This is a genomic window from Kiloniellales bacterium (genome assembly GCA_030064845.1).
Lineage (GTDB): Bacteria > Pseudomonadota > Alphaproteobacteria > Kiloniellales > JAKSDN01 > JASJEC01.
Genome location: JASJEC010000014.1, coordinates 56,817 through 106,686, shown reverse-complemented (window position 1 = coordinate 106,686; position 49,870 = coordinate 56,817). Strand labels below are relative to the sequence as shown.

At 66.1% G+C, this 49,870-nt stretch carries 44 protein-coding genes (1 of these 44 running past the window's edge); 19 read left to right on the top strand and 25 right to left on the bottom strand.

Annotated elements, in window-relative coordinates:
- The 8 genes from QNJ67_07985 to QNJ67_07950 form a co-directional block, all read right to left on the bottom strand.
- Nucleotides 1-368: ATP-binding cassette domain-containing protein (locus QNJ67_07985; GenBank protein MDJ0608904.1), on the bottom strand; the 368-nt coding region annotated here is incomplete at its 3' end.
- The gene (locus QNJ67_07980; protein ID MDJ0608903.1) at nt 368-1,591 is read right to left on the bottom strand and encodes a branched-chain amino acid ABC transporter permease; all 1,224 of its coding nucleotides are present in this window, start codon (nt 1,589-1,591) and stop codon (nt 368-370) included. The genes QNJ67_07985 and QNJ67_07980, both read right to left, overlap by 1 nt.
- Complete coding sequence (locus QNJ67_07975) at nt 1,588-2,856, bottom strand: branched-chain amino acid ABC transporter permease (protein MDJ0608902.1); 1,269 nt, start codon at nt 2,854-2,856, stop codon at nt 1,588-1,590. The genes QNJ67_07980 and QNJ67_07975 overlap by 4 nt, the downstream gene beginning before the upstream one ends.
- A gap of 125 nt (nt 2,857-2,981) precedes the next feature.
- A complete protein-coding gene (locus QNJ67_07970; GenBank protein ID MDJ0608901.1) occupies nt 2,982-4,217 on the bottom strand; it encodes an ABC transporter substrate-binding protein in 1,236 nt (411 codons plus the stop codon).
- Between the two features lie 105 nt (nt 4,218-4,322).
- Nucleotides 4,323-5,939, bottom strand: a complete 1,617-nt coding sequence (locus QNJ67_07965) for a choline dehydrogenase (protein ID MDJ0608900.1) — start codon at nt 5,937-5,939, stop codon at nt 4,323-4,325.
- Nucleotides 5,940-5,975: 36 nt separating this feature from the next.
- Nucleotides 5,976-6,353 (bottom strand): VOC family protein, encoded by a 378-nt coding sequence (locus QNJ67_07960; GenBank protein ID MDJ0608899.1) that lies wholly within the window; start codon nt 6,351-6,353, stop codon nt 5,976-5,978.
- A 225-nt stretch (nt 6,354-6,578) separates the two neighbouring features.
- A complete protein-coding gene (locus QNJ67_07955; protein ID MDJ0608898.1) occupies nt 6,579-7,538 on the bottom strand; it encodes a DMT family transporter in 960 nt (319 codons plus the stop codon).
- 234 nt (nt 7,539-7,772) lie between these two features.
- Nucleotides 7,773-8,741 (bottom strand): D-2-hydroxyacid dehydrogenase, encoded by a 969-nt coding sequence (locus tag QNJ67_07950; GenBank protein ID MDJ0608897.1) that lies wholly within the window; start codon nt 8,739-8,741, stop codon nt 7,773-7,775.
- A gap of 195 nt (nt 8,742-8,936) precedes the next feature.
- On the opposite strand from QNJ67_07950, the gene QNJ67_07945 reads away from it, so the two are divergent.
- Nucleotides 8,937-10,484, top strand: a complete 1,548-nt coding sequence (locus QNJ67_07945; GenBank protein ID MDJ0608896.1) for an alkaline phosphatase family protein — start codon at nt 8,937-8,939, stop codon at nt 10,482-10,484.
- A 26-nt stretch (nt 10,485-10,510) separates the two neighbouring features.
- On the opposite strand, the gene QNJ67_07940 is transcribed toward QNJ67_07945, so the two are convergent.
- Entirely contained in the window at nt 10,511-12,685 is a 2,175-nt protein-coding gene (locus QNJ67_07940; GenBank protein ID MDJ0608895.1) for a BTAD domain-containing putative transcriptional regulator, read from the bottom strand.
- Between the two features lie 196 nt (nt 12,686-12,881).
- Between QNJ67_07940 and QNJ67_07935 the strand changes: the two genes are divergently transcribed.
- The 3 genes from QNJ67_07935 to QNJ67_07925 all read left to right on the top strand — a co-directional run bounded on the left by QNJ67_07935 (nt 12,882) and on the right by QNJ67_07925 (nt 14,859).
- Nucleotides 12,882-13,403 carry a hypothetical protein gene (locus tag QNJ67_07935; GenBank protein ID MDJ0608894.1) on the top strand — a complete coding sequence of 174 codons (522 nt, stop codon included), beginning with the start codon at nt 12,882-12,884 and terminating at the stop codon, nt 13,401-13,403.
- A gap of 181 nt (nt 13,404-13,584) precedes the next feature.
- Nucleotides 13,585-14,202, top strand: a complete 618-nt coding sequence (locus QNJ67_07930; GenBank protein ID MDJ0608893.1) for a copper chaperone PCu(A)C — start codon at nt 13,585-13,587, stop codon at nt 14,200-14,202.
- A 42-nt stretch (nt 14,203-14,244) separates the two neighbouring features.
- Nucleotides 14,245-14,859 (top strand): SCO family protein, encoded by a 615-nt coding sequence (locus tag QNJ67_07925; GenBank protein ID MDJ0608892.1) that lies wholly within the window; start codon nt 14,245-14,247, stop codon nt 14,857-14,859.
- 361 nt (nt 14,860-15,220) lie between these two features.
- Here QNJ67_07925 and QNJ67_07920 read toward each other — a convergent pair whose 3' ends face one another.
- The 9 genes from QNJ67_07920 to QNJ67_07880 all read right to left on the bottom strand — a co-directional run bounded on the left by QNJ67_07920 (nt 15,221) and on the right by QNJ67_07880 (nt 25,650).
- Nucleotides 15,221-15,427 (bottom strand): hypothetical protein, encoded by a 207-nt coding sequence (locus QNJ67_07920; GenBank protein MDJ0608891.1) that lies wholly within the window; start codon nt 15,425-15,427, stop codon nt 15,221-15,223.
- Nucleotides 15,428-15,610: 183 nt separating this feature from the next.
- A complete protein-coding gene (locus QNJ67_07915; protein MDJ0608890.1) occupies nt 15,611-17,296 on the bottom strand; it encodes an acetolactate synthase large subunit in 1,686 nt (561 codons plus the stop codon).
- A gap of 19 nt (nt 17,297-17,315) precedes the next feature.
- Nucleotides 17,316-18,893 carry an FMN-binding glutamate synthase family protein gene (locus QNJ67_07910; GenBank protein MDJ0608889.1) on the bottom strand — a complete coding sequence of 526 codons (1,578 nt, stop codon included), beginning with the start codon at nt 18,891-18,893 and terminating at the stop codon, nt 17,316-17,318.
- A 93-nt stretch (nt 18,894-18,986) separates the two neighbouring features.
- Entirely contained in the window at nt 18,987-20,699 is a 1,713-nt protein-coding gene (locus QNJ67_07905) for a molecular chaperone HscC (GenBank protein MDJ0608888.1), read from the bottom strand.
- A gap of 67 nt (nt 20,700-20,766) precedes the next feature.
- Nucleotides 20,767-21,717: a hypothetical protein gene (locus QNJ67_07900; protein ID MDJ0608887.1), complete on the bottom strand. Its 951-nt coding sequence runs from the start codon at nt 21,715-21,717 to the stop codon at nt 20,767-20,769.
- A 133-nt stretch (nt 21,718-21,850) separates the two neighbouring features.
- A complete protein-coding gene (gene ribF / locus QNJ67_07895; GenBank protein MDJ0608886.1) occupies nt 21,851-22,873 on the bottom strand; it encodes a riboflavin biosynthesis protein RibF in 1,023 nt (340 codons plus the stop codon).
- A gap of 21 nt (nt 22,874-22,894) precedes the next feature.
- Complete coding sequence (locus tag QNJ67_07890; protein MDJ0608885.1) at nt 22,895-23,380, bottom strand: flavin reductase family protein; 486 nt, start codon at nt 23,378-23,380, stop codon at nt 22,895-22,897.
- 115 nt (nt 23,381-23,495) lie between these two features.
- A complete protein-coding gene (locus QNJ67_07885; GenBank protein MDJ0608884.1) occupies nt 23,496-25,118 on the bottom strand; it encodes a cation:proton antiporter in 1,623 nt (540 codons plus the stop codon).
- 121 nt (nt 25,119-25,239) lie between these two features.
- Nucleotides 25,240-25,650 carry a hypothetical protein gene (locus QNJ67_07880; GenBank protein MDJ0608883.1) on the bottom strand — a complete coding sequence of 137 codons (411 nt, stop codon included), beginning with the start codon at nt 25,648-25,650 and terminating at the stop codon, nt 25,240-25,242.
- Between the two features lie 180 nt (nt 25,651-25,830).
- Here QNJ67_07880 and QNJ67_07875 point away from each other — a divergent pair, with 180 nt between their 5' ends.
- Complete coding sequence (locus tag QNJ67_07875) at nt 25,831-28,206, top strand: DUF1989 domain-containing protein (protein ID MDJ0608882.1); 2,376 nt, start codon at nt 25,831-25,833, stop codon at nt 28,204-28,206.
- Between the two features lie 113 nt (nt 28,207-28,319).
- Here the strand turns inward: QNJ67_07875 and QNJ67_07870 are convergent, their stop codons facing one another.
- Both QNJ67_07870 and QNJ67_07865 read right to left on the bottom strand, forming a co-directional pair.
- Complete coding sequence (locus QNJ67_07870; GenBank protein ID MDJ0608881.1) at nt 28,320-29,669, bottom strand: hypothetical protein; 1,350 nt, start codon at nt 29,667-29,669, stop codon at nt 28,320-28,322.
- 503 nt (nt 29,670-30,172) lie between these two features.
- Entirely contained in the window at nt 30,173-30,307 is a 135-nt protein-coding gene (locus QNJ67_07865) for a hypothetical protein (protein ID MDJ0608880.1), read from the bottom strand.
- 183 nt (nt 30,308-30,490) lie between these two features.
- Between QNJ67_07865 and QNJ67_07860 the strand changes: the two genes are divergently transcribed.
- Together QNJ67_07860 and QNJ67_07855 are read left to right on the top strand one after the other, a co-directional pair.
- Nucleotides 30,491-31,870, top strand: coding sequence for an ammonium transporter (locus tag QNJ67_07860; GenBank protein ID MDJ0608879.1), 1,380 nt, complete (start codon nt 30,491-30,493; stop codon nt 31,868-31,870).
- A 24-nt stretch (nt 31,871-31,894) separates the two neighbouring features.
- A complete protein-coding gene (locus QNJ67_07855) occupies nt 31,895-32,065 on the top strand; it encodes a hypothetical protein (GenBank protein ID MDJ0608878.1) in 171 nt (56 codons plus the stop codon).
- Between the two features lie 78 nt (nt 32,066-32,143).
- Here QNJ67_07855 and QNJ67_07850 read toward each other — a convergent pair whose 3' ends face one another.
- Entirely contained in the window at nt 32,144-33,484 is a 1,341-nt protein-coding gene (locus QNJ67_07850; protein ID MDJ0608877.1) for an NAD(P)/FAD-dependent oxidoreductase, read from the bottom strand.
- A 487-nt stretch (nt 33,485-33,971) separates the two neighbouring features.
- On the opposite strand from QNJ67_07850, the gene QNJ67_07845 reads away from it, so the two are divergent.
- From QNJ67_07845 to QNJ67_07825, 5 genes are all read left to right on the top strand, one after another.
- Entirely contained in the window at nt 33,972-35,003 is a 1,032-nt protein-coding gene (locus tag QNJ67_07845; GenBank protein ID MDJ0608876.1) for a 2-dehydropantoate 2-reductase, read from the top strand.
- A 64-nt stretch (nt 35,004-35,067) separates the two neighbouring features.
- Nucleotides 35,068-35,400 carry a hypothetical protein gene (locus QNJ67_07840; protein ID MDJ0608875.1) on the top strand — a complete coding sequence of 111 codons (333 nt, stop codon included), beginning with the start codon at nt 35,068-35,070 and terminating at the stop codon, nt 35,398-35,400.
- 406 nt (nt 35,401-35,806) lie between these two features.
- The gene (locus tag QNJ67_07835; GenBank protein ID MDJ0608874.1) at nt 35,807-36,622 is read left to right on the top strand and encodes an OmpA family protein; all 816 of its coding nucleotides are present in this window, start codon (nt 35,807-35,809) and stop codon (nt 36,620-36,622) included.
- 317 nt (nt 36,623-36,939) lie between these two features.
- Nucleotides 36,940-37,278, top strand: coding sequence for a metalloregulator ArsR/SmtB family transcription factor (locus QNJ67_07830; GenBank protein MDJ0608873.1), 339 nt, complete (start codon nt 36,940-36,942; stop codon nt 37,276-37,278).
- Entirely contained in the window at nt 37,278-37,445 is a 168-nt protein-coding gene (locus QNJ67_07825; GenBank protein ID MDJ0608872.1) for a metallothionein, read from the top strand. Before QNJ67_07830 ends, QNJ67_07825 begins: the two co-directional genes overlap by 1 nt.
- Nucleotides 37,446-37,584: 139 nt before the next feature.
- On the opposite strand, the gene QNJ67_07820 is transcribed toward QNJ67_07825, so the two are convergent.
- Entirely contained in the window at nt 37,585-38,751 is a 1,167-nt protein-coding gene (locus QNJ67_07820) for an FAD-binding oxidoreductase (protein MDJ0608871.1), read from the bottom strand.
- A 399-nt stretch (nt 38,752-39,150) separates the two neighbouring features.
- On the opposite strand from QNJ67_07820, the gene QNJ67_07815 reads away from it, so the two are divergent.
- The 3 genes from QNJ67_07815 to QNJ67_07805 all read left to right on the top strand — a co-directional run bounded on the left by QNJ67_07815 (nt 39,151) and on the right by QNJ67_07805 (nt 41,579).
- Nucleotides 39,151-39,813, top strand: coding sequence for an NAD(P)H-dependent oxidoreductase (locus QNJ67_07815; GenBank protein MDJ0608870.1), 663 nt, complete (start codon nt 39,151-39,153; stop codon nt 39,811-39,813).
- A gap of 18 nt (nt 39,814-39,831) precedes the next feature.
- Nucleotides 39,832-40,224 carry a GFA family protein gene (locus QNJ67_07810; protein ID MDJ0608869.1) on the top strand — a complete coding sequence of 131 codons (393 nt, stop codon included), beginning with the start codon at nt 39,832-39,834 and terminating at the stop codon, nt 40,222-40,224.
- 335 nt (nt 40,225-40,559) lie between these two features.
- Nucleotides 40,560-41,579, top strand: a complete 1,020-nt coding sequence (locus QNJ67_07805) for an NAD-dependent epimerase/dehydratase family protein (GenBank protein ID MDJ0608868.1) — start codon at nt 40,560-40,562, stop codon at nt 41,577-41,579.
- 18 nt (nt 41,580-41,597) lie between these two features.
- On the opposite strand, the gene QNJ67_07800 is transcribed toward QNJ67_07805, so the two are convergent.
- Complete coding sequence (locus tag QNJ67_07800; GenBank protein MDJ0608867.1) at nt 41,598-42,878, bottom strand: SMP-30/gluconolactonase/LRE family protein; 1,281 nt, start codon at nt 42,876-42,878, stop codon at nt 41,598-41,600.
- Nucleotides 42,879-43,081: 203 nt separating this feature from the next.
- On the opposite strand from QNJ67_07800, the gene QNJ67_07795 reads away from it, so the two are divergent.
- Genes QNJ67_07795 through QNJ67_07780 form a run of 4 tightly spaced genes read left to right on the top strand, consistent with a single transcriptional unit; the run spans nt 43,082 to nt 47,793 of the window.
- A complete protein-coding gene (locus QNJ67_07795) occupies nt 43,082-43,747 on the top strand; it encodes a hypothetical protein (GenBank protein MDJ0608866.1) in 666 nt (221 codons plus the stop codon).
- Nucleotides 43,748-43,760: 13 nt separating this feature from the next.
- Complete coding sequence (locus QNJ67_07790; protein MDJ0608865.1) at nt 43,761-44,708, top strand: hypothetical protein; 948 nt, start codon at nt 43,761-43,763, stop codon at nt 44,706-44,708.
- An 11-nt stretch (nt 44,709-44,719) separates the two neighbouring features.
- Nucleotides 44,720-46,381: a Dyp-type peroxidase gene (locus QNJ67_07785; GenBank protein ID MDJ0608864.1), complete on the top strand. Its 1,662-nt coding sequence runs from the start codon at nt 44,720-44,722 to the stop codon at nt 46,379-46,381.
- A gap of 44 nt (nt 46,382-46,425) precedes the next feature.
- Nucleotides 46,426-47,793, top strand: a complete 1,368-nt coding sequence (locus tag QNJ67_07780; GenBank protein MDJ0608863.1) for a cytochrome P450 — start codon at nt 46,426-46,428, stop codon at nt 47,791-47,793.
- 135 nt (nt 47,794-47,928) lie between these two features.
- Here QNJ67_07780 and QNJ67_07775 read toward each other — a convergent pair whose 3' ends face one another.
- Both QNJ67_07775 and QNJ67_07770 read right to left on the bottom strand, forming a co-directional pair.
- A complete protein-coding gene (locus QNJ67_07775) occupies nt 47,929-49,605 on the bottom strand; it encodes an NAD(P)/FAD-dependent oxidoreductase (protein ID MDJ0608862.1) in 1,677 nt (558 codons plus the stop codon).
- A 150-nt stretch (nt 49,606-49,755) separates the two neighbouring features.
- Nucleotides 49,756-49,870 carry the 3' end of a dimethylsulfonioproprionate lyase family protein gene (locus QNJ67_07770; protein ID MDJ0608861.1) on the bottom strand. 518 nt of this gene lie beyond the right edge of the window, so the window shows 115 of its 633 coding nt (coding positions 519-633); its start codon lies off the right edge, out of view; it ends in the stop codon at nt 49,756-49,758.

Below are 49,870 nucleotides of genomic sequence, written 5' to 3'. Positions count from 1 at the left end.
AGCACCGACATGGCCTTGTCGCGGATCGCCGCCTTGCCCTGGGTCTGGCCGACCGCGAGCGCCGGCACCTCCAGGTTCTCGAGGACCGTCATGCGGCGAAACGACCGGGTTACCTGGAAGGTCCGCCCCAGGCCGGCGCGCGCCACCTCATAGGGCTGCAATTGGTCGATCCGCTCGCCGTTCAGATAGACCGTGCCGCTGTTCGGCTTGATCGCGCCGTCGAGCACGTTGGTGAGCGTCGTCTTGCCCGCGCCGTTCGGGCCGATCAGGCCGATCAGCTCCGGGCCCTCGACCTCGAAGGTTACCCCTTTCAGCACGTGCAGGCCGCCGAAGCGCTTGTTGAGCCCGCTCACCTGGAGCTTGATCATCACGGCCGCTCCCCGGCGGGCTTGCCGCCGGACGGGGCGGCAACCCGCTTGGCCACGGTTTCTTGGGCGACGTGGCCGCGCTCGAAGTAGGTGATCATCGGCGCGATCAGGCCGTTGCGCGAGAACCGTAGGGTCAGCATGAGGATCACGCCGAAAACGACCAGGCGCCAGACCGTCATGTCCACGGTGACGCCGCCGATCTCGAAGGAGTTGCGCAGCATCTCCAGCACGAACTCGATCAGGATGGCGCCGATCGCGGCCGCGACGAAGTTCTCCACCCCGCCGATCACCGCCATGGCGACGACCAGGCTCATCTGCAGCAAGAAGAGATTGTTGGGCGTGATGATGCCGACGTAGTGCGCCTGCACCGCGCCCGCGGCGGCGGCCATCATGGTGGTGACGACGAAGACCAGCACCTTGTAGCGCGTGGTGTTGACGCCGAGCGCCGCCGCGGCGTCCTGATCCTCGCGCAGGGCCCGCACGAAGAGGCCGAATTTGGAGCGCGACAGCCAGGCCAGGATGGCGAGGCAGGCCAAAAGCAAAAAGAACATCACGAAGTAGGGCGGGATCTTGTCCGTCTTGTCGAAGGTGGCGCCGAAGATCGTCAGGCCGTCCTCGAAGAGGTGGGGCAGCTCGAGACCCGCCTGACCGCGCGTGATCTGCAACTCGGCGGAGATCGTGGCGCGCAGGATCTCGGCGAAACCCAGGGTGAAGAGCGCGAGATAGGCCGCCCGCAGGCGCAGCACCAAAAGGCCGACCAGCAGACCGAAGACGCCGCCCATGATCGTGCCGAGCAGGATCCCGACCCAGACCGACATGCCCGTCACCTGGACGCTGCCGTCCCAGGCGGCGAGCGCCTGTCGCAGGCAGTCCTGGGTCAGGGTGGTGGAGGTCACGCCGATCGGGTTGACGATCACCAGGTAGCTGTCGCCGATGGCAAACTCGGTGCAGAGGTTGGTCGGCTCGGGGGATATATATAGGTAGTGGCAGAACAGGGCCGTTGTATAGGCGCCGATGCCCATGAAACCCATGTGCCCGAAGGAGAACTGACCGGCGTAACCGGCGAGCATCGACCAGCTCGACGCCAGGATGGCGTAGAAAAAGGCGGTGATGCAGATGTGCATGATGTAGTCGTAGTCGGCACCGCCATAGATGAACGGGAAGGCCGCGAAGAACAGGACGAGCAGCAGGCCAGCAGCTTGGGGAACCTGTTGACGGGTCATAGCTTGCCGTGGGTCCCGCTTGCGTATCTGCGGCCGAACAGGCCGGTCGGGCGCAGCAGAAGGGTCAGGGTGAGCACGATCATGCCGTAGGCCGGGATGTAGGAAGCCGCCTTCTGCGCGTCGGGAATGCAGCCCGTGCCGGCCGCCTCTACCAGGCCCACGATGATGCCGCCGAGAAAGGCCCCGGGCAGAGAGCCGAGGCCGCCGAGGACGACGATCACGAAGGAGCGCATGGCCGGGATGTTGCCGACTTGAGGCAGCCAGGAGAAGGCCTGGACCAGCATGGCGCCGGCCAGCGCCGCGATCATACCGCCGAGGGCGAAGGCCAGCATGTTCATGCGGTCGGGGTTGATGCCGGCGATCGAGGCCGCTTCACGGTCCTGGCTGACCGCGCGGAGCGCCTTGCCGGTCCAGGTCCTGTAGAGAAAAGCCATGAGGCCGAGCAGCACCAGGATGCACATGATCGCCGCGACGAAACGTGGGTTGCTGATCGAGACGGTCTCGAACAGCTCCAGGTTGCCGCGGCTCGACTTCAGCAGCCAAGGATCCTCGGCCGACGGCAGGCGCAGGCGGGGAAAGTCGATGAAGCGCTGCGCCTTGACCGGGTTGGCGCCGGCGATCCCGAGAACGAAGTACTGCACGGTAAAGGCCAGACCGAAGGTGACGAGGATGCCGTATTCGACCGGCCGCTCGATCTTGCCTTCGTACATCGGGGTCAGGAACAGCCGCTCGAAGACGGCGCCGAGCAGGAAGGCCACGAGGCAGGCGGCGAGAATGCCGACCAGAGGCCCCGCGCCGGGCAGCCAGACGGCGGTGGAGTAGTAGAGCACCATGCCGCCTACCATGTAGAACTCGCCGTGGGCGAAGCTGACCACGCCCAGGATCGAGAAGATCAAGGTCAGGCCGAGCGCCATGAAGCCGTAGATAATGCCGATGATCAGGCCATTGACGAACTGCGAGGCCACGAAGCTGCCGTTGGCGACGCAGTTGTTGTCCGGATCGGCGAAGGCGAAGGCGGCGGCGATCAAGGTGACGGCAAGCAAAGCCGGGGCAATGGTGAAGCGGTTGCTGAGCTCCGGCGCCTTGATCCAGAGCGGCACCAGGCCGACAGGCCCCGTGGCCGCGCCCATCATGGCGCCGACGAAGTTCGCGTTGGAAGTATCCAGGTCCCGGCGCAGGTAGACGAAGCGGGTTCCCAGGGCGCCGGTGATGCCCCAGAAAGCCATCCAGGCTATGACACCCCAGAAGATGCCAGGCGTTTCCATGCCTGCCCCCGCTACTCTTTAGGACCGGGCCCCGGTCGCGCCGCGCCGCCGTCAACGCGGCCGGCCGGCGGCGCGGCCTCCTAGGCCGCGCCGCCGTGGCTCCGCCCTAAGCGCGCATCACCGGCTTACTTGACCCATATCGCCTTGCCGGTCTGGTAGGTCTCGGGATAGACGATCGCCGCGTCGACCGAACTCTCGCCCTCCTTCTGGTACTGGACGACGGTCATCGCCGGATCGGGCCACTGGTGCCACCACTCGTCACCCTTGCCGTCCGCGCTCGGGTCTTTCTTGGTCCCGTAGGGGAAGTAGATCTTCCCGAGCACGCCGTTGTAAGTGATGTTCTCCAGTGCGTCGACGATCGCGCCGCCTTCGGTCGAGCCGGCCTCGTTGATCGCCTGGGCCAGGATCGCGATGGAGTCGTAGGCCTCGAGCGCATAGCTCTCGACCGCCTTCTTGCCGGTCTTGGCCTTGTAGGCCGCGGCGAACTTCTTGGCCTCCTCCGTATAGAGGCTCTCGGGCACGCCGATGCGCTGGATGAAGGCCATGTTGCCGTCGGGCACGTTCTCCCAGTAGGCGCGGCTTTCCAGGCCCTCCTGGTTGGTCATGAAGGCCACGTCCATCGGTCCGATGCCGGCGTCCGCCGCCTGCTGGGTGATGTTGTAGCCCGCCTCGCCGGTCGCCAGCACGATGATCATGTCGGGTCTTTCGGCCTTCATGCGCTCGACGATGCCGGCGAAGTCCTGGGTGCCGATGTCGACACTGAAGGTGACCGCCTCGACGCCTTCGCTCTTCAGACCCTCGGTCGTTTCCTGCGCCGCGGGTATGCCGTAGTCGGTATTTTCGGTCAGGATCGTGACCTTCTTGATCCCCGGCTTGGTCAACGCGAACTTCCAGATCACGGCCGAGGCCCAGGAGCTCAGGGGCGCGATCCGGAAGATGTGCTTCTGCTTGTCGCCGGTGATCGTGTCGTTCCACGTCTCGGCGAAGACCACGGGAATGCCCCGCGCGTCGGCCACGTCCTTGGAGGCCACGCCGACCGAGCTGTGGTAGCCGCCGCCGACGGCGACCACGCCGTCCTGGGTGATCAGCTTCTCCATGACAGCCGCGGCCTTTTCCGGCAGGCCTTCCGTATCGGCGATCACCACCTCGACCTCGCAGCCGAGCACGCCGCCAGCCGCGTTGATATCGTCCTGGGCCAGCAGCATGGCGTCGCGCATCGCTTCGCCACCGATCACGGTGCCCGGGGTGGAGAGCGGCGCGAGGCCGCCCAGCTTGATCGGGCAGTCCGCGGCCTGCACGCCGAGGCTGGAGGCCGCCAGGCCAATGAGCCCCGCGACCAGTGAAAGTCCGAGTTTCTTCATGGGAAATCCCCCTGTTTCAGATCTGTTGCTTATCGTTTTTCTATGCAACGGCCTTGTAACGGTGCCAGAACATCGAAAAACGCGCAAGGAGACCGGGGTGAGGCGTTACGGGCCGGCCTCGAGGATCATGTCCGCCGCCTTCTCGCCGATCATCACGATGGCCGCGTTGGTGTTGCCCGAGACGACCCTCGGCATGACCGCGCCGTCCGCGACCCTGAGCCGGTCGACGCCGATCACCTTGAGCTCGGGGGTGACCACCGCCTGCTCGTCCACGCCCATCGCGCAGGTGCTGGTCGGGTGGTAGATCGTCGTCGCGATGCTGCGGATGTAAGCCAGCCACTCGGCGTCGCTGGCCACCGCGGGACCGGGAGAGACCTCCTCGGCCAGGTAGGGCTTCATCGCCTCGGCCTGCAGGATCGCGCGCATCTTCTTCATGCCTTCCACCATGGTCCGCCGGTCGGTCTCGGCGGAGAGGTAGTTCGGCCGAATCGCGGGCGTGGCGGAGGGATCGGCGCTCTTGATGTGGACCGTCCCCCGGCTTTCCGGCCGGAGCTGGCAGACCGAAGCGGTGAAGCCCGAGAAGTCGTGCAGGGCCTGGCCCATCTTGTCGGTGCTGAACAGCAGGAAGTGGATCTGGATGTCCGGTGTCGCCAGCTCCGGGCCGGTCTTGTAGAAGGCCGCACCGCAGCCCGCGCTGATCGTGAGCGGACCCTTGCGTTCAAAGATGTAGCGCAGGCCGATCCCGACGCGGCGGAACAGGTTGTTGTATTGGTCGTTGATCGTGATCGGCTGCTTGCAGCGCAGGATCAGGCGCGCCTGGAGGTGGTCTTGCAGGTTCTCCCCCACGAAAGGCGCATCGTGGACCACCGGGATCCCGAGCGGTTGCAGCTGGCTGCCCGCCCCCACGCCGGACAGCTCCAGCAGTTGGGGTGAGTTGAAGGCGCCGCCGCAGAGGATCACCTCGCCCTCTGCCGAGGCGCTTTTCAGCGTACCGTCCTGGCGGAACTCGACGCCCTTGGCGGTCTTACCCTCGAAGATGACCCGGGTCGCCTGGGCCTGGGTCTCGACCCGCAGGTTGGCGCGCCCGCGGGCCGGCTTGAGGTAGCCCTTCGCCGTGCTGCAGCGCACGCCGTTGCGCGAGGTCATCTGGTAGTAGCCCATGCCTTCCTGGCTGGCACCGTTGAAGTCCGCGTTGCGCGGGATGCCGAGCTCTTCCCCGGCGGCGATGAATGCGTCGGCCAGCGGATGGGTCTCCGACTGGTCCGAGACGGCGAGCGGCCCGCCGGCGCCGTGATAGTCGTCGGCGCCGTGGACCTGGTCCTCGGCACGGCGGAAGTAGGGCAGCACGTCCTCGTAGGACCAGCCGGTGTTGCCGAGCTGGCGCCAGAGGTCGAAGTCCTCCTTCTGGCCGCGAATGTAGATCAGCCCGTTGATCGAGCTGGAGCCGCCGAGCACCTTACCGCGCGGCTGAAAGATGCGGCGGCCGTCGAGCCCCGGCTCGGGCTCGGTCTCGTACATCCAGTTCACGTTGCGGTCGGTGAAGAGCTTGGAGTAGCCGAGCGGAATATGGATCCAGAGGTTGCGGTCGGGCCCGCCCGCCTCGAGCAACAGCACCTTGTGACGGCCCGAGGCGCTCAGGCGGTTGGCCAGCACACAGCCGGCCGAGCCGGCGCCGACCACGATATAGTCGAAGCTGCCGATCGACTGGCTGCCGTCAGGCATGCCCGCCACCGGCCAGGCGGCCTAAGAGAACACGCCTCATCGCAGGCAGAAGAAGTTCAGCTTGTTGCCGTCCGGGTCGCGGAAGTAGCCGGCGTAGAACTCCAGCGGCGCGTTGGTCCGCGGGCCGGGCGGGCCGTCGTCGGTCGCGCCGAGCTCGATTGCCCTGGCGTGGAGCCGGTCGACCTCGGCGGGGTTCGCAGCGGCCAACGAAACCATCGATCCGTTGCCCACCGTGGCGGGCTTGCCGTCGTGGGGCTGGGCCACGCAGAAGAAGGGCGTGCCCTCGGCGCCGGCCCAGAGGATCACCCGGTCGACCTCCATCGCGCGTTTGCCGCCGACTTCGGCGAGCAGCGCGTCGTAGAAGGCCGCGGACTTTGCGAGGTCGTTCGTGCCGATGATTGTGTAGGCGATCATGCTTGCCTCCCCTGTCTCGTTGACGTGACCGCTTGGCGCGATCCAGGCCTTTCCGCGCGTGAAACAGCTTCAATTGCGCGGCCCTTAGCCTAGAGCAGATCGCGGTCAAATGGAATCGCCTGAGGCGATCCATTTGCCGCGTGGATCCGCTCTAACTATTGATGTAGAGCGGATTCACGCATTCAAACGGGATCAGAAAGTGATCCCGTTTGAATGCGATCCGCTCTAGCAAGATCGCGAAGCCTTGTCGTCGGCGACGTCGGGAGCCCCAGCTGTCGAGGCGGCCTTGCGGCCGCGCGCCGCCAGCCAGGCTTCCCGGTAGATCACGAAGAGACCGCTCGCGACGATGATCGCGGCGCCGGTCAGGGTGGTCCAGGGGGGCACCTCCTGCCAGACCAGGAAGCCGATGACCGCGGCGAAGATCAGGGCGAGGTACTCGAAAGGCGTGAGCAGGCTGGCCTCGGCGTAGCGGAACGAGGCGGTCATGAGGTATTGCGCCAGGCCGCCGATCAGGCCGAGGGACACGAGGACCAGGAGATCCAAGGGCTCCGGCGTGCGCCAGCCGAAGATCAGGACCAGCGCCCCGGCGACCAGCGTGCCGGTGGAATTGTAGTAGAGCGCGATGGTGGCGGTCGCCTCGCTGCGGCTCAGGCGACGGATCCAGATCGAGACCAGGGCGCTGAAGACGGCCGAGGCCACGGCCGCCATGATCCCGAGCCCGAGCACCGCGCCGGTCGGATCGGTGATCACGAAGACCCCGACGAAACCGACCAGAACCGCCGTCCAGCGCCGCGGCCCGACCGCCTCGCCCAGGATCGGCACCGAGAGCGCGGTCACGAAGATCGGCGCGGCGTAGAAGATCGCGGTCGCCTCGGCCAGCGGGATCTCGGTGATCGCGAAGAAGAATAGCCCGATGCCGCAGACCCCGAAGCCCGAGCGCAGGGCGTGGTCGAGGGGACGCCGGGTGCGCAGCGCCGCGACGCCGCCCGCCCGGCGCAGGAAGTAGAGGATCGGCGGCAGGGCGAAGAGAAAGCGGAAGAAGAGGATCTGGCTGACCGGATAGGCCTCGCCGAGCCACTTCACCATGGCCGTCAGGATAGAGAGCAAGGCCAAGGAGGCGAGCGCCAGGCCGATGCCGAACAGCGGCCGGTTGCGCCGCCGGTCCGGGGTCTCGGCCCGCTGCATCGGGCGCCCCTTAGCCTATGGATCCGAGAGCGGACAGGCTAGTGAGGACGCGATCACGGCGTGATGCAAACTCAACACTCTCCGCTCCGGCAGGCCGCTGAAAACGTGCACAGCCGCAACCATCACCCTTCGACAGGCTCAGGGTGAGGGTGACTTGTTTCAGGAATTGAACCTCATCCTGAGCTTGTCGAAGGGTGACTGTCATCAAAGTCTCAGGCGTCTTTCTGCAAGCGCCTAGGGCGAGACCCGGCTTTGCAGCGGCTCGCCGCGGATCCAGCGCTCCAGGTTGTCGGCGAAGCGCTCGGCGAAGAGCCCTGGCCAGCGCGTGACGTTGTCCGAGGCGTGCGGCGTGACGAAGACCCGGTCGAAGGACCAGAGCGGGCTGTCGGGCGGCAGCGGCTCGGTCTCGAAGACGTCGAGATAGGCGGCGCCCAAATGGCCCGACTCGAGGGCCGCGATCAGGGCCGGCTCGTCGACCACCGGGCCGCGCGCCGTGTTGATCAGCATGGCGCCGGGCTTCATCGCCGCCAGGGCGGCGCGATCGATGGTGTGGCGGGTCTCCTCTGTCAGGCGCAGGTGGAGGCTGACCACGTCGGCCCGGCCCAGGAGGTCGGGCAGGGCTTCCGGCGGATGCATCTCTTCGACCGAGGGATGGGGCGCGCCGCTCCGCCGCGTGCCCAGCACGCGCATGCCGAGCGCCTTGGCGTTGTCCGCGAGGTAGCCGCCAATCGCGCCGACGCCGACGACCAGCAGGGTCTGATCCGACAAGGGGCGGAACGGGATCGGCCGCCAGGTCACGGCGCGCTGCTGGTCGCGGTAGCTGAGCAGGTTGCCGTTCAGCATCAGCATCGCGCCGGTCGCCGTCTCGGCCAGGAAGCGCGCGAGCACGCCGGCGCCGTTGGTCACCGTGACCCGCTCGGCGTCCCAGGGGATCACGTGCTCGTAGCCCGAGCCGCCGACGTGGAACCAGCGGACCGAGGGGAACGCGATGGCGGCCTTGTGGACGTCGCCAGCAAAACCGCTGTCCTTGATCGAGAAGACGACCTCGGGACGGACACGCTCCAGGGTCTCGCCGATCGCCTCGGTCGAGGAGGCGTAGGTCACCGGCAGGTCTGGGAAACGAGGCTCCAAGACCTCCCGTATGTCGCGGGTGTCGCTGAACAGCACGAGAACTTTGGGCGTGCCCGGCTGGGACGTGCTCATGGCGCTTGCCTCCGACTGCCGGAAGATCCTGCGCCCATTGATCAGCGCCCGGAGCCGGGGCGCAAGGAGAAACCGCGCAGCGGCGGCGCCGCGCGGCGCTACATGACAATTTCACTGGATGGCGGAAGCGCCCTGGTGTACAGGCCGAAAGGCTTTAGCTTTCAAGAAGGCCGAACAGGCGGGAACGCTGACACCGTGTCCGAACCCAAGAACGTCCTCCTGATCACCGCCGACCAGTGGCGGGGCGACTGCCTCTCCGCGCTCGGGCACCCCTGCGTCAAGACGCCCCATCTCGACCGTCTCGCCGCCGACGGCGTGCTGTTCCGGCGCCACTACGCGCAGACCGTGCCCTGCGGGCCGAGCCGGGCGTCGCTGCTGACCGGGATGTATCTCCAGAACCACCGCTCGGTTGCCAACGGCACGCCGCTCGACCGGCGCCACACCAACATTGCCCTGGAGGCCCGCAAGGCGGGCTACGAGCCCGTGCTGATCGGCTACACGGACACCAGCGCCGACCCGCGGGACCTTGCGGCCGGCGACCCCGCCCTGTCGCGCTACGAGAGCGTCCTGCCCGGGATGACCCCGGTGATCTGGATCACCGACGAGAACCTGCCGTGGGTCGCCGACCTGGAAGCCAAGGGCTACGACATACCGCCCGGCCATCACGGCGTGTTCCGGCCCCGGGCGGATACCTCCGCCGCCAATGAGCGCGGCTCCACCTTCGCGCCCGCGCTCTACAAGGCCGAGGACAGCATGACCGCCTTCCTGACCGACGAGGCGATCAAGTACACCGCGGTCCGCCGCGACCGGCCCTGGTTCCTTCACCTCTCTTATCTCTCGCCGCACCCGCCCTTCGTCGCGCCGGAACCCTACAACGCGCTCTACGAGCCCGACGCCGTGCCCGGCCTGCTGCGCCGCGACGACATGGAACTGGAGGCCGCCCAGCACCCCTGGCTCGCCTACCGCATCCCGGTCCAGGGCGGCGCAGGCCCGACAGCGGGACTGAAACAGGGTCGCACGCCGGACCTGCCGGAGCACCACCAGCGGCAGATCCGCGCCACCTACTACGGCATGATCTCGGAGGTCGACGCCCAGCTCGGCCGACTGATCGCGGCGCTCGAGGAGCAGGGCGTCTACGAGCGCACCCTGATCGTCTTCACAACCGATCACGGCGAGCAGCTCGGCGATCACTGGCTCTACGGCAAGCTGGGCTACTTCGAGCAGTCCTACCACATCCCCCTGATCCTGCGGGCGCCCGGCACGCCGCCGGGCGGCGACGTCACGGCCTTCACCGAGAGCGTCGACGTCATGCCGACGGTCCTCGACTGGCTCGGGCTGGAGGCGCCCAGCCAGTGCGACGGTCAGTCGCTGCTGCCGCTCAGCCGGGGCGAGCGCCCGGCGAACTGGCGCGAGGAAGCCCACTGGGAGTATGACTTCCGGGACCTCATGCACCGGCGCTCGGAGCGCGCGCTCGGCCTGACGCCCGACCAGTGCAGCCTCAACGTGATTCGCGGCGAGCGCTACAAGTACGTCCACTTCACCGCCCTGCCGCCGCTCTTCTTCGACCTCCAGGAGGACCCCGGCGAGTTCACCAACCTGGCGGACGACCCGGCCTACCTGCCCCTCGTGCTGGAGTACGCGCAGAAGATACTATCCTGGCGCATGCTGCACGACGAGCGCGTGCTGGCCAACCAGATGCTGACCCCAGGTGGACGCATCGAGCACCGGGGCCCCCGTAGCTAGAGCCGGGAAGACAGCGCACCCTCTGACTATTCCGGCAATCCGGCTTCGCGGAGGAACGTCATGCGCCGTTCTCTTACGGCCGGGCCGGTGCTCAACTCGGCATACTCCGTGAAGTGTCTCGAGACGGAGAACTCCGGATCTATTCGGAGCACCTCTTGCGTCTGGGTTCGTGCCTCGTTCTTGCGACCGGTCGCCATGTAACCCAGGATCAGCCTGAGATTGCACATCATGTGGTCCGGCAAACGCGTGACACATTCCCTCGAGGCAGCGATGCTGTCGGGATAGCGCTCCGCGGCGAGGTAGGCTGCGCCCAGGGCGCTGTAGTACCAATCCGGCGGATACGGGTTGAGCCGCATCGCCTTCTCGATCGCCGCAACAGCCTCCTTATTCCTCTCCACGTAGGGCAGGAAAAAGGCTGCTATCGCATGGCTGTCGGCCCCGTTCGGGTTCAAGGCCATCCCCTTCTCGAGCTCGGCGATCCCTTTCTCATGGTCCCGTTCGTAGTTGATCATGAGAGACCCCAAGAGCGTGTGCGCGTCGCTCGAGTTTTCATCCAGCGCCACCGCACGGTTGGCGGCGGCGAACGCCAAGTCGATTGTTTCCGATGGGGATTCAGCCCAGCCCGACCATATCAAGATGTCGTACGACCAGCCGAGGTGCACCCAGGCTTTCGCGAAGGCCGGATCGAGTTTGATGGCCTGTTGCAGGAGTCCGATCGCCTGGTGGGTGGTTGCTTCCGTGAATCTGAGCTTCACTTCATGTGATCGCAGGAACAACTCATAGGCCTCCAGATTGTCGGTGCCCTTGCGCCAGGCGCGGGCCTGCTCGCCCTCGATCAGCGCCACGTCCAGCGACGCCACGATCTCGTTGCGTATCTCGTCCTGCACCGCGAAGACATCGGTGAGCGGCCGGTCGTAGCGCTGCGCCCAGATGTGATTGCCGGTGGAGGCGTCCACGAGCTGGGCGGTGATCCGCACCTGATCGTCAACCTTGCGCACGCTTCCTTCGAGGATGTGGCCAACGCCCAACTCCCTGCCGATCTGGCGCACGTCCACCGCCTTGCCCTTGTAGGCGAAGCTCGATTCACGGGCGATCACGAAGAGCGCGCGTAGCTTGGAAAGATCCGTGATCAGATCTTCGGAGAGACCGTCCGCGAAATACTCCTGGTCCGGGTCGGCGGAGAGGTTCCTGAAGGCCAAGACCGCGATGCTGGGGCCTTCGGGCAGAGGCGGGTAGAGCCCCGTCGACACCATGGTCTCGTTCTGTGACTCGCTCGGAGCGCCGCTCATCCAAATCACGGTCACCCCGATGATCACAAGGGCGGCCGCGGCCGCGCTGATCAGGTGGAGCCGGGTCTTGCGGAACCCGATCCGGCCCGGAGCGGCCTTCTTCAAGGGCAAGGGCTCGGCGCTCCCGGGCTCCGGGGGCGAGGCCTCCGCCTTCGGCGTCCCGTCGCGTGGGGCTTCCTCCGACAGTCCTTCGCGAATTCCGCGGTGAAGACGTTCGGTTTCCGGGTCCGGATCCGTGCCGAGCTCACGCCTGAGCAGGTCGCGGCAGTCCTGGTACTGCTGAAGCGCCAATGCGCGCTGACCCTGGTGCAGGCGGAGACGTATCAGTGCCCGGTGGGCTTCCTCACGCAGGGGGTCGATGGTGAGGAGCCGTATCGCCGCCTGAACGGCGTCTTCCGGCCTACCGGCCGCGACGTAGTGCGCTAGAAGATTGCCCAGAACTTCGACCGCGACCTCGCGGAGCCGTTGCCGCTCGGCTCTTTGCCAGGCCTCAAAAGCTTCCCCGCGGATGTCGAAGCCCTCCAGGAACTCTCCCCTGTAGAGCTCGCTGGCGCGTTCCAGAGCGGCAGGCGTGGCCTCCTGTGCCAGCCTCTCGAAGTCGACCACGTCGACCTCGAGCGCCGCGGGATCGAGAGCAACGGCGTCGCCATCGGTCGCGACCGCCTCACGCTCCGGAGCCGACAAAGCCTTGCGGAGGTAGGTCAGGGTTTGGCGCAGGTTGGCTCGCGCCTGCTCCTCCGCGCTGTCCTCCCACAGTAGTCCGCAGAGCTTGCCCCGCGAGTGGCTCTTGCCCAGGGGGATCGCCAGGTAGCTCAAGAGGGCCTTGGTCTTCTTGGTTGGAAACGCGATCGATGCCCCGGACTCGAGCCGAGCGGAAACGCCACCCAAGAGTTGGAGGCTAAATCCGGCCATGGATCTCGGTCCCTGCGATCGACTGGCTCATCCATGGTAGCGTCACAACACCATAATAACGACCGACTCTTCATTTCTTGCGAGTTTCCAACGATCCCGACAACGCGTTTCTGACGTTGGCCCCCTAGCCTGGAAGTCGACTTGGATCATCCACTCGGCGGCGACCACGCCCCGAACATGATGAAAGGAGAGTTCCATGGCGTTCAGAAACCTGGTGTCTTGCTCACTGTCCGGGGCCTTGATCCTGGCTTTCTCGGCGCTGCTCGGGGGTGAAGCCGCCGCGGAGAACGGCGTGGTCTCGCCAATGGCGGCCGGCGACCGGAGCGGTTGCCGCTCCGTGCATGCCGTCCTCCAAGAGCGCGAGATCGTCGAGTGCCCCGCCGACCAGGCTTTCGAGTTCTGCTTCACTCGGCAGGTCGTCGATCAAGCCGGCTGGCTCACGGGTCGAATGGAGTTCTTCTCCGATCCGAGCAAGGAAGCGAAGCTCCAACACGCCCCCGGCCGGATCGTCTATCACGGCGTTACCAAACTCGTTACGACCTCGGGCGTCCTCCGGGCGGAGGAGATCGGAGTCTTCGACACCAAGACAAAGGACTGGTCGGGACTTTCCGAGATCTCAGGCGGCACCGGCGATTTCAAAGGCGCGACCGGAAACCTCGCCAGCTTCGGAAACGCCAAGGGCACAGGCCTAGAGATCGGCACAATCTGTCAGCAGTAACGTAGAGCTGCGACCCAGGCGGCACAGACTTCGCGTGCCGCCTGGCTCGTTTCTGCTTGTGGCGACTCCTTGCCGTTGCCGCCACGAACGCGGCAATCCTGGTCGGACTCTTCCTTTTGCTCTGCTCCGACGCCCCGCGCAGCCGCACAGCGGCAAGGGCGCCTTGTGGGTCGCTTGCTTCATGACGAAGAAGCCGACAGGGATCGCGACGCTGGACGCGCCCGCCGTCTCACCCCATGTCTATCGCCAAGACGTCAACCAGTCATTGGAGTACCCAATCATGACCCGTCTGCTCTCGATCGCGGTTGCCTTCCTGATCCTGTCCGGCGGCGCGATGGCGGCCGAGCCCGCGCGGATCGGCGAGATCATGATCGAGCAGGCCTGGGCCCGCGCCACGCCCGGCAAGGCGCCCAACGGAGCGGCCTACTTCACCCTGCGCGCCGAGGGCGAGACGGCCGACCGCCTGGTGGCCGTGGCCAGCCCGGTCGCCCAGCGCACCGAGCTGCACACCCACCTGATGGAAGACGGCGTCATGAAGATGCGCGCGATCAAGGCGGTCGAGGTGACGCCCGGCTCGCCGACCGTGTTCCAGCCCGGCGGGCACCACGTCATGCTGATGGGGCTGAAGGCCCCGCTGGTCGAGGGCGAGCGCTTCCCCCTGACCCTGACCTTCGAGCGGGCAGGCTCGATCGAGATCCAGGTCGAGATCGAGAAGATCGGCGCGATGGCACCGATGAAGGGCCATGGCGGACACGATTCCCACGGGCACGGTTCGCACGGACACGGCCAGGGGTCCTGACCCTATAGGCGCCGGGCCGAGCGCCGTGGGGGCGCCGGGACCATGAGGTCCGGCCGGACCCTCTTCGCCGGCGCCGCGGTGCTGGCGGTCCTCGCGCTGGCCGCGACCGGTTGGATCCTCGGCGACCGCCTGCTCGAGGCCCGGACGCCGTCGGGCCCGGGCCTGGTCGCGCTGCCGGCCGAGATCGGCGGGCCCTTTTCGCTGACCGACCATCGGGGGCAGGCCGTCACCGAGGCCGATTTCCGCGGCGGCTTCACGCTGCTCACCTTCGGCTACCGCTCCTGCCCCGACTTCTGTCCGACCACGCTGGCCACCATGAGCCTGGCCATGGACCGGCTCGGGCCGCGCGCCACCCGCGTGCGGCCGGTCTTCTTGAGTCTCGACCCGGCGCGGGACACGCCCGATGCCCTGGCCGCCTATGTCGCGCATTTTCATCCGGACATGGTGGCCCTGACCGGCCCGGACGCGGCAGTGCGCGACGCGGCCCGCGCCTTCCGGGTGATCTACCGCCTGCGCAAGGACGTCGACCCGGTGGACTACCCGGTCGATCACTCGACCTACAGCTACCTAATGGACCCCGACTGGCGACTGCTGGCGGTGTTCCGCCACGACGTGACGCCCGAAACCATGACTGAGGTGGTCGAGGGCTTTTTCTAGAGTCCCGATTCCGAGGACAGTGTTCAGGCACGGTATAGACCGATTGGATCGCTGACGGCAGCAGCAATCCCTCTCGCGGGGTCGTGCCGGGGTTGAAACCAAAACTATTCACCACAGAGACACAGAGAGCCCAGAGAACCAAAAGGAGCTGGCTGCGCGCGAAGCGCGCCAAAAAACTGTTGGTTTCTCCTCTGTGTTCTCTGTGTCTCTGTGGTGAATCCCTTTCTAGTTCTTGGCCCCTCGCCATCCGGCGGCAGGGCATGCCCACCGTGAGCGATATCACTGGTCCATAATGTCAGCTATATGTCGGGTCCGTACCGCGCCGGAACTTCCGAATCAGGACACGAGAGCCGACGACGGACTACCAGCGGCAGAGCTCGGCAATGGTGGCCATGGCCACGGTCACGGCCTCGTAGGGATCGGCGAGCGCCGGCCAGAGGCCGGGAAAGGCCAGAAAGGCGGCGGCGAGCGACAGGCAGAGCCCGGCGAAGATCAGCAGGGCCCTGCGCTCGAACCCCGGATCCCGGGGCGGGGAGTCGTCTCCCATGGTTTCGCGGTTCTTCGCCATGGCCCCAAGATAGCACTTCTTGAACCGAATTTGTTTGGAAGGCTCGAAGAACGAGGCCTTAGCCGGCACCATCACCCTTCGACAAGCTCAGGGTGAGGGTGAAATCTATCAAGAAGAAAACCTCATGCTGAGCTTGTCGAAGCATGACCGTGATCAAGGGCTCAGGAGACCTCCAGTGGCCAGCTAGATCGGCAGGACGAGGCTGCCGAGGCGCTCGGTCATCTTGCGGTTCTCGTCGTAGTCGACCGGGACGGCCAGCAGGGCTGGCCCGTCCTGGGCGAGGGCCTCCTCGAGCAGGCCGGGGAAGTCCTCGGCGCGCTCGACCGTGCAGCCCCAGAGCCCGAATGACCTGGCCAGCAGCTCGAAGTCCGGGTTGCCGAAGGCGAGGTCCGAGTGACGGCCCTCGAACTGGTTCTGCTGCTTCCACTTGATCAGGCCGTACTCGCCGTCGACCCAGACCAGGACCACCATCGGCAGCCGGAGCCGGGCCGCGGTCTCCAGCTCCTGCACGTTCATCAGGAAGCCGGCGTCGCCGCAGAGCGCGACGGCCTTGCGCTCCGGATGGGCGAAGCGGGCGCCGATCGCCCCCGGCAGGGCGAAGCCCATGGAGCAGAAGCCGTTCGAGATCAGGCAGGTGTTGGCCTCCAGACACTGGTAGTAGCGCGCCACCCACATCTTATGGGCCCCGACGTCGGACAGCAGGATGTCGTCGCGTCCCAGCGCCTTGCGCAGATCGCTCAGGATCCGCTGGGGCTTCATTGGGAAGGAGAGGTCCTCGGCCTCGGCCGCCAGGTCGTCGGCGATGGTCCGGCGCAGCTCGGCGCGCTCGGCGATGTCGAACAGCGGCAGGCGGCCCTCGTAGCTCTCGTTGACCGCCTCGTTGAGCTGCCAGAGAGCGTCGGCGAGATCGGCGACGATCTCCACGTCGGGCTGATAGGCGTCGTCCACCTCGGCCGGCTCGAAGTCGATGTGGATCAAGCGCTTCTCTCGACCGCAGTTCCAAAGGTCCGGGGCGTACTCGACCAGGTCGTAGCCGACCGAGATCACCAGGTCGGCGCGGTCGAAGGCTCCGGTCACGTGGTCGCGGCTCTGCAGGCCGATGGTGAAGAGGCAGTGGGGGTCGTCGAGCGGCACGGCGCCCTTGCCCATGAAGGTGTTCACGACCGCGATGCCGGCCTTGTGGGCGAAGCGGCGCAGCTGCCTGGCGGCGCGCTTCCGGACCGCGCCGTTGCCGGCCAGGATCAGCGGGCTCTCCGCCTCGCCGATCAAGGCGGCCGCGCGGGCGACGGCCTTGTGGTCGGCGGCCGGCCGCCGTGTCGTCGTGGCACCCAACGGGCGCTTGGCGACCGGCGCCTTGGCCACGTTCTCGGGCAGCTCGACCACGGTCGCGCCAGGCTTCTCGGCCTCGGCCAGCTTGAAGGCCTTGCGCAGCACCTCGGGGATCGTGTCGGCATCGGGGATCGAGTGGGCCCACTTGGTGATCGGCCGGAACATGCCGACCGCGTCCATGTTCTGGTGGCTCTCCTTGTGCAGGCGCTCGGTCGAGGCCTGGCCGATGATCGCCACCACCGGCGCGCGGTCCATGTTGGCGTCGGCAATCCCGGTCACCAGGTTGGTCGCGCCCGGCCCCAGGGTCGAGAGGCAGACCCCGGCCTTACCGGTCAGACGGCCGTAGACGTCGGCCATGAAGGCGGCGGCCTGCTCGTGGCGGCACAGCACGAATTCGATCGGGCTGTCCTCCAGAGAGATCATCAGGTCGGCGTTCTCCTCGCCGGGCACGCCGAAGATATGGGTCACGCCCTCGGCCTCGAGGCACCGCACGAAGAGGTCGGAGGCCTTGATCGTCGTCTCGGGTTCGCGTGGGGTCACGGGCGGGGGCTCCTTCTCGCTAACGCGTGTCGCCGGCCTGCAACAGGTCCGCCGGCGGGCTGTCTTGTCCCGGGACGGAGGTGATGCCGCCGCCCCGTCCGATCAAGGAGCCGGGCGCGACCTCCGGATGGAGCACGTCGAGCGGCACCGACCCGCCTTCGGCGGTCACCTGCCGGGCGTGGAAGCGCCTGAGGTCGCGCGGTTCCGCGACACCACAGGAATGCGCGATCACGCCGACCTCGTTGACCACGTGGCGCGCGTAGTTGGCGACCCGCTCGGCCTTGTCGGCGGGTACCAGGCCCCGCTGGAACCGCGGGTCCTGGGTGGTGATGCCGGTCGGGCAGATGTTCTTGTTGCACTGCATGGCCTGGATGCAGCCCAGCGCGAACATGAAGCCGCGCGCCGAGACAACGAAGTCGGCGCCGACGCAGAACGCCCAGGCAACGTCGGCCGGGGTGATCAGCTTACCGGAGGCGATCAGGCGCGTGCGCTCCTTCAGGCCGTAGCCGACAAGGAGGTCGGCCACCATGGGCAGGCTCTCCCAGATCGGCAGCCCCATGCGGTCCATCAGGCTCATGGGCGCCGCGCCGGTGCCGCCGTCGGCGCTGTCCACCGTGATGAAGTCGGGCGCGCTGTCCAGGCCGCGCCGCTGCACCTCCTCGAACAGCTCCTCGAGCCAGCCGTAGGCGCCGACCACGCACTTGAAGCCGACCGGCTTGCCCGAGACCCGGCGGATGTGGTCGATCATGTCGAGCAGGTCGCCGACGGAATTGATGTCCGGGTGCCGGTTCGCGCTGATCGAGTCCTGGCCGACGGGTATGCCCCGGATCTCGGCAATCTCCGGCGACACCTTGGCGGCCGGCAGGATCCCGCCCTTGCCCGGCTTGGCGCCCTGGCTCAGCTTGATCTCGAACATGCGGACCTGCTCGTGCGCCGCCAAGGCCTTGATCCGCTCGTCGGAGAGCCGGCCTTCCTTGTCGCGGATGCCGTACTTGGCCGTGCCGATCTGGAAAACGACGTCGCAGCCGCCTTCCAGGTGGAAGGGCGCGAGGCCGCCCTCGCCGGTGTTGAGCCAGATGCCGGCCTTGGCCGCGCCGGCCGAGAGCGCCTGGACCGCCACCTTGGAGAGGGCGCCGTAGCTCATGGCCGAGACATTGAAAAGCGCGTCGGTCACGTAGGGCTTGGCGGCGGTCGGGCCGATGGTCATCGGAGCGCTCTCGACGACGTCCTCGTCCAGGGTCGGAAAGGCGCAGTTCACGAAGAAGACCGTGCCCGGCAAGCGGAGATCGCGGGTCGAGCCGAAGGCGTGCCGCGTCGAGACGTTCTTGGCCGCGCGGTAGACGTAGGAGCGCTGCTCCCGGTTGAAGGGCATCTCCTCCCGGTCCATGGCGAAGAAGTACTGGCGGAAGAAGCTGCCGAGATGCTCGAAGAAGTAGCGGAAGCGCCCGATGACGGGATAGTTCCGCCGGATCGCGTGGCGGCTCTGGGTGACGTCGATCGCGTAGAGGACGAGCACGACCAGGATGCCGATCCCGATCGCCACGACGAAGAGGATGGCCAGGATCGAGAGGACGTTGATGACGAAGTCGGGGACCATGGCGAACGAACCCTGCTAGCGGCCTATCCTGTGACGAGGCCTAGCTTAGCACCCCGGGGGCGACGCCTGCCAAGAGGGCCGCGCGCCGGCCCCTCAGAAGTAGCTCTCGCCCTCGATGGCGTCGAGGGCCTCGGCCAGCCTGAGGCGCCCCTCGGCGATCCGCTCGGGATCCTGGCCGGCCAAGAGCTGCTCGAAGCGGGACAGCAAGCGGTCGATCGTATCGCGGGTCTCGCCCCGGCGCTCCTCGTAGAGCCGCTCGGCCCGAGCCAGGAGGGCGCGGTTCTCACTCTGGTCCCGCGGATGGATCTTGAGCTTGGCCAGAGCCTTCATCCGCTTCTCGATCTCCTTCGGGCTCAGCGTGCCGGGCGCCTGCTCAACGATCATGCTCTTGACTTCGCCCGTGGCGACGACCTTGGCCTCGACCTCCAGAAGTCCGTCGATGTCGTAGGTGAAGCGGACGTCGACCGCCTTGTCGTCGATGCCGCCGCCCCTGGGCAGTGCGACCCGCAGCATTCCCAGCGGAATGTTCTGCTTCACGTTGCGGCTCTCGCCCTGGAAGACCCCAACGTCCACCGCCTTCTGGCGCTCGGACAACGGGTAGACCTGCCTGACCCGGCTCGCCGGAATCGTCGTGTTGCGTTCGATCAGCGGCAGGTAGAGCCCCTCCTGGACCTGTTCTTCGCCGATCTGCCTGCCGACCTCGACGCCGAGGGTGTAGGGACAGACGTCGGTCACGACGACCTCGTCGAGGGCTGCGTCGCGCGCCTTCAAGCCGGCCTGTACGGCCGCGCCGAGCGCGACCGCCCGGTCTGGATCGAGGTGGCTGCTCGGCAGCCGGCCGAACAGGCGGGCCACCAGCTTGCGCACCGTGGGCATGCGGGTGGCGCCGCCGATCAGTAGGACCTCGTCCAGTTCCTTGGGGTCGATCTGGGCGTCCCGCAGAGCCCGCTCGACCGGGGCCGCCAAGCGGGCCATCAGGTCTTGGGCGCAGACCGCGAAGTCGGCCTCGTCCAGCGCCCAGGTCAGTTCCCGGTCCTGCCATCGAACCCGCATCTCCGCCGCTTTTCGTTCGCTCAAGTGCCGCTTGGCCAGTTCGGCCTCTCGGCGCAGTGCAGCGCCGAGCCGTCCCGTGAGGCCGTCCTGCGCCAGCCCGGCCGGCTTCCCGACGGCCTCGATGAAGCCCTGCACCAGCTGCTCGACGAAGTCTTCGCCGCCGAGGAAGTTGTCGCCGGTGCTGGCGCGCACCTCCATGATGCCCTCGAAGAGCTCCAGAACGGAGACGTCGAAGGTGCCGCCGCCGAGATCGAAGACCAGGAACTTGCTCTCCGTCTCGCGGTGATGGAGGCCGTAGGCCAGGGCGGCGGCGGTCGGCTCGTTGATCAGCCGCTCCACCTTGAGCCCGGCCATGGTGCCGGCGGCGCGCGTCGATTTGCGCTGGGCATCGCTGGAATAGGCCGGCACCGAGATCACGGCCTCTGTCACCGGTGAGCCCAGCCAGGCCTCGGCGTCGTCCTTCAGTGACGTCAAGACCAGCGCGGAGAGCTCTTCCGGCCGGAAGTCGCGCTTGCCCAGCCGAATCCGCCGTTCGGTGCCCATGTAGCGCTTGAACAGAGCGGCCGTTTGATCGGGATGGGTCAGCAGGCGCTCGCGCGCCGCCCGGCCGACCAGGACTTCGCCCGAATCGTCAAGGCCGACCACGGAAGGCGTAAGGGCCTCTCCCAGCGCGTTCGGCACGACCTGCGCCGCCCCATCGCGCCACAGGGCGACCAGGCTGTTCGTCGTGCCCAGATCTATGCCGACGATCATCGCCGCCGCTCGATCCGGCGGACCCGGGCCCGGGTGTCCGGGCGCGCCCTCGCCGCTCTCGCGTGCCTCATGAGCTCAGCCATATGGAGAGGCCGACGCCGGACGCCATGAAGACCGAAACATAGGCCAGCGTGAACCATCGCCGCTCGCGTTTCTTGACTTCCGGCGGACGGTCGATCACCGCGCGCCACCAGACCACCGTGTCCGGATCGAGGTACTGCTCCAGGAGCAGGGGGTCGTTTCGGCTGATGTCTTCCAGCAGGTCCTCGACCGCCTGCAGCATCTCGTCCTCCATCAGGACGTAGGCCGGGTGGAAGAGCCAGGGCCGACACCGCCGCAGCAACAGCCAGGCGGCCAGGGGCGTCCGGCTGCCGAGACCGGTCCTGCGCGACTCGCGGCGGAGCGAGTCGAGCCGCCACTCGGCCTGGGGGACCTCGAGCAGACGCAGAGCCTGGAACTGCTGCGCCTCGGGCAGGTGATCGAACGCCTGATCCCATTGGAAGCGTTCGATGGCCGCCTTCGCCAGGATCGTGGGCAGCGGACGGCGCGGGGCGAGAACCTCCAGGAAGTGACGCTCGAGGGCCGCCCTCGCCTCGAGCCCGAGCAGGTCGGGGCCGGAGAGCGCCGCGTCGAGGCACTGCACGGCGGCGGCTTCGTCGCCCTCTTCGAGCCGCGAGACAATGGCCTCGAGCGCTGCCGCGGCGGCCGGCGGGACCTCGTCGACGTCGGGTTCGGCGTATTCGGTTTCGGCGATAGCGGTTCCGGGAGCGTCGCCCGCTTGGTGCGTCGGCGCTTCCGCCTCGGCGGACCGGGAGCCGTCTCGCGGTGGCGTCTGGAGCGGCATGGTGGAGCCGGACCGGGCGCGCGCCAAGGCCTGGTCGTGGGCCCAGCGGAGCCGTTCGAAACCTTCGGGATCGTCTTCCGGCCGGGTGGTCTTCAGCCGCTTCGCGTAGGCGGTCCGGATCGCGCGGAGATCGTCGGTCGCCTCGATGCCCAGTTCCCGCCAGACTTCCTGCACCGCGCCGCCCCGCAGAATAGAGAGTAGAGCGACACTGTTCCCGCTCGGGTTTAAGGTCGGGTTAAGCGGCCCCGCCCTGGGGGAGCCGGCCACTCTCGAAGCCGGTCGCTCCGGCGGCCTCCGGCTGTCAGGCTCAGGGCTTGCCCGGTCCGCGCGGTCCCGTGGCGGCCGTGAAGGGGGTGGCGGGCCAGCTGGCGTCCCAGTCCTCGGCCGCGAGGATCACCCGGGCCCGCTCAGCGTCCTGGGTGTACTGGGCCTTGAGCTCCTCGGGCGCCGGATCCTCGATCGGCGGACGCAGGTAGTCGACCAGGGCGATCCGCATGTGGCGCCCGGTCAGGTCCTGGTCGTTGTCGAAGAGGTGCACCTTGAGGCGCGGCGGCCCGACCAGGCCCGCCGCCGTCCGGTCCCACTCCGGCGTCAGGGTCGCGAAGCCGCCGTGCCAGCGCGTCGCCGCGCCCTTGTCGATCCCGGCGCGCACCGCATAGGCGCCGGACGCGGGACAAATCGTATTGCGCAGCACCAGATTGGCGGTCGGGAACCCCAGGGCCCGGCTGGCCCCGCCGCCGGGCCGGACCCGGCCTTCGACCTCGTAGTAGCGGCCGAGCAGCAGCGCGGCGCGGGTCGGGTTGCCGGCCAGTAGATAGTCGCGCACCCGGGTCGAGGAATAGTCCTCGCCGGCCGGTCCCAGGATGCGGGAGATGCTGGAGACGCCAAAGCCCATGGTCTCGCCGAGGCTCTTGAGCAGGCCGATGTCGCCGCCGCGGCCGCGCCCGAAGCAGAAGTTGTCCCCGACGACCACGTGCCGGGTCGCGAGGCCGCCGACCAGGATGTCGGTGACGAATTCCTCAGCCGTCATGTTCGACAGCGCCCGGTTGAACCGCAGGCAGAATAGGCAGTCGATGCCGAGCGCCTCGATGAGCCGCGCCTTGATGCGGAACGGCGTCAGGCGGAAAGGCGGCCCGTCGGACTTGAAGAACTGCCGGGGGTGCGGCTCGAAGGTAAGCACCGCGTGGGGGGCGCCGAAGGACTCGGCGAGGCGGCCGGCCTCGGCGAGCACGCCCTGGTGGCCGCGGTGGATACCGTCGAAGTTGCCGATCGCCAGGACCGAGCCCCGGCTGGCCGCGGGAATGTTGCCGTAATGGCGGAAGAGCTTCATCACGGGAGGGCGCCGCCGGCTTCAGGTCGCCGCGCCGATGCTGCGATAGGCGCCGCGGTAGTAGAGCAGCGGGCTCCCGTCCGGGTCGGCCGCCATGCGCACCACCTCACCGACGAAGATGACGTGATCGCCGCCCTCGTGGGTGTAGCGGGTCTTGCACTCGAACTTCGCCAGGGCGTCCCTCAGGATCGGGCAGCCGGCGTCCCAGGTGTCGAACGCGACGCCGGCCCACTTGTCGCTGAGCGGCTTGGCGAAGCGGTCGGAAAGCTCCTGCTGACCCTCGCGCAGGACGTTGACCGCGAAGTACTCGGTCGTGAGGAAGGTCTGCAGGCTGTGCGCCCTGCGCCCCAGGCTGAACAGGATCAGGGGCGGGTCGAGCGAGACGGCGTTGAAGGAGTTCGCCGTGAAGCCGACCACCTCGCCGTCCAGCGCCTTGGCGGTGATGATCGTGATCCCGGTCGCGAAGCAGCCGAGCGCGTTGCGAAACGCTCTGGAATCGAAGGCCATCGCCCGCCGCCTCTCCTCGCCGCCAAAAAGCTGGGGAAATCTAGCCAAAGGGTCCACGGAATACAAAGGTGAGGACGTGGCAGCCAGAGCTGACCCCGATTGTACGCGACCCGCTCTAGGCCCTGCCCGGTGCCACGATCGAATCGGCAATGCGGACGCCGGTCGCCACCAACTCGGGCACCACGACGTTAGCCCCGGCGCGTTTCAGCTCGTCGGCGTGCTGATTGTCCCGGGCCCGCGCATGGATCAGCAACTCGGGGAAGATGTAGCGCACCAGGGCGACGAGCTGCAGCGCGGCCTTGGGATCGTCCAGCGCCACGACGACAGCCCTGGCGCGCTCGACATTGACCGCGTCCAGAAGCTCGGGCCGCGTCGCGTCGCCAAAGTAGACCGGCAGACCCTGGCGCCGCGCCCTGGCAACGTTCTCGGCATCCATGTCGACCGCAACGTAGCGCACGCCCGCCCTCTTCAATTTCGCGCCGGCGGCGGAGCCAACCCGACCGTAGCCCGTGATCACGACGTGTCCGCTGAGCGAGGTCGCCTGATCGGAGATCTCCTCGGCCGAGGGCGCGACACGCTGCTCCATGCGCTTGCGCAGCCAGGAGCCGAAGGGAGCCAGCAGGGGTGTCGCGATCATGGTGAGCGCCACGGCCACGACCAGGACTTGAGCTTGTTCGACGCCCAGGATTCCGGCGGCAAGCGCGGCCCCCAGGAGTACGAAGCTGAACTCGCCGGCCTGGGAAAGCAGCACACCGACTTGAAGGGACTGCCCGGTCGGGAGAGCAAAGAGCCGGCAAAGCGCTATGAGGATCACCGCCTTGCCCAGGATGATGCTCAGGGCCAAGCCCACCACGCTGCTCGCGTTCGCGACGATCAACGACGGGTCGACCGCCATGCCGACGCTGATGAAGAACATGCCCAGCAAGAGGCCGCGGAAGGGCTGGATCTCCGCGCCGACCTGGTGACGATAGACCGTCGCGGCCAGCAGCATGCCGGCCAGAAAGGCGCCGAAGGCGACCGACAGTCCGGCCATCCTGGTCGCGAGGCCCGCGAGCAGCACGATGAACAGGGTTAGGGCGGCGAAGATCTCCGGTTCCCGGACCGCGGCGACCTGGCGGAAGATCTGGACGAGGACGATGCGCCCCAGCACCACGACCAGAAGCACCGCAATCGCCATCTTGAAGAAGGCCAGAGCCAGCGATCCGGCCAGTTGCAGGCCTTCCTGGCCGAGCGCGAGAACGCAGACGAGCAGCGGCCCCACGGCGAGATCCTGCACGACGACGATGCCGAAGACAGTGCGGCCGAACTGTGAGGTCAACTGCCGACGCTCCGAGAGCCACTTGAGCACCAGGGCGGTGGACGAGAGGGCCAGGGCGGTGCCCAGGGTCAGGGCCGCGGCGGCGCCCATGCCGAGCAGCCAGGCGACGCCCGCGAAGGCCGCGGCGGTGACCGCGACCTGGGCCAGCCCGAGGCCGAGAATCCGGCCGAAAAGCACCTTGATGCGCTCGGGCGGCATCTCCAAGCCGACGGTGAACAGCAGGAACACGACTCCGAGTTCGGCGAGCGCCTGGACGGTCTCGCCGTGGCTGACCAGCCCCAGAGCCGACGGCCCGATCACCGCGCCGGCCACGAGATAGCCCAGCACTGTGCCGAGGCCGAGCTTCTGAAACAGCAGAGCGGAGACGACGGCCCCGAACAGGACCACGATGATCTCGAAAAGATAGCCGACTTCCGCCATGGCGAAGCGAGCACCCTCCTTGGCCCACCTAGGTCCCGGCGGCACGCCCCTGGACCTGGCAATCGCCACTTCGATGCGAACCCATGGCCGCCCGAGTTCTCGCTCGGGCGCTCTCCTGTTGCTACACGGCTCTCGTATGATCCGGCCCGGAAGTGAGCGGGAAATGGCGGACCAGCCATTTCATCGCCCGGCTCCTGGGTTCTTCCTTGCCGGTCATGACATAGGTCAGCGTGTAGTCGTTGTTCATGATAGCATGCAGCAGCCGGTAAGCGCGCGGGCTACCGCAGAACAGGATCTGGTCGCGCGGCCGGACGGGCGTCGAGAAGTCGGGCTGGACTTCAACCCGGTCCGTGCTGCGCGGCACGAGAAGCACACAGGGCAGACCGGTCGCTATCAGGTTCACGATGATCACGAGGAACAACTCGACGATCCCGTGGTGATCGGGATTCTCGATATCGCCGAAGAAGAACCCGAAGTTCAGCGACAAGGCGAGCACGATGAAGAAGCCGAAAATGACTTTTTCTAGGTTCATGGCGCCCGACCCCCAAGTCGTTGTGGTCTGGCCATCTTTGGGCGTCCCGCTTCATTCTAGGCCCGGGAGCGGGATGTGGGGGAATCTTTTTGTGGCGGATCAATTGGTTCCATCCCGGCACGATCCGCTCTAGGCTCGACCGGCGAAGGGCCGACGACATCGACCCGCGGGAGAACGACGGTGGCGCCGAACGACATGACCGCAGTCTCACTGGTTCGCCCCCGGCTTCTGGTGCCGGGCGTCCCAACCTTGGGGCCGGGCGTCGAGCGCTACCGGGTGGCCGGCGGCGGCGCGACGGTCTTCACCCTGGAAGCCGGCGACCGCCTCAGCGTGCGCGACCGGGAAGGCCGCCAGTCGGGCGAGCTGATCGCCTTCGACAAGGACGGCACGGCGGACACGGCGGCGCTCGGCGTCGTCGGCACGGTCCCGGCCGACGGGCTCCGGGCGATCCTGGCGCACGGCGACGAGGCGGCGCATATCCTGGCGGCGAGCCTGGAAAGCCGGGGACTCGATGTCGGCGCGGCGCGGGCGGCCGCGCTCTTCGGCCCCGAGAGCCCGGCCGGCGAGGAAGCCCAATTCACCGCGGAGAAGCCCCTGGTCTGCGTCCTGACCGCCCCCGGCGGGTCCATGGCGGTCGACGAACAGGACCCGCCGACCGAGCTCGAGGCCTTCGTCACCCGGGCCGACCCGGCGCGCGCGCCAGCGCCCGGCCTGCCGGACCCGCTCGCCGAGCCCCGCCTCGACCTCCGGATCGACCGCTGCACCGCCGGCGCCTACGAGGTCAAGGCGGGCGAGTTCATCCAGATCATCGACGTCGAGGGCCGCGAGTGCTCCGACTTCCAGTGCTTCGCCGCGGCCGGGCTCGACCGGGGGCTGGAGCACTGCCTGGACGCGACCACGACCCGCACGCTGATGGGCGCGGCCTATCCCGGCCCGGGGCTCTACGCCAAGTTCTACGACCAGAACATGCAGCCCCTGGTCGAGGTGATCCGCGACACCTGCGGCCGACACGATTCCTTCGGCCTGGCCTGCACCGCCAAGTACTACGACGACATGGGCTACCCCGGGCACGTCAACTGCTCGGAGAACTTCAACGGCGCGCTGGCACCCTACGGCGTCGCGGCCCGGCGCGGCTGGCAGGCGATCAACTTCTTCTTCAATACACAGGTCGACGAGGCGAACCAGATCCATATTGACGAGCCCTGGTCGCGGCCCGGCGACTACGTCCTGCTGCAGGCGCTGACCGACATGGTCTGCGTCTCCTCGGCCTGCCCCGACGACATCGACGCCGCCAACGGCTGGAACCCGACCGACATCCACGTCCGGGTCTACCCGGCCAAGAACGTCTTCTCCAAAGCGATTGCCACCAGAATGACCCCAGACGCCGATCCCCAGCTGACGCGCGAGACCGCGTTCCACCAGAGCTTCGCCAGGCACACCCGCAACTTCTCGGAGTACCGCGGCTACTGGCTGGCCAACCACTTCACCAAGCACGGCGCCCTCGACGAGTACTGGGCCTGCCGCGAGAAGGCGGCGATCATGGACCTCTCGCCCCTGCGCAAGTTCGAGGTGCTGGGCCCCGACGCCGAGGCGCTGATGCAGTGGGCGCTGACCCGGAACATGCGCCGGGTCTCGGTCGGCCAGGTCGCCTATACGGCCATGTGCAACGAGACCGGCGGCATGCTCGACGACGGCACGGCCTTCCGCCTGGGCCCGGACAACTTCCGCTGGATCGGCGGCGACGACTACGGCGGCGTCTGGCTGCGCGAGCAGGCCGAGAAGCTGGGCCTCCGGGTCTGGGTCAAGTCCTCGACCGACCAGCTGCACAACGTGGCGGTCCAGGGCCCGAAGAGCCGCGACATCCTGAAAGAGGTGATCTGGACCCCGCCGGCCCAGCCGAGCATGGAAGAGCTGGCGTGGTTCCGCTTCACCATCGGGCGGATCGGCGATTTCGACGGCACGCCGGTGATCGTCTCGCGCACCGGCTACACGGGCGAGCTCGGCTACGAGGTCTGGTGCCACCCCAAGGACGCGGGCGCGGTGTTCGACGCGATTTGGGAGGCGGGGCAGCCCCACGACCTGACGCCGCTCGGCCTGGAAGCCCTCGACATGCTGCGCATCGAGGCCGGGCTGATTTTCTACGGCTACGAGTTCTGCGACCAGACCGACCCCTTCGAGGCGGGCATCGGCTTCACCGTGCCGCTCAAGACCAAGGAGGACGACTTCTGCGGAAAGGAAGCCCTGATCAAGCGCAAGGCGAGCCCGCAGCGGGTCCTGGTCGGGCTCGAGCTGGCCGGCGAGGAGCCGGCGGCCCACGGCGACTGCGTCCACGTGGCCCAGGACGGCAAGGGCCGCAGCCAGATCGGCGTGATAACCAGCGCGACCCGCTCGCCGGTGCTGCGCAAGAACATCGCGCTCTGCCGGATCGCCGCGGAGTTAGCCGAGCCCGGCACGGAGGTCGAGGTCGGCAAGCTGGACGGCCACCAGAAGCGCATCCCGGCCACCGTCGTGCGCTTCCCCTTCTACGACCCGGAGAAGAAGCGGGTCAGGGCGTAGGTCGGCAGCCGCGACGGCCGGGAAAGCTTGTCCGCGTTGAGGTAGTATGCGGACCTAAACTAAACTCTGGTCGAACTTCGCAAAGTAGCCAGAAGGCGACATAGGCCGACAGGCTATGCACCCTTTCCAGCAGATGGTTTGACTCCACAAGATGCAGCATCGGGTTGCCAGTCGGAGACGAGGCGTTTTGCTTCAGAGATGCTAGATGAAGACATGATTTCGGTTAGTTTAGCTTGGCCCGCCTTGGCATCCGGGCGGCCCTTGGTGGCGGCAAGCGAGTACCAAAGGTAAGCCTGCCGAAAATCCATTGGACCAGGCGCAATGCGCCGTTCAGACACTTCCTGAGAGTGCCAAAATCCGAGCAGGCTTTGGGCTACGGAAAGCCCGTTGTTTGCAGCTAGGCAAGTCCAATACCATGCTCTGCTGACGGCATCATCGCGGGCAGTGCCCTGGAGTACAAAAGTCTTCTCGTAGAAGTAACGACCAAGGCGATACTGATCCTCCGCGCCGCCGCTTTCGGCACGTGTATGCAACTCTGCTTGACGTTGGTCGGCAGTTTTCTGATTCGCCGTAATCCCTTGACGATCTGCGCCGCTGCCTTCGGAACGTGTCTTCAGCCCTGCTTGACGTTGGTCGGCAGTTTTCTGCCACGGCTCGATCCCTCGACGATCTGCTGCACCTGCGTAATAGCTCTCGGCAAAGCCAAACCAGTCATCGTCGTGCGCTAGGATCTGCAACACCCCATCCCTGTAAGGAAGTTTTGTCGTGATGACAATCTTCCCTTCTCGGTTCTGTTCGATGTTTTGGGGTCCAAGCCTTACAAAGCTTTGCGTTCCAGGCTTGCATGAGAATTTCTGATGATACTTCTCCGTCAAGCTTTGCTGAACAACAATGGTGTGCTCCCCCGCGTCAATCTCATGCCTTGAGAACGTGCTCGACAAATAGTGAGAGCCCGGACCAAGATCGATCAACTGAACACCATCGACTAGTACGCGCTCCATGACGGGCAGCCGTGACAAAAGAATGAGTGCGCACTTTCCCTCCTTGGGTGGAGTTGACCATGCCTGCCGGCTCATCTCCATCGTGGCGAGGAGAACTTCCGGGCGATCGCCGACAGAGGTGGTAGCGAGCGTCAGGCCACCTGCCCGTAGGTAGTCCATCCCGATCGCCGATTTGAACACCTTCCACGCCTGATCGTAGGCGATGAAGATATGGTGCTCATGCCATTGGCCGGGAAACGGAATTGGTAGTACGAAGAAAACCAAGAGAACATCGACGTCAATTCCAGTCATGCGGTAAGCTTCGACGCGAAGCTGTTCGTTCTGAAAATATGGTTTGCCGAGAATTTCTCGGACTTCAGCCCGCGTGAGTTGAGCTTGTATCGACCGCACATCTTCCGACACTGAAGAAGGCACTGTGACTTCGGCAGCGCATCCCCCAGTGAGCAAGATCGTACCGAACACTATCGAACTGACAATCCACCGGAAACGAAGCTTACTTGGTGTCACCGGCAGGTAGCTCCTATGTCCTAGTGTTCTAGAGAGTGAGCGCGCCCACCAGGAGATGTCGGAGCTTCGCTTACGACGCCTTGCCAACAGAACTTCACCGAGCCAGTAACAAAGTCGCAACTGCGATAGGATGTCTCGCGGACTGGCTCAATGATCTGGGTCAAGAGTCCTTCTCTAGCGACATACCAACTGAATTCCGGCTGATGCCATCGGGTAATGTCGTCGGCCATATGTCCGCTTCGGGTCATTCTTCGCCGTTCTGGACCAACCCTTCTCACTTCTGCTCCTCGGGCTGGTTCGGGCATCAAGTTTCGCGAACCTGTCTTGGTGCCTAACGGCTGCGGGCGTGGGCTGCCGAGAAGTGTCGACCTGATCGGGCATCACGATACCACCTCCCCTCAGGGGAGCGGGTTGGGGTGAGAGAGCAACAAGGCCGATCACAGGCCGACGGCGCGGGCTCATCGGACGATCAGGGTTTCCGGTGTCCGCTTGGTCAGGACCTCACAGCCGTTTTCGGTCAAGAGAACCGTGTTGGAGATGAAGTAGTCGGCGCAGTCCGTGTCGGTGAACCAGGAATGGGCGTGGAAGGCCATGCCTGCTTTCAGCTCCCGCTCGCGCAGCTGCGGCCGCCGCTACTACCCAGGGATGAATTGAGATTTTGGTAGAAATTTGAATTTGGCCCCATCACACTATCGGCCGCTTGAGCGGATGTTTCCGGGGGCAAACGCCGCGGGCGCAAATAGGCCGAACTAGGGCCTTCATATGGGGGAGACTAGATGGAAGAGCAGTTAGCCAACCTCGCAGCGCAGGTCGCCGCGCTCGAGGCCAAGGCCAATACGACCAACACCATCTTCACGGAGATGTACTACTACATCACCATCGCTCTGATGGTCGTGATTCACGCGGGCTTCCTGGCCTACGAAATGGGCGCCACGCGGCAGAAGAACGTGCTTGCTTCCGGGATCAAGAACATCCTCGCCTTCGCGTTCGTCGTGCCGACCTTCTATTTCTTCGGATGGTTCATCTACTGGGCCTATCCCACCGGCATCACGGGAAGCGCCGGACCGAACGAGATCAGCGGTTATGCCTATGCCGCGGAGATCGCCTGGCCTTGGGTCGAGTCCATGGGGCCGAACATCGCCGACAACGCCAGCGGTGTGTTCGTCGGTGCCTTTGCGCTCTTCGCCGCGACCACGGCTTCGATCTTCTCAGGTTCGGTGATCGAGCGGATTCAGGTCGCCGGCTTCATCATTCTGGCGGTCGTGCTCGGCTCCGTTGCCTGGGTCGTCGCCGCCGCCTGGGGCTGGCACGCCGACGGCTGGCTGGTCACCGAGTTCGGCCTGCACGACTTCGGCGCGGCGGGTCTGGTCCACGCGGTCGCGGGCTTCTTCGCGCTCGGCGTCCTGATCAACCTCGGCCCCCGCATCGGCAAGTACAATCCGGACGGTTCGCCGAACGACATCTCGGGCCACAACCTGCCCTTCACGCTGACCGGCCTGATGCTGATCATCGTCGGTTTCTGGGGCTTCCTCATGGCCTGCCTGATCGTGCCGGGCGAGGCCTGGTCATGGTTCGGCGACAAGTTCGCCACGATCTACGGCACGCCGACCACGCTGTCGTCGCTCGCCTTCAACATCCTGATGGGCTTCGCCGGCGGCATCATCGGCGCCTGGGCGGTGACCCGCGACCCCTTCTGGATGATGTCCGGCGCGCTGGCCGGGATCATCGCCACGGCTTCGGGTCTCGACATCTACTATCCGCCGCTCACCTTCGCCATGGGCTTCGCCGGCGGCGCCATGCTGAAGCCCTGCTTCCGCTTCCTGGAGAAGCGCGGCATCGACGATGCGGTCGGCGCCGTGACGGTGCACGGCACGGTCGGCCTCTTCGGCCTGATCATGCTGGGCGTCTGGGCGCACGGATATCCGGCCCTGCAGGGCGAAGGCGCCCCGACGATCTCGCTCCTCGGACAGGTGGTCGGCGCCGTGGTGTTCTTCCTGCTCGGCTTCGTGCCCGGCTACCTGGTCTCGCTGCTGCTCAAGGTCTGCGGCCTGCTGCGCGTCAGCGAGGCGGCGGAGATCAACGGCCTGGATATGACCAAGGTGCCGAACATCGCCTATCCGGAAGGCATCTCACCCTCCATGAAGCCGGCGGAGTGAGCCGGACGACAAAGGAGACGAACCATGGGTTCTGCTTTTTCTGACTGGGCCGAAGCGACAGGTCCGATCTACATGGGTGCGAACACGGGCTGGGAGGTCATCTGGACCCTCGTGGCCGCCGGGCTCTGCGTCTTGGCCGTCGTCGTCGGCAGCCGGCACGAGCTCGACGCCTACAAGAAGGCCGGTGAAAAGTAATCCGGACGCGAAGCATCGACTGAAAAGGGCCGCCCCGAGAGGCGGCCCTTTTTCTTGCTGGCATTTGCGGGCCGGCGATCAGTTCTGGAGGTAGACCTCCATGGAGTCGTCCAGGGCCTCGACCCAGGGGGTGTGGTGCACCGGCGCCATGGAGCCGGTCATGACCGACTTGTAGCAGTTGTCGCGGAAGGACATGATCCCCTGCTTCTTGTGCTTCTTCCACTGCTTGAAGGCGTCGCAAGCGCCCTCGATGTCGAAGCTCGGGTAATCGGTTTCGGCGATCAGCTCGCCGGTGTAGGCGCCCTGGTAATCGATGCAGCCGTAGTCGTCCTCCAGCGCGTCTTCGGCCGCTACGCGCTCCTCCACGTCCTTCTCCATCTCCGCCTTCGAGGGCAGCTGAATCCGGCCGAGGATCACGTCCCGGGCATACCAGGCCTGGGCGTCGAACATGTTGAAGGTGAACCACTGGTCCTGCATGCCGATGTAGAAGAGCTTCGGGTTGTGATTCCAGACCACCCCCTTGTAGAGGTCCGCGGTGGCCAGGCGGTTTGCGGTCTTCAGCCGCAGGTCGTCCGGCAGGAAGGGGAAGTGGTGCTTGTAGCCGGTGCAGAGAATGATCGCATCGACCTCGGCCGTGCTGCCGTTCTTGAAGTGCGCGGTCTTGCCCTGGACCTTTACCAGGGCGGGCACCTCTTTCCAGTTGTCCGGCCAGTTGTAGCCCATGGGGGCGGTGCGGTGCGCGACCGTGACCGACTTGCAGCCGTACTTCCAGCACTGGGAGCCGATGTCCTCGGCCGAATAGCTGGTGCCGAGGATCAGGATGTCCTGGTCCTTGAACTCCCGCGCGTCGCGGAAGTCGTGGGCGTGGAGGATCCGGCCGTTGAAGCTCTCGAAGCCCTCGTAATAGGGCACGTTGGGCGTCGAGAAGTGGCCGGTGCAGACCACCACGTTGTCGTAGGTCTCGGTGGTCTCCCTGTCCGCCGCGGTGTCGCGCGCGGTCACCGAGAAGGTGCCGCTGGCCTCGTCGTAGCGCACGTCCCGGACGTGGTTGTTGAAGCGGATCATGTCGCGCACGCCGGCCTTCTTGACCCGCCCCTGGATGTAGTCGAACAGGACTTCGCGCGGCGGGTAGGAGGCGATCTGCTTGCCGAAATGCTCCTCGAAGCTGTAGTCGGCGAACTCGAGCCCCTCCTTCGGGCCGTTGGACCAGAGGTAGCGATACATCGAGCAGTGGTTGGGAAAGCCCGACTCGTCGGTGCCGGTGCGCCAGCTGTAGTTCCAGAGGCCGCCCCAGTCGGACTGCTGCTCGTAGCAGACGATCTCGGGAACTTCCGCCCCCTTGCTCACCGCCGACTGAAAGGCCCGCAGGACCGCGAGCCCGGACGGGCCGGCACCGAGTACTGCAACGCGTTTGCTCATTCTGGAGCCCCCTTCTCAAGGATGGATGTGGACATGCGCCGTAGCGGTGCGCCGGCCGCCCGGCGCCACGGTTTCGGAGGCGCCGCCCGGGTGGCCGAGAGCAACAGGGATTCCCGGCGCCGTCCCCGCAGGACCGGCGGCCGGCGACCGGCGATCTTCGTCCGGAAGGTGAACGCGCTCCGCGCGACCGCGGATCGGCGCGATCCAGGTTCGGTTCACGCTCTCTCCCTGTCCCCTGCCCCGCCCGGTATCGGCGCGGTTTAGAGAAGTCTTTTTCTTATGAGAGTCTTAGCTGACCTCCCTGGGGGAAACAAGAGCGGCCATGGCCGTGCGGCCCGGCGAGCGCGCCGGGCGCCGGCGCGGGACCCTTCCGCGCGCCACGAGACCCGCCGCGAGCCCAGCGACGCCTTGCCCGGCCGGTCGAAAACGTGTAACCGCTCTATCCGTCGGGACGGATGGCGGCTAAGCGGGGCTGGGGCATGAGACGATGAAGGTCTGTATTTTCGGCGCGGGCGCGATCGGGGGCTACCTGGGGGCCGAGATGACCCGAGCGCCGGACGTCGAGGTCTCCGCGATTGCCCGCGGCCGGCACCTCGCGGCGATCCGCGAGAACGGCCTGAAGCTGCTGATCGGCGGCGAGGAGCGGGTGGCGCGGATGAACGCCACCGACAATCCGGCCGACCTGGGCCCGCAGGACTTCGTCATCGTCGCCCTGAAATCCCACCAGGCCTGGGAGGTGGCCGACCAGATGGCGCCGCTGCTCGGGCCGGACACCGCCGTGGTGACCTGCCAGAACGGTGTCCCCTGGTGGTACTTCCACGGCCTGGAGGGGCAGTACAGCGACCTGCGCCTATCCAGCATCGACCCGGACGACCGCCAGTGGAACGCGATCGGCCCCGAACGGGCGATCGGCTGCGTGGTTTACCCGGCGACCGAAATCACCGAGCCGGGCGTGATCAAGCACACCTACGGCAACAAGTTCGCCCTGGGAGAGCCCGACGGCAGCACGTCGGAGCGCTGCCAGCGCCTTGCCGCCGCCATGGAGGCGGGCGGCCTCAAGGCGCCGATCCTGCCCCATGTGCGCAACGAGATCTGGCTCAAGCTCTGGGGCAACCTCTGCTTCAACCCGATCAGCGCGCTGACCCGCGCGACCCTCGACGTGGTCGCGACCGACCCGGGCACCCGCACCCTGGCGCGCGAGATGATGCTGGAGGCGCAGCGGATCGCCGTGCGCCTGGGCGTCCACTTCCGGGTCGACGTCGAGCGGCGGATCAACGGCGCGGCCAAGGTCGGCGCCCACCGCACGTCGATGCTGCAGGACCTGGAAAGCGGCAAGCCCTTGGAGATCGACGCCCTGCTGACCGTGGTTCAGGAGATGGGCCGCATGGTGGACGTGGAGACGCCGCACATCGACGCCACCCTCGCCCTGGTCCAGCAGCTCGGCCGCACCCAGGGTCTCTACCCGACCTTCCCCGAGCTGGAAGCCGCGGACGAGGTCGCGGAAGTGGCGGTGGACTGAGGGCGGCGCCTCTGCGCCCCTGCGAGAGGGGCGCGCCCGAACCTTGAGCACGGAGAGAGAGACGATGACGATACTGAGGACGGCTCTGGCGGCGGTGGTGCTGCTGGGAATCTCGACCGCGGGCGCCCTGGCGTCGAACAGCGGCCGCAGCGACACCATGACCTTCGGCAAGAGCACCGACTGCGCGGCCGCCCACGAGAAGTTCCAGCGCACCTATTTCCCTGTCTTCTTCGGCGTCGCCGAGGGCGGCAAGATGTGCGTCTACTCTTATTGCGCCGCGGCCTGCCGCACCAGCAACGCCCGCAGCCTGACGATCTATCGTTGCGAGAAGGAGAGCGGCACGACCTGCCAGCTCTACGATCAGAACGATCCCATCCCGGGACTGACCTCGAACTGAGCACCCGGTGGGGCGCGGTCCGAGAGGATATCGTGGCGACGCAGATCGCCTTTCTCGGAAAATCCCCGCCCCTGATCTACTGAAGGTCCCCTGACCAGCCTCGCCGGTCAGAGCCTCTTTTGTTCAGGAAGGCGCCGAGCCGTCCCGGCCCGTGGCACCGGCGGGTCGCCGAGTAGCATGGCTGCCCATTGACCGATTTCGGACAATATCTACGTCATTTTCCTCCAAAAGGACGGAAACTGGGTCATTTGTCTCTTCAAGCCCCTCGGTGAATCCCGCTAAGCTATGGTTGCGCCCGCAACGCGCAACGCTAGGGGCGCGAGAAAGATTTCCGATGATCGGAAGGAAACGGGGAGTAAGCGCGATGAATGGCTTAGGGAAACTGCTTGCCGCGGGTTTGGCGGCCGTGGCTCTGTCTGCTTGCGAAGGCACGCAACTCGGGAAAGCTGAGAAGGTCAGCCCGCCGAGCGGGGCGCACGACGCGAGCCTCTACGAGGGCTATCTCGGCCTCTCGAAGAGCGAGTACGGCGAAGGCGATTACAAAAGCTCCGACGTTTTCGCCTTGAGGGCGGTCGCCGCCGCCGAGGGCAAGGATGCCGGGCCGGCGTCGCTCGAGAGATGGCCCATGCCGCAGGACAAGGCGTCCGAGCTGGGCTCGGCGCGCAGCCGCCTGATCGCCGCGCTCGGCGAGGGCGCGGCCCAGAAGATGCCGAGCGAAGCGGCCGCAGCGCAGGTCAACTTCGACTGCTGGCTGCAAGAGCAGCGGGTCGCGGAAAATTTCCAGCCTGAAGACATCGCGGCCTGCCGCGACGGCTTCTACACGGCCATGGCGGCGCTCGAGCAGAAGCCCGTGGCCGAGGCTCCGAAGCCGGCACCCAAGGTCTCGCCGCTGCGCTACGTGATCTATTTCGACCTCGACAGCACCGAAGTCGACGAGCAGGCCAAGCAGGTCATCTTCGAGGCGGAAGAGGCCGCAAGAAGGCTCGACGGGACCAAGATCACCGTCGCCGGCCACACCGACACGCTCGGCAGCGTGGAACACAACCAGACCCTGTCGGAATTGCGCGCCGACGCGGTGGCCAAGATCCTGACCGGGCACGGCTATCCCGCCGCCAGGGTCGCGACCGAGGGGTTCGGGAAAAAGGACCTGGCGATTCAGACGGGGGATCAGGTGTACGAGCCGCAGAATCGCCGCGCGGTGATCTACGTTCAGCCGGAGTAAGTCTGGAACGGCCGGGGACGCCGAGGCGCTCCCGGCCGAAACTTTTTTTGAGCCTACGCTCCGGGGCCGGCTTCTGGCGGTGAGCCAGCTGGACGATTCCGGCGCCTCGCCCAGAGCAGATCCGGGTTCGATGGAGTCGCCAGGGCGACTATCAACCCGGTCAATCTGCTCTAAACTTCTGATGTAGATCGGTTTTGCATATTCGGTCGGAACCGCGAAGCGTTTCCGTCAGAACGATCCGCTCCTGGCGATGGCGTGACGCGCCCGATCAAGAAATCTTGTTGTTTATACTTGAACAATCATTTAATTGTTCATTTATGGAGAGCGTTGAACTGCACTCGGACCAGACGGCCCAGCTTGCCGAGACCTTCGGACTGCTGGCGGACCCTACCCGCCTGTCGATCGTGGTGGTCTGCATGGAGCGCGAGATTGCCGCCGGCGACATCGCCGACGAGCTCGGCGTCTCCGCCTCGCTGGTGAGCCACCACCTTCGGCTGTTGCGCGCCGCGCGCATGCTGCGGGCCGAGCGACGGGGCAAGCAGGTGTTCTATTCGATGGCCGATGACTGCGTGCGGGACGTTCTGAGAATCATGATCGACCACCTGTTCATCCACGAACATGGCGGTCCCGATGAACCACAGGAAGGAGAGGACTGATGGTCAGCGTTACCCAACAAAAGTGTGCCTGCGCCGACTGTGTTTGCATTGTCGACGTGAAAGACGCCGTCAAGAAGGGCGAGCGCAACTATTGCAGCAAGGCCTGCGCCGAGGGGCATCCGGCTGGCGCCGGCTGCGACCACGCCGGCTGCGCTTGCCACGGCTAGCTTAGAGGGGCTGGCGGAGCCACGACTGAAAAGGGCGGGCTCCGCCGCCTGACGCCGCAGGAGAGCGGGAAAGCGAAAGCGGACGGTCAACCGCCCGCAGAGCTTTCCGGATTCTCGAACCGGCCGAGGATACCAGCGGTCAGACGATCCCACGCTCGCGATAGGGCCGGCCCTGGGCGATGCGGCCATAGCCGAAGGCGCCGAGATCGAGCGAGCGGTAGCCGCCTTCGAGGATCAGCTCGGCGATCGCGCGGCCGCTCGCCGGGGCGTGCATGATGCCGTGGCCGGAATAGCCACAGGCCATGAAGACGTTCTCCGCCGCGCCCTGCCACGGCCCCAGGATCACGTTGAGGTCGAAGCTGTTGCGCGCATAGTGGCCGACCCAGCTCCGTTGCAGCTTGAGGCTGTCCAGCGCCGGCACGCGGTGCGCGAGCTTCGGCCAGACCAGCTCCTCGAAGCGGGTCGGCTGGGGCTCGAGGTGGAACCCCGGCGGCTGGTCCCAGTCGGGCAGCCCGCCGGCGTAGCCCTGCCCCTCCGGACCGAAGGCCAGGTGGGTCTCGGCCTTGAGGAAGGGCAGCGGCTCGATCTCCGACCTGGTCACAAAGAAATGGCTCTCGCGGCACATCGGCTCGACCGGCAGCTCGAGCCCGATCATGCGGCCGATCTCGGCGGACCAGGCGCCCGCCGCCAGGACGAAAGTCTCCGCTGCCAGGGCGCTCCCTGACGCCAGCGCCACGTCGCGGGCGAGGCCGCCGTCCTTGCGCCAGTCGACGACCCGGTCCTGGACGTAGGCGACACCCAGCGCGCGCGCCTTGTCGCGGAATCCCATGAGCGCGGCGTGGGGATTGATCCAGGCGTCGTCGGGGGAGTGCACCGCGAGCGCGACGTCCTCGACATTGAGCGACGGAAGGCGCGCCTTGAGGGCCGCGCGGTCCAGCAGATCGACCCGAGCGCCCATCGCCGCTTGCAGGCGGTGGTTCGCCTCCATCGTGGCGTGATCGCCGTCGTCCGAGAGGAAGAGGTAGCCCCGCCGCCTGAAGCCGATGTCGGCGGGCTGGCCGTCGACCGCCATCTCGCGGTGGAAGTCCGCGAAGAAGTCGAGCCCGAAGCGGGCCATCTCGATGTTCTCGGGCAGGCTGAAGAGCTGCCTGATCCCGCCGTTCGCGGCCGGCGTGGCGGCGAACGCGTAGCTCGGGTCGGGCTCGACGACGGCGATCTTGCCGGCGCGGCCGCTGCGCGCCAGGAAGTAGGCGATCGCCGAGCCGACGATCCCACCGCCGATAACGACTATATCCGCTCGCTTCACGAGATCCTCGCAAGACTGCGCATTCTGCGCCCATCAGGACTGCCCGCCGATCCCGGGACGGCAGAGCAGCGGCACATCGCCTGAGCATTGCGCCGGCACGGCTTCGGCGCAAGAGAGCCGCCGAGAGCGCGCCGAGGCTCGGGTTTCGACCCGCTGTGCAGCCGGAACTGAGCAACCCGGAAACCGCCGCAAATTGATCGCCTGAACGGATGCGCCTAGAGCAGATCCGGGTTTGACTGAATCGCCAGAGGCGATCCATCGAACCCGGTGAATCTGCTCCACCAATTCGATGCCGAGCGGATTCACATGTTTTGCCGCGACCGCAAAGCGTTTCCGTCAAGACATGATCCGCTCTAGAGTGCGCGCCGCGGAAGCACTCACGCAGAGCGGATGGTTCGATTGTCTCTTGGTTTCCTAGTCTTCCTGGGGTCCGTGCGGGACAGCACGCCGCCCCAGCCGGCGCGCCTCGGGCTGAGGGTGGCGAAGGCTCTTGTTTCCCATCTGAACGAGGGCGGGGACGAGGCGACGCTGATCGATCCGCTGGATTTCAAGCTCGGCGGCGTGTTCAAGCCGCACTTCGCCTTCGCCCGGGGGAAGGCGCCCGCCCCCCTGGACGCGCTCGCCCAGGCGATCGAAGCGGCCGACGGCTACGTGATGGTCAGCCCGGAATACAACCACTCCATGAGCCCGGCGCTCGCGCATCTGCTGAACCACTTTGGAAGCTCGCTCTTTTCCTACAAGCCGAGCGTGATCGCGACCTATTCGGCGGGACAATGGGGCGGGGCCCGGGCGGCGGTCCACATGCGCACCTTTCTGTCGGAGCTCGGCTGCCTGCCCGTCTCGGCCATGATCCACGTCCCCAAGGCGCGCGAGCTCCTCGATGAGAAGGGGGACTTCCTCGCCGGCGTCGACGCTGCCGCCTGGACGTCCTACTTCGACCGATCCGCCTTGCAGCTCAGGTGGTGGGCGGCGGCGGCGAGAAGCCAGCGCGAGGCGGGGGACGCGGACATCCGGCCGCAGGCCTTCACGCGAGACCCCTCTCAGCGCAACGCGCCGTCCTGATTTCAACGGAGACGCAGCATGGATCGATTCACCGGCGGTTGCCTCTGCGGCAAGGTCCGTTTCGTGGCGTCGGGGCGCCCCTATCGGGTCGGCATCTGCCATTGCCTGGACTGTCGCAAACATCACGGCGCCCTCTTCTATGCCGCCGCCGTGTTCGCGGAGGATGCGGTGACGATCGAAGGAGAGACGCGCGACTACGCCGGGCGGTTCTTCTGTCCGCGCTGCGGCTCGCCGGTCTTCGCCCGCAGCGCGGACGAGATCGAAGTGCACCTGGGGTCCCTGGATGCCCCCGACCAGCTGCAGCCGTCCTACGAATGCTGGAGCGTCCGGCGCGAGTCCTGGTTGCCGCCCTTTCCGCTAGAACGACGGTACGACCGCGATCGCGACGCCACGGGCCGCGACGAGGCCTAGCTCGCAGGAAAGGAAGCCACGGGGCGAGACGGGCGAAGCCCGACTGCGACCCCTGTCGGTCTTCAAGCCGGGATGAAAGCAGAGACCCCACCAAGCATGGCAGGGAGATGCCTAAACCTCGCGAAGACTCATTCGAGGGCCCGACACCTCCCAATAGTACAGGGGAGCCGGCTTGGTGTAGGGTGGGGCGGCGCTCGTTGAACTTGGAGCGATCGCATGAATTTTTCTCTTTGTCGGAAGATGGCTTCCGCGCTGACTGAGAGTTCGAAGATCGCCCAGCCCTAAAGAACTCCGAATGTACTGCGTCGATTCCAGGCTTCGAAGGAGACATTTCGATGACCAATTTCCTCATTACTGGACCGACCGGATTCCTCGGATACCACGTCATAAAGCGCCTCAACGAGCAGGGTAATCGCCCAAGAGTCCTGTTGCCTCGCGACGCCGACGCGTCGTCTCCGAGGGTCCAGAGTCTTTCCAAGCTGCAGACCGAGTCTTGCGAAGGCGACTTTGCCGACCCTGCGTCGCTGCAGGCCGCTTGCGACGGTATCGACGTCGTTCTGCATCTTCATTTCGCCATCGGGCTGGGCGCCGGCGACGAGATCGAGCGCAGCTTGCACGAAGGCAACGTCGTGGCGACGCGAAATCTGCTCGATGCCGCCGCGCGCGCTGGTGTGAAACGCGTGGTCGTCAGCAGCAGCTCTCTCGCCGTCGGATTGAACCGCGAGCCGGCGGAAATCGACGAGTCGGCCGATTGGAAGCAACACGCCTTCCGTCTGCCTTACGCCCTCTCGCGTCGCGAAGCGGAGCAGGCGGCCCTGGCGAGGAATTCCGATGAGATGGAAATCGTCGCCGTCAATCCATCCTTTACCATGGGGCCAGACGACTACGTCGGCGCGCCCGCCAACGGTCTGGCGGTTCGCATGAAGAGCAAGTGGTTTCGCCTCAATCCGCCGATCGGGTTCGGAATTCTCGATGTGCGCGACTATGCCGCCGGTGTGCTTGGCGCGGCGGATCGGGGTGTTCCAGGTACGCGCTACCTGCTGAGCGGAACCAACCTGAATGCCAAGGAGCTTTCACGCGCGGTGGCAGCGGCAATCGGCGCCGAGCCGCCCGGCTGGTTTCTACCGGTTCCCTTGTGGGTCATGCGGCCAATCCTGGCGGTACTGAACTTGCGGGCCCGCCTGCGCGGCAAGCCTCCGGCAGTCTCACCCGCGATCTTGGAACTTTTCGGCCGCCACGCCTGGTACGACACAAGCGGTGCACGGGAAGCGTTCGATTGGCAGCCCCGCCCGTTGAGCGAAACGCTCAAGGACACACTAGACTGGATGAGCGAACACCCGGCCGCCGACACCTGAGACACGGGTGATCCAAAATCAGCGTGATCCGGTGAGCTCGGGCGGCCAAGGTAGACGCTGAACCCCCATCTGGTCTCGTTCAGAGCCATCCAGGGAAACGTGCGCGAGGTAGATGCCATCCGACGCCGGCACGGCCGACGCAATTGACAAGAGCTCCGGACCGTCGTGGAAGGCTGAGTACAGCGGTACCGAGCCATCGGGCGACAACACGACCACCCCCGTTTGCTGCGACTGTGTGGACAGCAACAGGCTTGTCGGAAGACGCATCAGTAACGGCTTCAACCAGGCGTTCTCGTGCACCCAGGTCAGCAGGTCCCCGCGGTCGATGAACATCGCCAGCCACAATCGGCCCTCCTGATCCCGGTCCATGCCGTCAGGCGTTCCGGGGAGACCGTCGATGACGACCTCGGAACTGCCGGCCCGCGGCCCGTTCAAGAAGAACCGGGTGACCTGGAACAGAGAAGTCTGGGTAACGATGACCGACTCTTCGCGCGGTTGGCCAGGATGCTGGTCCACCAGCACGGCGTTGATGAAGTGGTAACCCTCCGCAATCAAGCGGGTCGATCCGTCCCCCAGATCGTAGCGGAACAGGCGCCCGTTGGGCGCAAGCGCGATGGCTTCGTCGATGGCGTCGTCGACGGAGGCGTCGTTATAGGCAAAAGGCTCGGAGAAATAGATACGCTGGCCGTCGGCGGTGACCTCGAGATTGTCGCAGACCGCCAGTTCGCGGCTTGGCGCGCCGCTGCCGTCAGCCTCTAGGGTGGGGGCAGAGGCGTCGGAGTCGGCATAGACGATCTGCCGGTCCAGTTGGAGCGCCGTGTCGGGTACGCGAATCGCGAGCGCTTCTACGTTCCCGGTATCGAGATCAAGCTGATAGAGGCCAGCCGTCTCGCCTTCCATGCGTTTTTCGTAGGAACCGGCGGCACAGAAGTACACTCGGTTCAGGCTGCCCGGCACTTCGTGAATTCCCCAGGCCATCAACGGCACGTCGGCGACCGGTTCCGCGATGGCAGCCGCGACATCGACGCGCCAGATGCGGCCGTCGTGACCGGTCACCAGCGCGGTCGTCCCGCCGCCCGGGAAGATCGCATCGTCGTAAGCGGGAAGTTCCGAGGGAAACGACTCAAGCGATGCCGCAAAATCGGCAGAGCGGTCGACCGCCGCGGTGGCTTCAGAGGTCGCGGAATCGATGACGATGGAATCCGCGACGCAACACCCGATCTCGCCACGCGGCGCGGCGGCTATCCACCAGATGGCGAGGGCCGCCACTACCACCGCGCCCAACACCAGCTTTTTCACCTTCTTTCGCCTTTCCAGTCGCCACCATCACCAGCGATTCACCGACGAGCGCTCCTCGGGCGTCGGGTGACTTTGCCAGATCAACTCGAAGTGTTCCCCGCGCTTCGATCTGTGATAGTGTACGGAAACAACAAATCGATTCAACGGGAACAGATTAAACCAAAACTCATTTCTCTCGAGTTTGTCGGCTTGGGGAGGGCGGCATGTCGAACATAGCTGGCAAGGCGTATGCCATGAACGTGGTGACGCCGCACAAGCCGGGGCTTACCTGGCTCAAGGCGCTGATTTTCAGGTACGCGCGGTGTATGCCGGAGACGCTTTCAGGCCTGCTCGGCCTGTCGATCATCCACTTCGCGCGCTGGGTCATCATCAGGCGTGACCAGTGGCCCGACCTGGGCCAGGGCGAGCAGGATCTGCAGTACGACTACATGCTCTTCTGCAGCAACTTCAACGGAACCTGGGACCAGTACATCGATGCCTTCTCGGACGGTATCCCGTCCGGCCTGGACCTCTTCTGGTACAAGGTCTTCAAGTACCCCCAATCGATCCCGATCACCGCGTTCAAGTCCTACATCACCCACAACCAGATCCATACGGACTATTACTACAACGCGACACCGGGCTCGGCTCAGCGCGACATCAAGGCGGCGCTGCGCGTCTTGAAAGGGCTCCGCGAGTTGCAGGACAGCCACGCCAAGATGGACGCCGGCGCCTTCGCCAAGGAATACCGGCGGGTTCTGACCAACGTGCAGAACTGCCTGGCCTCGCCCGGCCCCGCACCGGTCGCCAGCAACGACACCAGAGACGCCGACATGAATCGCCGGAAAGGAATCGAGGCGCTGCAAAAGCGATTTCAAGCGGCTTCATAAGGGGGACCGGGCCATGCCCAATTTCGACGGCGGACATTACTTCCTGACCGTGCTCGTACCGATCAAGAACGACCCCTTCGTCGACGACGAAGGTCGGCACCGCTCGCGTCCGGACACGCTGCGCGAGATCCTGGGCAACCTGCCGACGGCGCATCAACGCGAGGGCGGGCACCAGGTCGCCGCCGAGAGCCCGTTCATGAGAAACAAGCAAACCCACCTGGCGCGCTTCGTCGTGATCAACGACGTGATCTTCAACGGGCGGGTTCCATCGGATGCGGTTCTGTCCAAGCTGAGCGAAGGCGGCAACCCGATCATTCCGGGGCCGGTCGATCGCTTGAACCGGCCGTACCTCCTCTTTGCCGCCGATATCGATACCGAGACCGGCGATAACTCCGCGCTGGACGGCTACCTGGCCGGACTCTGGAAAGACATGGGCAAGGAGCTGCGTGCGATCTTCGAGCACTGCGAGAGGTTCACGGACGACGTCAAGGACGCCAAAGATTTCTGCGCCTACATCCGAAAGTGCCAGCTCGAGACGACAATGCCGTTCAACGACTACTGGGCGGAAGGCTTGCCGGCGAAGAACCCACCCCTCAAGAAGATCTTGCTGGCGGTTCTGGCGGCCTTCGGAGCCGCCGCGCTGTGGTTGGGCTTCGGGCAGTGGGGCTTGTGGGGCTGGATACTCGCCGCAATCGTCGTGGTCGCGCTGACCGCGGTCTTCGCCTACGGCTTCGTCACGGTGAAGGGCGGAAAGCGCCTGCCGACCGCACCCGATTCCGATCTCAGGTCGATCCTTAAGGCGCTGTACCTGCAGCAGAACTTCGTGAACTTCGCGATCAAGAATCAAGGCGCATCGGACGAGGATCTGCACGCGAACTTCGGCAAGTTCCTCAAGGAGCACAAGCCGCAAGACCTCGACTCGCCGACGCAGGATCCCGGCGTCATTCGCTCGCAGATCTAGGAGAATCGGCCATGGAGGAAGACCTGGACCTCCCCGACATACAGGGCAACGTCATTCGTGGTTATGGAAAGTTCGGCTTTCCCAAGGCCCGCTACTTCTTCGTGCAGATTGCCAGGAACAAAGGCAAGGAAGGCCGCGAGTTCGTTGAAGAAGTGCGCCACAAGGTAACCACGGCCGAGCGTTGGGAAAAGAGCCCGGAGGGAGCCGGCAACCCCTCCAACCCGATGCCACACGTGACCTTGAACATTGGTTTCTCGTGGTACGGGCTCTACGCGCTCGAGTTGCCGACGCGCACGCTGCGCGCCATGCCGGCCGAATACATCGACGGCATGGCGAAACGCTCGTTCATCCTGGGCGATGAGGGCCCCAGCGATCCAAAGAACTGGGACAAGGTCTGGGGGGCAGACCCGACGGACCCGACGCGCGGGGCGCACATCTGGATATCCATGAACGGACGGCCGAACGGATCCGCCGATACGTTCGAGGCTCTCGAAGCGCAAACGAAGTGGCTCTGCGATCTGATCGAGGAGTCGGACGGCGTCAGCCTGCTGGAGGGCCACGGACCGGACGGCGCCAAGTACCAGGAAGCCTCGGTGCTTTACGCGAAGGATCCCGAGCACGGGATCGTACCCTTGTCGAAGGAGCATTTCGGATTCGACGACGGCATCGGCGATCCTGTTTTCGATCGCCAGTTCACACTGGCGACGGAGGAAAAGCGTGTCGTGGGCCGCGGCAAGCTGACGCCGGACCAGGAGTGGGCAACGATCGCCACGGGCGAGTTCCTGCTCGGCCACGTCGACGAGTCGCAAGAAATCCCACCCTCTGCGCCGCCGATCGAGTTCACGCGCAACGGCACCTTCATGGTCTATCGAAAGCTCCACGAGAACGTGAGGAGCTTTCACGACTACATCGACGAGAAGGCCAAGGTCTACGCCAAGGTCATGGACGTGCCGGTCGAGGAGGCCAAGGAGACGCTGCGCGCCAAGATGGTCGGCCGCTGGTCCGACGGCGTTCCGCTGATGCAGGCGCCGACCTACGCCGAATGGAAGAAATTCAACGAGGAATGGGACGACATCCCGGCAATCAAGCTCAAGAGGCTCAAAAAAGAAACGCTTTCCAAGGACGAGCAAAGGCGCTTCAACGATTACCAACGCCTTCTGATCGATTTCAAGTACGGCGACGACCTCGAAGGCACGCGCTGCCCGGTCTCGGCGCACATCCGCCGCGCCAACACCCGCGACATGCTCGATCCCAGAATCGCGCTACCGGCCAAAGACGAATTGAGCGGCTCGTCGCTCAACAAGCGCCGCCGGATCCTGCGCCGGGGTCTGCCCTATGGGACCTACGACCCGGAGACCGGCAGCGACGATGGCGAGCACGGCATCATCTTCATGGCGGTCTGTGCCAGCCTGTTCCGCCAGTTCGAGTTCGTGCAGCAGCAGTGGATCAACTACGGCCTGGATTTCAACGTCGGCAACGACACCTGCCCGGTGATCGGCAAGCACGAGGAGAACGCCAAGTTCGTCATCGCCTCGGATCCGAAAAGCGGAAAGCCGCCCTTCGTGTGCGACCAGCTGCCGCAGTTCGTGACCACACGGGGCGGTGAGTACTACTTCATCCCGAGCATCACGGCCTTGCGCATGATCGCGACCGGGATCGTCGATCCGACCTGAGCGAAACCGGGTTTCACAACCCGGCGCCGGGCCTGGGGGGAGCCATGACCTATATCCGGAACCTCTTCGTCAAGCTGTGGCAGATTCTCGTCATTCTCTACGAAGGGCTGTCGAGCCTGGTGCGTTTGATCGGCCTGGTCGTCGGCGCGCTCCGCGGTGGCGAAGGCGATGTCAAGACGCGCATCGGGGCCGCCCTGAAGGCGACGAGCGGCCAGCGCCTCGTGTTCGCCGTACTGCGCGCCTTCGCGCCCAACCTGGCGATCAAGAAATCCCTCGTGAAGGCCTACGACAACAGCAGCACGGCCTTCGTCACACGCTACAAGGACGTGCTCGAGGTGCTCGACCGCGACGACGTCTTCGAGGTCGTCTACGAGCCGCGCATGCGCGCGATCACCGGCAACGAGAACTTCTTCCTGGGCATGCAGAACACGGCGCGCTACACCCGCGACGTCTCCAACATGCGCCTCGCCATGCGGCGCGAGGACGTGGCCGAGATCGTGAAGCCCTTCGCCGAGCAGCAGGCCACGGAGCTGGTCGAGGCCGCGAAGGGCTCGATCGACGTGCCCCAGGACCTGACCCTGGTGGTGCCGACCCGGATGGTCGGACGCTACTTCGGCACGCCCGGCCCGTCGGAGCAGGACATGATTGACTGGACCACGATCATGTTCTGGTACCTCTTCATCGACCTGGGCGCCGAGGAGGCGGTCATCGCCAAAGCCGAGGACGCCGCGCAGAAATGCCGCGGCTACCTGGACGAAGCGATCCGCGAGCGCAAGGCCCAGCCGACCCAGGACGACGATGTGCTGAACCGCTGCCTGGCGATGCAGGGCGCGGACCTGCCGGGCATGGACGACCTAGGGATCCGCAACAACCTGATCGGCCTGATCATCGGTGCGATCCCGACGATCTCCAAATCGGCCAACCACGCGCTCGACCAGCTGCTCGACCGGCCCGAGGCGCTCGCCGCCGCCCAGGCCGCGGCACAGGCGGACGACGACGAGCTCCTGGCCCGCTACGTCTTCGAGGCGTTCCGCTTCAACCCGGCCAACCCGGTGATCTACCGGCGCGCGGCGGCGGATACGGTGATCGCCCGGAGCACCCTGCGCGCCCGCAAGATCCCGAAGGGCGCCATGGTCTTCGCCGCCAACCTCTCGGCCATGTTCGATCCCATGCAGCTGCCCTCACCGAACGAGTTCCGGGTCGACCGGCCGTGGGCCGACTACATCCTCTGGGGCTACGGCATGCACACCTGTTTCGGGGCCTACATCAACCGCGCGGTGATCCCGATCATCCTCAAGCCGCTGCTGAAACAGCGGAACCTGCGGCGCGCGGCCGGCGACGCGGGGCGCATGGACAACCAGGGCACGCCCTTCCCCGTGCACCAGCGCCTGGAGTTCGATGTCGGCGCATGACAGAGGACCTTGAATGCGAGGAACCCGGAACGAGTTCGGTATTCTGACCGGAAGCGAGCTGCTCCCCGGTATCATCACACTCCAATCGGTCGGCCCATAATCTTACGCTCACCGCGGCGGCAAGAAGCGCGTCCGTCACCGCCCGCCGGCCGGTCCCTCGCCGATCACCACGGGGCCTTTCGGCCGCACCCGGTCCAGGGGATAGCGGTCCTTGTAGTAGGCCTTGAACTTGGCGGCGTCGCCGCCCGCCTCTGCCAGGTAGTGGCGCACGTCCTCGGCGCAGCGCAGGCCGCTGATGTAGGCGCCGTGCACCGCGAGCGGCTGGTAGTCGGGGTCATAGGCCGGGGCGGTCGCCTCGCCGGCCCAGAACAGCGGCAGGGTGTCGCGCGGGTCCTTGAGCGCCTCGCGGGCGTTCTGCGGCGCCATCGGCCGCGCGTCCTTGGGGAAGTACTTCACATAGGAGTTGCCGCCCTTGGCGAAGGGGTCCTTCGACCAGTCCTGGCGCAGGTACTTGGGGTGGAAGCGCCCCTGGGAATCCTTGCGCCCCGCCATCACCTTCTCGATCGTCCACTGCTTCTTGTAGGCCTTCTTGTCGCGCGGGCCGTAGATCCTGCCGACCGCGTCGAACACCCGGGCGACCGCCTTTTCGTCGCTCATGCCGGCGATGGCGTCGTGGTCCTGGTTCATCATCAGCGCGGTCAGCACGTGGGGGCCGTTCAGCTCCTTCGGGTAGTTGGAAAAGAAGGTGCGCGCCTTGCCCCGGGGGTTGCTCAGCACCGACATGAACTTGGACCACTGCCCGCCGTCGTCGTCCCAGAGGCGTTGCCTGAAGGCCAGGGCGAACTTGGTGATCGGCCCCATGCGGACCATCTGCAGCGCCTTGCGCTTCTTGGCCGGGAGCAGCGGACCGAAGATCGCGTCGCCCTCGCCCGCGACCGGGTCCAGCATGCCGGCCGAGAAGGTGCAGACCGCGGTGCGGCCGCGGAAGGTCCGGCCGTCCTTGGTGCCGATCTCGAGGGTGCCGTCGTCCAGGCGCCGGACCTTGACGATCTTGCAGTGGCCGGTCCCCGCGCCGCTGCGGACCAGGACGCCGCCGGCGCCGAGAAACTCATTGGCGATGTCGTTGGGCAGGGTGTCGAAGCCGCAGATCCGGTGGGGATTGCCGTCGTCGCGCTCGATGCGGAACTCGCCCTGCTCCATCAGCTGCTCGGGGATCCGGTCCTCGCTCGAACCGAGGATCGAGACCTCGTCGAGCCCGCCCGGCGTGTGCGCCGAGAGGGTGTAGCGCAGCAGCTCAGCCGCCTCCTTCTTGAGCTTGCGCTTCTGGATGCAGGCCTCGGCGAAGGCCGCGGCCGAGACGTCGGTCTTGGTCTTTTGGCGGTACTTGCGGAAGTCGTTGAGCGCGAGCTGGATGCCGAGCACGTTGGTCTTGAAGACCGATTCCGCCAGGGGAATGGTCTTGCGCCACTTGGGGAAGAACAGCCGGTTGCGCGGGATGCGCGCGATACCGACGCCGCACTTGTAGAGCGGCGCCGGCGTGAAACCGTGATGGCGCAGCTCGTTCCAGAACTCGCCGTAGCGGTCGCTGTCGATGTGGTGCTCGACGTGGATGTACTCGGCGCCCGCCTCGACCGGCACCGGGTGCCCCTTGAGCGTCAGGAAATCGCGCACCGAATACATGCGCCCACCGATCCGGTCGGCGCCCTCGATCAGCAACACGTCGAACCCGGCCCTGCGCAGGTCGCGCGCGGCGGTCACCCCGGCGATCCCCGCGCCCATCACGACGCAGTCGAAGAGCTTGTCGTCCGGCATCTCCCGGCCCTCCCCAAGAGTCCGAAGCGGTGCTGCCTGCCCGGCTTCCGAAATTCCTGGCGTCAGACTAGACCGGCGCTTCGGGCCGCGATGTGTGCTTTGCCACGTCGCCGCAGGGAATCTGGGCCGATGCGAAGTGCGAAGGCCGGGTCAGTCTTCGACCATGGTGGGCGGATAACCCAGATCGCTGACCCAGGCGAAGAGCGCGAGGGTCGGCTCGGTCCCGGTTTCCATAGCGTGGGCGACGCCGCTCTCGTGCAGGATC

Bases quoted from the DNA above. Each gene is read 5' to 3' on its own strand.
- QNJ67_07980 (MDJ0608903.1), bottom strand. From the start codon at position 1,591: ATGACCCGTCAACAGGTTCCCCAAGCTGCTGGCCTGCTGCTCGTCCTG.
- QNJ67_07975 (MDJ0608902.1), bottom strand. From the start codon at position 2,856: ATGGAAACGCCTGGCATCTTCTGGGGTGTCATAGCCTGGATGGCTTTC.
- QNJ67_07970 (MDJ0608901.1), bottom strand. From the start codon at position 4,217: ATGAAGAAACTCGGACTTTCACTGGTCGCGGGGCTCATTGGCCTGGCG.
- QNJ67_07965 (MDJ0608900.1), bottom strand. From the start codon at position 5,939: ATGCCTGACGGCAGCCAGTCGATCGGCAGCTTCGACTATATCGTGGTC.
- QNJ67_07960 (MDJ0608899.1), bottom strand. From the start codon at position 6,353: ATGATCGCCTACACAATCATCGGCACGAACGACCTCGCAAAGTCCGCG.
- QNJ67_07955 (MDJ0608898.1), bottom strand. From the start codon at position 7,538: ATGCAGCGGGCCGAGACCCCGGACCGGCGGCGCAACCGGCCGCTGTTC.
- QNJ67_07950 (MDJ0608897.1), bottom strand. From the start codon at position 8,741: ATGAGCACGTCCCAGCCGGGCACGCCCAAAGTTCTCGTGCTGTTCAGC.
- QNJ67_07940 (MDJ0608895.1), bottom strand. From the start codon at position 12,685: ATGGCCGGATTTAGCCTCCAACTCTTGGGTGGCGTTTCCGCTCGGCTC.
- QNJ67_07935 (MDJ0608894.1), top strand. From the start codon at position 12,882: ATGGCGTTCAGAAACCTGGTGTCTTGCTCACTGTCCGGGGCCTTGATC.
- QNJ67_07930 (MDJ0608893.1), top strand. From the start codon at position 13,585: ATGACGAAGAAGCCGACAGGGATCGCGACGCTGGACGCGCCCGCCGTC.
- QNJ67_07925 (MDJ0608892.1), top strand. From the start codon at position 14,245: ATGAGGTCCGGCCGGACCCTCTTCGCCGGCGCCGCGGTGCTGGCGGTC.
- QNJ67_07920 (MDJ0608891.1), bottom strand. From the start codon at position 15,427: ATGGCGAAGAACCGCGAAACCATGGGAGACGACTCCCCGCCCCGGGAT.
- QNJ67_07910 (MDJ0608889.1), bottom strand. From the start codon at position 18,893: ATGGTCCCCGACTTCGTCATCAACGTCCTCTCGATCCTGGCCATCCTC.
- QNJ67_07905 (MDJ0608888.1), bottom strand. From the start codon at position 20,699: ATGATCGTCGGCATAGATCTGGGCACGACGAACAGCCTGGTCGCCCTG.
- ribF (MDJ0608886.1), bottom strand. From the start codon at position 22,873: ATGAAGCTCTTCCGCCATTACGGCAACATTCCCGCGGCCAGCCGGGGC.
- QNJ67_07890 (MDJ0608885.1), bottom strand. From the start codon at position 23,380: ATGGCCTTCGATTCCAGAGCGTTTCGCAACGCGCTCGGCTGCTTCGCG.
- QNJ67_07885 (MDJ0608884.1), bottom strand. From the start codon at position 25,118: ATGGCGGAAGTCGGCTATCTTTTCGAGATCATCGTGGTCCTGTTCGGG.
- QNJ67_07880 (MDJ0608883.1), bottom strand. From the start codon at position 25,650: ATGAACCTAGAAAAAGTCATTTTCGGCTTCTTCATCGTGCTCGCCTTG.
- QNJ67_07865 (MDJ0608880.1), bottom strand. From the start codon at position 30,307: ATGGCCTTCCACGCCCATTCCTGGTTCACCGACACGGACTGCGCCGAC.
- QNJ67_07860 (MDJ0608879.1), top strand. From the start codon at position 30,491: ATGGAAGAGCAGTTAGCCAACCTCGCAGCGCAGGTCGCCGCGCTCGAG.
- QNJ67_07855 (MDJ0608878.1), top strand. From the start codon at position 31,895: ATGGGTTCTGCTTTTTCTGACTGGGCCGAAGCGACAGGTCCGATCTAC.
- QNJ67_07850 (MDJ0608877.1), bottom strand. From the start codon at position 33,484: ATGAGCAAACGCGTTGCAGTACTCGGTGCCGGCCCGTCCGGGCTCGCG.
- QNJ67_07845 (MDJ0608876.1), top strand. From the start codon at position 33,972: ATGAAGGTCTGTATTTTCGGCGCGGGCGCGATCGGGGGCTACCTGGGG.
- QNJ67_07840 (MDJ0608875.1), top strand. From the start codon at position 35,068: ATGACGATACTGAGGACGGCTCTGGCGGCGGTGGTGCTGCTGGGAATC.
- QNJ67_07830 (MDJ0608873.1), top strand. From the start codon at position 36,940: ATGGAGAGCGTTGAACTGCACTCGGACCAGACGGCCCAGCTTGCCGAG.
- QNJ67_07825 (MDJ0608872.1), top strand. From the start codon at position 37,278: ATGGTCAGCGTTACCCAACAAAAGTGTGCCTGCGCCGACTGTGTTTGC.
- QNJ67_07810 (MDJ0608869.1), top strand. From the start codon at position 39,832: ATGGATCGATTCACCGGCGGTTGCCTCTGCGGCAAGGTCCGTTTCGTG.
- QNJ67_07805 (MDJ0608868.1), top strand. From the start codon at position 40,560: ATGACCAATTTCCTCATTACTGGACCGACCGGATTCCTCGGATACCAC.
- QNJ67_07795 (MDJ0608866.1), top strand. From the start codon at position 43,082: ATGTCGAACATAGCTGGCAAGGCGTATGCCATGAACGTGGTGACGCCG.
- QNJ67_07790 (MDJ0608865.1), top strand. From the start codon at position 43,761: ATGCCCAATTTCGACGGCGGACATTACTTCCTGACCGTGCTCGTACCG.
- QNJ67_07785 (MDJ0608864.1), top strand. From the start codon at position 44,720: ATGGAGGAAGACCTGGACCTCCCCGACATACAGGGCAACGTCATTCGT.
- QNJ67_07780 (MDJ0608863.1), top strand. From the start codon at position 46,426: ATGACCTATATCCGGAACCTCTTCGTCAAGCTGTGGCAGATTCTCGTC.
- QNJ67_07775 (MDJ0608862.1), bottom strand. From the start codon at position 49,605: ATGCCGGACGACAAGCTCTTCGACTGCGTCGTGATGGGCGCGGGGATC.